This is a genomic window from Deinococcus seoulensis, assembly GCF_014648115.1.
In the GTDB taxonomy this organism is placed as follows: Bacteria; Deinococcota; Deinococci; order Deinococcales; family Deinococcaceae; genus Deinococcus; species Deinococcus seoulensis.
In genome coordinates this window covers 1-50,358 of record NZ_BMQM01000025.1, presented here as the reverse complement: position 1 = coordinate 50,358, position 50,358 = coordinate 1, and the positions used below count along the sequence as shown (strand labels likewise).

Below are 50,358 nucleotides of genomic sequence, written 5' to 3'. Positions count from 1 at the left end.
GAACGTCAACTTGACATGCTTGCACGCTTAGCGGGAATTTTCGTTCCAACTCTAGCGTGACCCCGTGTAGGGGACGCGCAGGGTGGCGGCGGCGACCGTGAGCAGGAAGGCGGGGAGCAGGGCGAGACGCTGAAGCAGGGAGCGGGTCATGAGAGAACCTCCGATACTTAGGGTGATAGTACGTGTAGTAACTGTACACATTTTGATAGCTCAGGGCAGCCTGAGCGGATGCCGACCAGCCGCCGCCCACCCAGCGAAGCCCGTAAGACCTTTGGAGTGCGCGTCCGGGCGCGCCGGCATGCCCTGAACCTGACGCTGGAAGACCTCGCGGAGCGCGCAGACCTGAACTGGTCGTATATCGCGCAGGTGGAGCGTGGTATCCGGAACGTCAGCATCGATAACATGGCGGCCCTCGCAGACGGATTGAACGTGGAGTTGCGGGACCTGCTCTGAGCGTACGGTCCAGTTCAGGCCGTGTCGACCACATCTGACCGGACATCCGGTCAGGTGCCTGACTGGCAATCGACTATCACTTGAAGTACAGTCGGACAGATGGACTTCACATCAACGGGTCTGCCTGTGTCATACGAGGTGCACCCGCCACGTCCGGCGTTGGTCCGGTAGGCCACTTCCAGCCTGGGGCATCCGAAATGGGCTGTACGTCGCGGGTAGGTCATGCATGACATGCAACGCAGAGCCGAGGGCACGCCTCATTATTTGGAGATAGAGAATGAGAGTCACGGAGAGGTACGGATGGAACTCCCCAGCGTCAAAAGATCACTCAAGCTACAAGACTCACGTCACGAGTTCTGTAGAGATATATAGCGATGTGTCCGTAATTTTACAGAGACAGCTGTTCTCGTCATCAAGAAAATTAGGAGGCCTGCTCTTCGGTTATCACGTAGGTGATCGCTTGAGGATAGTTATGGCGAGCACCGTTGGAATTCCTGATTGGTATGAAGGCGAGCACCGCAATGAGCTAAAAATAGATCAAAGATTCATTCTCGGATGGAGCGAGGCGCTCTATCATCTGTATGGCGGTCGCATAGAATGGGTTGGTAATTGGATCGTTAGCGCGGGGAATGAAGACTACAGAGCCCAGAGCGATATGGATATTCTGCTTGAATGGGCTAAAGCTGGCCTTTTCGATGATAGGAATATACTTCTGACCGTAAAACAAGAAAAAGATGATTTTATCGTCAAGACATACGCGGTTAACGATGATAAAACGGGATGCGAAGTCCCGAACATGTTTTCACGATCGAAGATTAGCTAGTAAAAGTGGATTGAGGACCACATGAGCTACGGCGCACGATCACGGCGCTTCCGCCCATCGGCAACTATCAGGCAGCGCAGAATCTCGCCGACAGTGCCACGGCGGCCGCTGAGCAGAGCCGCTGGCAGGAGGTCGGCCAGCGCATGAACATCCTGCTCTCCACGCTCGGCCTGATCGTTGGAATCGTCGCGGACTCCCAGCCTGCGATCGACACGACCACACGTGTACTTCACGCGCTCGGCCTGGGGACTTGACAAAACGTCGTCATAAATCCCCTAACTTTCATCAAGCTGCACAACGTGTACCCAAAGCGCCCGAAGGCCCGCCATGACTGCGGGCCTTTCGTGTTGTGCCGCCCACATCAACCCCGGAGGTACCGACCGTGCACGTCTGAGCCGCGCCCCGCGTCACCGACAACCCAGCCGTCACGCGCCGCCACGCGTGACTGAACTGCCCTGAGCAGCCGACTACACCTGGCCATACACCGCCGCGCGGGTCGAACGCCGGACACGAGGCGAGACGCCCGGGAGAGACTGGGACACGGGGAGACGGCCACGGCGCGCCAGCCGCACAGGCGTGCGCCGCCCAGGTTCAACTCCGGGACTCCCCACCATTCAGCGGAGCCGTAACATGCCTTCGTCCCACAGGTCTGCAGCCTTTTCCAGGAAGTCAGCGGGCGTGTTGTTTATCCCAACGATCTGCTCGGTGACGTCGAATCCGTTGGCATACACCCGGTACTCTTCGAAGTCATCCTCGAACACCTCCAGCAGGCCCTTCGGGTGATCATTCATGGTGGCGATGGCCTTCATTCCGTTGCGGTTATTAGTCATGGCCGTATGGTGACACAAAACGCTGGATAGCGTGCCAGACAGCATTTATCCGCTCGCAGGGATCTCCGCGAGTGGGAAATCTGCCCAGTGGACCCGAGCGAAGTGAGGACGCAGCCGCGGTGGGAATCCCGTACGCTGACGTATGACCCGAATGATGCACACCCCAGAGTTGATCGAGAACGACGATGGCACCTTCTCCCCGAAGAATCCGGCCAGCATCCGCTTCCGCCCCAGCACAGGCAAGGACGGGTACGCGAAGATCGAGTTGCTCCTCAGCGAGGACCTACACGTCATTCACGAAGGGATGTACACGGAAGAAAGCGCCCTGGAACTCCTGAATGCCCAGCTTGAAGCGATGCTCCCCGAATAATCCCCCCACCATCACCATCACACCAGCCCCTGCCTCAGCCCGAGCACAGGGGCTTTTCCATGCCAGCCCAGGAGGTGAGCCGTCCATGCCCAAACGCCCCAAGACCGAACCCCCCACCCCGCCAGCGGACGGCCTCACCTTCCCCCGCGAAGTCACCATCACCGCCAAGGCCCACCCCCACAACGGCCGCACCGGGATGGCCAGCGGCGAAAGCGCCCGCCCCCCAGGCAGCGAAGAAGACATGCTGCGCATCGAATTCCCCGACGGCGGTAGCTGCTACGCCAGCCTGTTCGACACCACCCTCACCCAGGACCTCAAGACCCTGATGAAGCCTAGGCGCACGCCGACCGAAGCCGCCCGCGCCGCGAAGAAGAAGACCAAGGCCCGCGTCACGAACGGCGGCGCGGCCGGCAACTCGCGGAACCCCTTGCAGAATCCGCAGGCGCAGGAACCCCTTGCAGAATCCGCGAAACCCGCGAAGACCCGGAAGCCGAGGGAGCCGGGGCAGATCTGCGGGGCGAAGGGGAAGCGTGGGGGTGGGCCGTGCCGGCACCCGACGGGCTTCCGGACGGATCACCTGGGCGCGGGCCGGTGCTACTTGCATGGGGGGAGCACGCCCGCGCCGACGGGGCGGTACTCGTTGGTGGAACGGCCGCGCCTGCAGGCCCTGATCGAGAAGTTCGAGGCGGACCCGGATCCGCTGAACCTGCTGCCAGAAGTGCAGCTGCTGCGGGCGCTGCTCCTGGACTACATCAGCGCGTTGTAGCCTCAATCGACTTTGTTGACGAATTCGAAAACTGCTGTTCGGCAGGGCGGATCATCGCGACTCGGCAACGAGAAATGCGGAGTATGGAAGCTCTCACCTGAATTCGCCAACAGAGTCCTCAATCGCCCGAAAACCCCCGTTAAGGTCACAAGGGTGATCTGAAGAGTTCGCAGAATGGCCAGACTTTTTTGGCGAAGGCTCATCCTGGATTCCGGGGAGCTGAGGTCAGAAGTAGGTTCAACATTGGCTCCAACAGTGAAAACCCGCGACGACGGATGTTATGCATGGCCTGAAAGAAGGCCAGGTAGAGCGGCAACCAGCGCTGCGAAAGGCCCCGATGAGGACGCAGCCACGAGCGGAGCAAGCTCCACACGCCTTCAATCGTGTTGACGTGAACCTCGTTGATCCCGTCGCCATCGTCATCACGCGCCCATTCCCGGTCTCCGTGATTCACGGTGACATGTGTGTAGCCCCAGGCGGGCACCCGGGCGTAGATCGAGTATTCATCGGTGTTGACGACACTGCCTGCCTGAATGGTGTCCAGGATATGGGGCTGTATGGTCCGCTGCTGAACGTTGTCACAGAGGTAGAGCGCGAGTTGTCCACCCCGCTCGATCATCCCCAAGACCGGCGGTTTGTCGGACGCGGCGGTGCCGCGTCCTCGCTTGCCCTTCAGTCGCCGTCTACGTCCAGGACGATGTTTTTTTTCACCAGATCACTCTGGCCCTTATGACCAGCGATGAGATACACCTCGTCGATCTCGACCGTGCCTGCGAGTGTGGGCGTGGTGGACGCGTCCACCACGCCCTGCCGGAGATTGCGGGTCATGTCCTGGGCATCATCTTCGTTCAGGCCGAGTTCGTGGGCGATCTGGCGGTTACTCAGATTCAGACCCATCAGATACAAGCACGCCACCCACTGCCGCAGGGGCTGGTGGTGACCAGCGAAGACGGTGCCCGTCAGATCATCGAACTTCCGCTGGCAATTCAGACAGCGATATCGCTGTCTGAATCTCTGGGTGTCGTCCCGGCCCTGCTGAACCACATGCGGCGCGTGGCAGTGCGGGCAGTCCACCCCATCGGGCCAACGGAGTTCCCGGACGACCTTGAAGCATTTTTCGTCGTCCAGGAGCTGAATTAAGCTCAGCATGCTGATAGTTTATCAGAGCGCCCTCAGCTCCCTGGAATCCAGGAAGAGCCTTGGCGAATTCGAAATCTGCTGTTCGGCGGGGCGGACCATCGCGACTCGGCAACGAGAAATACGGAGTCTGGGAGCCCTCACCTGAATCCGCCAACAGAGTCGAATGTGGCTACAAGACGAAGTCGTCCTGGCACTACCATCCCAAACCCCGTCAGGACAGCGCCCTGACGCAGTGGATACGTGAACTGACGTGGATACCGCTTCATTCACATCCTGCTGGTGCTGGAAGGGCAACGGATCAACACGCAGCCGGCCGGATGCATCACCCGACTGTCGGCCGAGCAGCTGAGAGCCCCCCTGCATCTTTCCTCCCTAATTTCCATTGGGTAGGATAAGGTAGTAGTATGACTCTAGGCGCCCGAGCATATTTCACACCTGCCCTACCGAACCACTCCATTACTGGAAGTGCCGCGCAAGTAATGATGGCGGAAATAATGATCGATCACGGGCATAAACACGGATTTACGCAACTTCAGCATTCTTCTATCGCAGAATTCTTGACAGATGGCCATGCGATCGCCCAATTCGCGCAAGCCGTCATGAACAAGTATGGTTCCAATCGAGATCTAAATATCGTAATTCTACCAGTGATACATGACGCGTCTATGGCAGAATACGACGGTGTGCATGCTACGCAGAGGGAACAATGGGAAGAGCAGTTTGTGACTTTTGAATGGTCGACCACAAACTTGATGCGTGCTAGAGCAACTATTGCCCATGAGGTAGCACACCATCTCCGCCGTCCAAATGATCCTGCTAATCAAACTGAATTGAAGCTCACGAAGTACCTACTCCATGAAGGCATTGCCGAGTGTATGGTGGAGTGTGAAGTAGGTCATGCATACGTGCAATTTGACAAAACCACGGACCCACAAGTCCGCGCAAAGATCTCTCGTCTCATCGAAGCTGAACAAAGAGGCACACTCACGAGTACAGAAGAAAGTGAACGTGAGGAACTTTTAGATACCCGCGATTACTATCCTGCTGCATATGCTGTCGCTAAACAGTCCGCATTGAGTGTCCAAGACCTCATCTCAATGGACCTTCAAAAATACGCTGCCATAATTTTGGAGCAGCTCCCGCACATTCCGTGACCCTCGACAGATATCAGGGTGACCGTCTTGCTCAAGCGCAGACCTGGGCTGGCCTCCCCGACGACGAACTCCGACGCCGCGCCGTAAAGGCAGCCGCAGACAAGGACCTGTCGGGACTGGTCACCCTAACCTGCGCCTACCTTACCCACGAGGGGACCAGCGGCCTGCTAACCAGTCCACGCACCATCGAGGCCTACACCCTCGGCGTCCGGCACTTCACCGAGTACGCGACCTCAAACGCCATCAACCTCCTGCGCCCTGGACGGCGCGACGCATCCGGGTACGTGGCGCACATGTTGGGTTCCGGGCGCAAGCCCGCAGGCGTTCAACTCAAAGTCGCCGCGGCGAACTGCCTGTACCGGGCCCTCCGGTGGGCCGGCGCCACAGAGGCTGAACCCTTCCGCGACGTCAAGGTGCCCAGGGATCCCACACCCGGACTCGTGAAGAGACCGCCCTACAGCGAGGACGACATCGCGGCCGTGATGGAGCAGACCGACCTACAGGGCCAGGTCCTCTTGCTTCTTCTCTCCCATGCGGGCCTACGGATCAGCGAAGCGCTCTCGCTGACGTGGAAGGACATCGACCTGGAGCTTCGCCGTGTGTCCATTCAGCAAGGCAAAGGAAGGAAGGGCCGGGTCGTGACCATGAGCGGCAGCCTCCGCCGAGTGCTGAGCAAGTTCAAGCAGGCTTCGAGCCAGATTACTGACGGCCGCCGCACCACTCCGGAGGGCGCCGTCTTCTCGTACTCACACGTCACGACCGCCCGGTATCACATGGCGAAGGCCTTCGGAGCAGCAGAGGTGCAATTCCGTGGCTTCCATCCCGGACGTAAACTCGCCGGTACCCGCCTGCTGCGCCAGGTCAACGACATCGCCCGCGTGGCGCACCACCTGGGGCACGCCTCCGTCGAGACCACCCGGCGCGGGTACGCAAACTACGAAGTCGACGACCTCCGCGATACCCTTTCAAGCTGGTAAGCATGTCGTCACTCTCTCATGTTTTCTTTCATACATGAATGAAAGTATGTGGGCACGTATGCGAGAAGGTATGCTCACCTGAATGACAGCCAAACCGCACGTAGTCGCATTCACCTCACTCAAAGGCGGAGTTGGGAAAAGCACTCTCGCCGTCAACATCGCCGGCGCCCTGTCCCTGAAGGGCAAGACGGCCCTGATCGACGCGGACGCAGCGATCCAGACCAGCAGCGGTTGGGCCACGCGGGGAAAGCTACCCATCACCGTCCTGAAAGAAGGCGAGGCTATCCCCACCGGGATCCGTTACTTGGTCGTGGATACCGAAGGGCGCCCGGCCCTGGAAGATATTGCCGCCCTGACCCACTCCGCAGACGTGGTCCTGATCCCCACGGCGCCGAACTCGGTGGAGGTCGAAGCGACCGCCCGTCTGCTGCAGCAACTGCCCGCCACGAACGCGAACCTCGACCGCGTGTACATCGTCATCACCAAAGCCCAGCCCGTCGGTACCATTGGCCAGAGTGCCCGCGACGAACTGCGCAGCGTCGGCCTGCAGGTATGCGAGACCGTCATCCGCCGGTACACCGCCCACGAACGGGCACACGAGCAGGGCGTACTGGTGAAGGACGCCGCTGATCCCCGATCGGAGAACGCCTGGGCAGACGTCCTCGGTCTCACGCTCGAGGTGTGTTGATGACGAAGAAACCGCGATTCGGTAGTTTTGTCACAAGCCCAGGGGAAGGGGAGAACACCACGCCTGAACAGGGTGCACCCACCCCCGCTGCCCTGGTGCCGGAGCCCGGCCCAGCTGCACCTGTCATCCCCCAAGCGCCCGCCCGGGAAGAACGACGCGCCTTCAGCACCCGCGTCCGCCCCAGCCAGAAGGCCGCACTCGATGCCTTCGTGATGGACCTCAAACGCGCCGGCTGGCCCATCTCGCAGGAAGTTGTCCTCGAAGAACTTCTGCGCCTCCTCCAGGAAGACGAGCAGACGCGCAAAACTATCACCAGTCGACTCACACAACGTCTACTCTGAGGCATGACATCCATGGCCACACTCAACAGGGTCCCCGTCACCGGGATGCTGCAGCGGAAATTGGGCGGGTACATGGCCGTATTGCGCTTCAAAACTGACCCCCCCGAAGAGCTTCGTGGCGCCCTCTTTTCGAAAGAGCGTCACGAATTCATCTTCACAGGCTCAATCAGCAGGGGTGGCCCTGCGCAGACCACGGTGATTCTGTACTGCTTGGCCCCAGAAGGCCACGTGACCACTGGTCGAATCCACCGCGCCTATTCCTTCGGCGATGCAGCATTCATGGCCGAATGGGATCGCCGAGTGGCCCTGGTGGACAAGCACATCCAGCAGCGAACTCAGCAATGACTCGGTACGCTGACGCATGAGCCTGAGCTACGCAGTCGAAAAATTCATGGCCGCTCGACACACCCTGGCCATCGGCCCCGGAAAAGTTCAGAGCCGACTACGAGACGCCTGGGTGTACAGCCTGATCAACATCCAAGCAGAACGCGACATTCCAGATCCCAACCTGCTTCAAGAGTTTCAAGAACACCATGAACGCATGACCAGTGGGATCCCGCTAGACAATGAAGGAACTATCGCCGCATCAGCCCGCAACCTCAATGACGACGCCGCCATGCAAGAAGCACGCTGGATACTGGACTTCCTCTACAAACTGGAGGATCTGGAAGAAAAGATGGCTGAACAGCGCCACGCGAACTGACTCTCCCCGTTGGGGTGCCCGGCTACAACCTCATCTCACTGACCGCTCCACGAACGGGTACCCCCGGGCATGCCCTTGGACCCCCAAGGGCGTGCCGTAATCACACTGTGCCATCGCCCTTCACACGCCGAATTCTCCTCACGTAAGACCCTGTCCGAAGTATTAGCTATCTACTCAAAGACATATATTAAGAAAAAATTCCTTATGATATGGCAATCACACAACTGATAATCAAGTGCTACTATATTTTTACATGACGCATTCAAAAAATGATTCTGCTGAGACCTCACCTAGATGCTATTTTGGCTAAACCAGAAGATGTATATCCCGCAAACTAATACACTTAACATGCGTTTAATTTATAAGTATCCTAGCGATCCAAAGAAATCCTTACGATTCATAATAGATATACCAAATCTATCAGGAAAGCCATGTCAAAAAACGGAAAGAGACAGATTCCCATGCCTAGAAGGCCTTCCCAACACGTCACGGGCGATCGCGGTATGATTGCCTTATCAGATTTCTTTACTGGCCTTGGCTGGGCTTTCGAAAGTGTTACACAAGATTACGGCCTCGATGCAAAAATAGAAACATTTACCGACGAATTTGCGGACGCTTTTGTCTTCTTTGTCCAAAGCAAGAGCTCTCATAACGAGCCTGCCGCTCAACCGGTCAAATACTTCGAGGATGCGACAGCAAACTACTATGCGAATCTCAACGTACCAGTTCTCGTTACAAAATACACTGTTACCTCAAATCGCTTGTTATACGCATGGATACTCGGACTCCAGAGCTTCGAACGTACTCAAACACGCCACAAGCTGACCTTTGATGATCATGATCTACTGAACGATAGGACACAAGGTGAATTCAAGCGTTCTGCTCGTGCAATTCAGAACATTGTGCAATCACGAGCGTCAGGAATACTTGCTATTCGCGTAGAGGGGAATGTACGTGCCTGTATTGACGCCCAAGCGGTCGTTGAGCGTCTTGAGCACACCTTCTCCGGCCGTGTTGGGTTGGACGACGATTCTCCCATCATCGTACGCGTAGATGAAGATGCCGTGACACTAGATATCCCGGGCGTACGTCGCCTTTCAGTACCGCTCACGCGGGGCTTCGAGGCCGCTTTCGTCGAAATGCTCGTCGGTCTACACACCCTTACGCAGATCACTGCCGCTTCTTATTCCCTAGCACTGTATGCCCTATTCTTGCAAGATGAGTACGCAGATCAAGCAGATTTCCGCCGTATTGACGCTCTGTTTCGCCCAGAATTCGATTTTGGACCTGTGTTAGCGATATTGGAAGACCAGGCACTTGATTCGCCCGCCGCCTTTAATCTTATGGCTATTGCGCAGTTGCGATGGTTCAACCTGCGTGCTCCAGCACGCGAGACATTAAGTCAGTTGAGACGACGCGCCTTTGAGGATGCTCCTGGTGAATTCACTCGATTTAATTTATTGATGCTGTCACAAGCATCGGGAGATCACGATCAAGTGCGCGAGATCCTCGAATCCTTTCAGCTTAACGATCCGAATCTCACATTTGTCGGTCGTACGTTAACGGAACTTGGCCACGCAGCTTTGCGCGCCGGGCACCCCGACATATGCATTACGGCCTTGACTCGACCTGAAGCACCGCATGATGCAGAAGCTGAATACCTACTTTGCTGGGCCCGAATAAGACAGGGGCAATATCGCCAAGCGAGAATGCATGCCTCCAACCTGCAGACACTTACGCCTAAGCCGCCAGAAGTCATGTTGCTTGAAACGTATCTTTCCTTGCTTGTTGACGTGCTCGGTTTGATGGAGCAAGATCTGTCGACACTTCCTCCACACAGCGAACACCTTGACCTACCCTCATACGAAGCAGCAGCCGCGTACATCTTTAATATAGACGCCACACATCCAGTAGCGTGGTATGCACTGGGATCATATGCGACGCCCGACACCCGACCGTTCAATGAACCTGAGTTCTATTACGCGTTCAGCGCGATTATGGGTCACGGTCGTTTGACGTTCCGAGCAGCGATTTCCGCCATGCTTGAGAAGGGGTTCGGCAGCGAGGCAGACGATCAAGCATCAATTCAGGTGATTACTTATAGTTTACTGGAGCATGCATTTGTTATTCATGGCCCTTCATATACACGGCAAGTTATCAAGGACATCTTAGAAACAGGGTATTCTGAAGAATTCGCACGCCATTTAAATAAAATAGTACGGCAATTAATTAAATCACACAGCGAAAGAGATCGACTCCTACCTGATAGTAAGCCATTTATCACCAATAGTATTTTTTCACCTTCAGTAGTTTTTAGCGCGAAATCCATACTTTTCGAGTAACTTTCCCTAGTTTAGCATTTAGATTTATTGATTAGTCAAAATAATTTGCTACCAAGCGTTGGCATCGAAGCAAAGACCTAAATCTTACCGTAGGCGGCTCCGTTCTTTTCATCTTCACGCGTGGGCGGGGGTGGGCTGCGGGCTGGTGGTGGTGCGGTCTTCTTCTTTGATAGCGATGGCGCGGTCGAGGAGTCCGAGCATGAGCTTGGTGTCCGCGAGTCCCATGTGTAGGGTTGTGGCCGTGTTCTGGTTCAGCACGATCAGGATGGTAACGACGATGGCGAGGGCTTGTGCCCAGAGGGGGCCGCCTTTGACGAGTGGGATGAGTGCGGCGCCGGCGGCGAGGACGCTGGGGAAGAGTCCGAGTCTGCCGGCTGCGCCGAACGTTGCCTCCGATCGTTCTTTGTGCGTGTCGCTCGCCTGGAGGAGACGGGAGCGCGTGAACATCAGCGTCGCCAGAGTGTGGGTCAGAAGTTCCGTCACCTTCTGGTCTTCGATAGCAAGGCGTTCTTTCAGGTTGTTGAGTAGCGCACGCCGCGGCTCTCGCAGCGCGCGCAGCAGATGACCCTGTGACCGATACATTCGCACGTTGGCGAAGATGCTCACGGAGATGGCGAGAAGGAGCAGCACTGCGTACAACGCCTCGTAATACGGTATGGCCTGCACGACTTTGTTGATCGAAAGTGCTTGCCAGAAGGTCAGAAGAAGGTCACTGACGAGTAGAGCCGCAACCCCCCAGTTCAAACGGCGGTATGTCCGGTTTGCCATCTGTTCTGCTGGGTCCTCAGCTTCTAACTGGTCGACGTATCCGTCCAGGATGCCCAGTACCGCGATCACGTCGTCGTTTGTGGGGCGGGTGCCAGGGTACTTCGTCATGCCGCATGCTGGCACCTTATGCGAGTACGCACACGCTCAAGTTGGTCAGTTCGGGAGCGTGGATGACCCGAGGTTTGTGCCGAGGCGGGAGTGCGTTACGCGGAGTTCGAGAAGCAGTTTCAATTCGTGTGCGTTGCGGGGGAGAACACCCGACACGAGGTTCGAGATGAGGCGTTCGACGCCGGGATGAGCAGCGCAGATCGTCGACCCGAACGCAAGTTTGTGAAAGTATTCCCACGCATCTTGGAGCTCTTCGTCTGCGACCTCGATGGGCTGGGGTTTACCGTCGGCAGTCTGGTATCGCACATACCGGAGTCCAGTGGCTAGAGCTTCCTGGGAGTACTGGGTGGGGGCGCCGCCCTGGTCAAGTCGGGTGATCTCCGCATGTATCTGCTCCAGCTCGGAAACCTTCTCAGTCGTGAGATTACTGGTGTCCGTGAGCAGATGATCGATGAGGTCAGTAATTTCGAAATAAGTACTGGAGAGCTTGGTCATGATGGGGTTCCTCCTGAGGTGAGTTGAGCGAGAACGTGTTCTATGTGCTGACGGCCGGCGGGCGTGAGTTCGAGCAGACCGCGGTCCCGAGCCTGGTTGAGGGCCAGTCCCCATACGGTCCGGACACCAAAGGGAAAGGAGAGACCGGAACCGGCCGTGCGTGGCGGTGTGCCTGGGAATCTCCAGCGTGCGGGCATACAGCACTGCCCAGGCGATCCCATCAGGTAGGAGGAGCGACCCGACGGTGCAGACGGAGGCTGATGCGCCAGGGCGGGTGGGCGCGGGGGCAGTCTGGGAGTCATGCCTGCATGGCGAACCGGATGCCGCTACAGGCTGGCACACCTGCAAAAAGACGCGTCCAGGCCCACCTGGAAGCCCGGACGCGTCGTTCTACCTGCTGCGCCGCCCGCTTGAAGGGGGCAAATCGTTCAGTTGTTCGGGATCAATCGACTGAATCAACTCGAACTTTCCAGTAGCGGGGTACCAGCGCACAACCCACTGCCGGGGCGCTTCGCCCTCGCGGTTCTTCGCTAAGTCAAGCACGAGGTACTTCCACAGACCTTTGAGCGCGGCGCGGCTGCTACCTGTCGCCGGTGGATCTTCGAGCCCCAGCGCCTGGATGTGAGTGGAGCCCAGCGGGTACAGCAGAGAGGCTGTATACGCGGTGTACTCCACGCCGCCAGATTCCTTGAACACACCCAGCCGCTCCTCGAGCGGTGCGGTGACCAGTTCGCCGTACTTCCCACGCCCGACGCTGCTGATCAGGAGTACCGGCGTGTTCAGTTCACGGCCGAGGCGCACCTGCAGACCCATCACCACCTCGTCGATCTGATGGCGCTTCTCCTTATCACTCCCGCTTGGCATCCGCTGGAGGTAATCGAGGATCACTAACGGCGCGGCGCCATATGCGGCCTTCATGCGCCGCACCTGGGCAGCAATGCGGTCAGTTCCCCAGGCTCCCCCTTCAAAGCCATCGCCCTCGATGACCGTGAAGTGTGGCGCCACGCTACGCGTGAGTTCCTGGTACCGCTCGTTCGTACGCAGCTGTCCACTGACAGGCCGGTCCGCTGTTCCACCGGTCCGCAACTGCCGGAGAGGCACACCGGTGTTACTACTGATCACGCGGCCCCACAACTCGTAGCGGCTCTGCTCGTACGTTACGTACAGCACGGGCCGTCCCGCCTGGGCGTTGAACTGTGCGACCGCCAGGGCCAGGGCTGTTTTCCCGCCGCCAGTCACGCCACCCAGCACGTGCAGACCGTCGTAAAAACCCCCACCGATTGCCTCGTCGAATGCAGCAAGACCAGTGGGGTAGGTGTGCCCACCACGGTTCAGTCGGGCGTCCGCCAGCGCCAACAGGTCACGCTCCAGGAAGGGCACACTGCCCTGAAGACTGGCCTCCCAGGCGGTAGTCATGGCCTCGGTGAGCGCCTGGTTCAGAGTCTCAGGGTTCTGCCTGATCTGGAGGTCTTGCAGCGGGTACCACTCAACCCCGGCAGCATCGAACGCCCGCTCCTGCGCGCCGCTGGGATTCAGGACGAACAGAGCGCGGCGATCGGCCACGAGCCGTTGAACTTCCTCAGCAGAGAGAGCCCGCCGGGCCACGACGCCGTCGACGTTCCGGACCTGAAGTGCAGCTGCCACCTGCTGGAAGGCATTGTCCCCAGTCAGGATGACTGGGCCTGTGCCGGTTTCACCGATGGGTTCAACCGGAACCGGTCCGGCCACGTCGAACGTGTCAGGCAACGTCACGTCACGCACGTCCCCTCTGTTTGCGGCTGGAGTGGATGTGCTTAGGGTCCGGCGATCCTCCCAGGGTTCCCGTGAGGGTCGACTGTAGGCGCTGGCCAGCGTGGCAGCCGCTTCGCTCTCACTGTACGGATCGTGGCGTCCATGCGCGTCCTGCACAGGAACCTGCGCGGCGTAATCCCGCATGACGGCCTGCGCTTCCCCGCGGCTGTATCCGTTGTCGCGCAGTTGCGTGGCCAGCCACATGCCGGCGTTGTTCCGTCCCTCGCCGCTATTCACCCGGTCGAGGGCGCGACCAACGAGCAGTTCACCAGGAGGCCGCCCCTGACCATCCTGACGGCTGCCCTGGTAGGACGTGACCGTCGCGGCCGGGCGCGGCTCAGGCCGTTTCGGAGGTTCCAGCAGGCCGAGGAACGCGCGGAGATCGTCTGGGAGACGGCTCAGTGGCAGGACATCGCCGGGTGCACTTTCCCATGTGTACGGTCCACTGGGATTGACGCTGGGAGGGATGATGGCATAGCCGCCGTCACCACGGATGTCGAGGCCGGTCCAGCGCTGGCCAAGTTCGTGCTTCGCCTTGCTGTTCAGCGTGGCGACTGGCCAACCTGGATGCTCGAAATAAACGTGGCTCCCACCACTCCCAGTGCGGACGTGTACAGGTAAACCCAGTTGCTGACGCAGTTTTTCACCGTCTGGCCCATCGAAATCCAAGATGATCAGACTTGACACAGCGCCAGTAACGACAGCCAGCCCTTTACCTGCTTTTTTCGCGAACCAGATGGCAAGATCCTTCTCCGTGGGTGGGACGATCTGAAGACCTTTCCAGGCAGGGACGCTTTTACCATCACGTTCTTCTTTGTGGCCAGTCTCAACCAGCACGTACGCAGGTCTCTTGGCCCACTCGCCTTCCACCTGCACGGGCAGCACACTCCAACCACGAGCGATCGCCTCGAGACCTGCCTGGTGAAGTGTGTTCGTACGGCGTGTAACCGGTCCTGTCAAAATGTCCTCGCTTTCTGCCCTATAGGGCAGGGGGTGAGTGTCCGCAGTGAAGCCTGCCAGGGTGAAGCACTGCGGATCTGCTTTTTATTGTTTCAAGCAGCTGCCCGCTACTGCGGGGCAGCTTGCCCGGTTAGATTTAGTTAAATCTAGTTAGGAAAAAAAAGAAGCTGAATTCGTCGTCTGAGACAGTGAAAAAAAAGAGGAGTGATTCACCTGGAGGGGGGGGAGTGATTCACCTGGAGGGGGGGGAGTGATTCACCTGGAGGGGGGTGTTAGGCCTTCTTCTTCGGAGCGGTGATGGTGTCGAGGATTCCGAGAACTTCCTGCGGCGCTGTGATTTCAACCATGGCGTCCAGCCACGTTTCGAAATTTCCAGGCTTACCCAGGCCGTCATTGATACGAGCCAGAGCATCCGGGTCAATACGCCAATCCTGAACCACACCAATCTCTTTCAAGGCGTCCATCGCGCCTTCTGCATACTTCGTGATCCGACTGCGGTTGGGGGAGCGTCTGAGCTCCTCGATTTCGCGCATCAGCCCGGCGCGATCGAGAATGGTGCTCCACTTCAGACGCTTGACTGCAGGTCCACGTGCATCCTGCCGGTAGAGCAGCACCAGCTCCGTCCCAATGCGTTTGGCCCAACGGTGGACCCCACTGCGGTTGGGAAGCTCGACCAGTGCCTTAAACATGGGGGAGTAACTCCGAGGGAAGAAACGTGCCCAGTCGCCAAGAGCCAGCTCCCAGACCATATGGCACTCCTGACCCAGTAAGTTACGGTCAATTTCGCGGGCCATCACGGAGATGACCTTCTCCTCGCGGGCTTTGACCAACTGTTTGGACTTCCGTTTACCTTTCGTCTGACCCGCGTCCTGCTCAAGGGTGCCCTTGACGTCAGGTGTCAGGTAGATCTTCATGCGTTCGAGGTGTTCCAGGGCGTTATGAACTTCGAGCAGGTGCTCTGGCTTCATACCCCCTTTGTGGTGTTTTTTGTAGCCCAGCAACTGCGCAACCTCACGCGTGTCGATGTGGATACGCGTATAGACGTTGGTATTGCCGACACCTTTCTCGGCCGCTTTCCAGAGAATCACACGCCAGACGTCGGCGGTTCGATCATCCAACCGGTTAACCTGTTCCACAGCGGCTTTCGCGGCTACCTGCACATCCTGGCCACGAAAGTTCAGCGTCTCGTAAGTCAGTCGGATACCCGCTGTTCGACCGTCCTCGAAGTAAGGGAATACCTCCTCCAAAGGGTTGTATTTCCAGTTTCGACCGTCACGGCTTGCACGGTCAATCAGGGCGTAGGGCGGGGCCGACAACATTCTCCGTAGGTGTGCTGGGTAGTCGGTAGCCTCATCATGCTGTTCTCTTCCTGATTCTGATGATTCTTTCAATTCCCACCAGTAGGGAATCATAGTACGCAAGCCATCCTGCCAGGCCCAAAGTGGAATGCGTTCAGGAAGCTGCACAGGAAGATGATGATGTGCAGGTAATGCAATCCTGTCGGAAAGGAACATTTCCTTCAAGAGGGTGCTAGCTAAGCTGCTGATTTCGATGGAAGTGCGCTCAGGCAAATTTACGGCAGTCCAAGAAAGTAAGCTGCCATGAAGACCTGCTGATCTACGCTTATTTTTAGGTTCAATCAATAATTTGGGCAACATTCTTTTCTGTGAAACTTTTACGCTTTTCCTATAATTGTTCCATTCGGACCAGAGAACTGGTATGCTATTTTCCATTCCCCACATTTGTGCGCGAGCATTAAGGAAATGTTTTTCCAGTTGCTTTTCCACTGGTAATTGGCGAAATTCTATCGAGTACTCGTCATATATGATATGAGCTTCTCGGCCCTCCTTAAACTCGGGTTTCGATTTTGCAATTTCGACTTCGTGTGACGAGTATTGTTTGTAAACCGCGTCAATGTTACCGGCTCGAAGTTGACGTAGTGGTTCTAAAAACGCATTAAGTTTCTCGCCTCTATATCCACCATGAATCTCAATGGCCAAGAAGAAATCAGCAACCACCTGTGCTTGTACTTGAATACTTGGAAGGGGCGGCGCTGCTTCGGTGAAGAGCGTGATAGGTCCAATTCTGGTTGCGTGTGGTTCTTGCCTCTCAGCCACGCCATACCTTCCCTGGCAACATTGCATCTGCCACATCTTGAAGCTTTTGATCGAACGTCATGAATCGAATCCCTAGTGGTGCAATCTTCACTGCCGCCGCCAGGTGGACCGCGTCATAAGCCCGGAGCTGGTGTCGTTCGGCGAGATCCCCAGCCTGCTTGAGGAGATCCTCGTTCACGGCTATGTTGGCGACCGCTGCCCAGTCTCTTTCAAAGGCCCTGAGCGCCTGCGTGTAGGCGGCTCCGCTCATCAACTTGCGTGCACGCCTGCTGGCCAACGCGGCCCGCATTTCCACGTACGTGATGCTATGGGCGATCACTCCGCCGGCGGCTGCCTGCTCAGTTAGTACGTCATCGCGCTTCGGTTCATCGGTGTAGAGCCTCATCATGGCCGACGTATCCAGGTACAGCAGGTGTCTGGCGTTGGTCACAGGTCAGGTCCACGGTGATCATGCAGGAGCTCCTCAATGGCTGGTCCCTTGACCTTGACGGGTGTATCCAGACCCATCGGCTTCTTTCCCCAGGGGTTCGCGCTGAGCAAGCTCATGGCTTCCGCTTTGGCTTGTGCGGTCTCTGCATCGTCTGCGTTGGGTGATTCGACCACCGCGATCTCCAAGCCCAGGACGTCGAGCGCCTCCAGAAGAGACTGCGGGATTTTGCCGTATGTACCGTTGAGAAGCTGCGTGACAGAGGGTTGTTTGATACCCAGGCGAGAGGCGAGTTGTGCGTGTGTGAGGCCCCGGCGGCGTACGGCCGCCTTCATCGCCTCTCTGACCCGAAGATTGGTATCCATATTGCCACAGTAGGTTAAACACCTATAAACTGCAAGAGCTATTAGCTGCAATAGGCGTATAGCCTATATTACTTTCTGAGGTCCATGCTGTTGAGAACGAATCCTCGGGTCACTTGCCGCGGGCGAGCGTGGTACGCCAGTTGCGTGCCGTACGCCGGGTGCGCGACCACCAGGTCCGCCGCTCGGAAGTGCCCGGGCCAGCCGGGCGCACTGGCGTCCAGACCGAGGCGTACCTGCGCGCCCCGCGCCCGCAGCCGCGACGCGACTCCCTGGTGGTACGCGCCCACGCTCAGGTCCGAACCCTGCGCGTCCAGGCCCAGGCGCAGCGCCACGTCCAGACTCGTCCCGCTCCCGAAGCACGGGTCGATGAGGCTGCGCGCGCCGCTCTGGCGGATCAGCCACTCGTACACCTGCGGCGCGCAGTTCCCGCGGAAGCGGGCGTCACCGCCCACGCCGCGCTCAGGGTGTTCACTCGCGGACCCCCGTGACTTCAGTCATGGGAGGAGCGAGTGTCCCGCCGTCAGGTGGGACTTGTCTTTCAAAGCAGCTTAATGCACGATGATGACTGTGAAGATCGTCCGCTCCGCCAAGCTGAAGCTGCGCTGTTCTCCCGAACAGCACAGCCGACTGCTCGCGGTCACGACCGCCTACCGGGACGCGCAGAACCACGCCTCTCAGTGGGCCTTCACGCACGGCAAAACGTCCAGTGGCATCGCCATTCACAAGGGCTGTTACGCCGACATTCGCGCCCGTTACGGACTGGCTTCCCAGCTGGCCTGTTCCGTGCGTGATTCGGTCTCCGCCGCCTATAAGACACTCTGGACCATGACCAAACAATCGGTGGCCCGACTCAAGGCCGCTCAGGGGCAGGTGGGCCGGAAGGGCCGTCTTCCCCGTCTTTACCGGGGTCTTGACCACGCCCCGGTCTTCAAGGCTCTGACCCTGGACTACCACTATGGGCGGGACTACTCGTTCAAGACCGGGCGTCAGGTCTCCGTGATGACGCTGGAAGGCCGGATGACCCTCGGGTATGCCGGTTGGAGCACCCACCTTGAAGACCTCCAGCGTCCGGATACGGAGATCGGAGCCGCGAAACTCTGGTATGACCGGCCAAAGAAGCAGTGGTATCTGCTGGTCGCCTACACGGTTGAGAAACCGGTGGTGGTCGGTGAACTTAAACAGGTGGTCGGGGTGGATGTCGGTCAGCGCTATCACGCCGTCACGAAAGTGATTGATCCGGTTGGCCACGGGAAGATCACCATGTTTGAAGGGAGCAGTCACCGGAAGAAGGCAGATCATGTTCAGCATCTCAGGACGAAGTTGCAGGCCAAAGGCACCCGGAGCGCGAAGCGGAGACTCGTTTCCATCAGCGCGCGGGAGAGACGGTTCACGGCCCAGCGCAACCACGTCCTTGCCCGTCAGATCGTTGACGCCAATCCCCTCGCCCTGATCGGGATGGAAGAACTCACCCACATTAGGGAACGCACCGAACGCCGGAGTCGCCCGAAGGCGTCCATGAAGCAGAAGAAGGTGAACCGGGTCAGGTCCACGTGGAGCTACGCGGCACTGCGGGCCATGGTGACCTACAAGGCCCCACTGGTCGGATCGCTGGTGACGGCGGTAGATGCCCGGTATACGTCGCAGACCTGCCCGAGGTGTGCGCATGTCAGTCGGGAGAACCGGCCTCAGGGCAGGGAACGATTCGCCTGCGTGAATTGTGGGTGGAGTGGACATGCGGACGTGGTGGGGGCGACGAACGTGGGGATGAAGGCGTGGCAGTGGAAGTTGGAACAGGAGTTCTCGGGGTGCTTGTCAGCCATCCCCAGCCGAGAGGCTGAAGACGTGACCCTCTATGACGCCGAAGGTGGGGCCCACCCCGCAGTTGAGGCTGAGGGGAGTCACAAGCCTGCGACTTCAGTCGCGGGTCGTTGACGAAAGGACAGCATGCAGAACTCCGGAAAGGAATGGATTCATGGGGGTCTCCAAAGGGGGAAAGAGGGCAGGGGAGAGGGCCGGTCAGCCCCCGTCCCTGCCGGGTTGATCTTCAGGGGCGTGCGCGGGCGTTTCAGACGGCCAGGACGGTGTACTCCATCGTCTCCCAGTCCGCGATGCGGTAGCGGTGGTACCCGCTGCTGTCCTCGAAATGCACGCGCCGCCCCACCCGCACGAGGGTGAACGTGTCCATCGCCGGGCCGCGCGTGAACGTCATGCCTCGGGCGAACTGCACGGTCGCGCCGCTGGGGACCCGCGCGGCCCGCTCGCGCTGCCGGACGTGCTCCCAGCAGCGTTCCCGCCAGCGGCGCGTCTGGAAATCCGGGTCGAGCGCGTCCCGCCGCTCCCGCGCGGCGTGCATCGCCTCGTACGACACCCCCGCCCGCCGGGACTCCCCGTTCGCCTGCCGGGCGGCCGCGTCGTCCTCGGGACTCAGGTGCGGCAGTGGCGCGTACTGCTCGGCGGCCGTGAGCACGGCCTTCGTGGCGCGGGCCTCGAGGGGGTTCATGGACTCGTCCAGGTCCCGGTACCAGAAGTTCTCGTGCTCCTGGCCGGTCCAACCTACCTTGTACACCGCGACGAACCACCCGCTGAACGGCACCGGACCCATGCTGCCGTACCGCATGACCACGTAGAATTCCGCGCGGCCGACCAGGGCGCTGGCGGCCACCTCCGTGACGGTCACGCCGCCGCTCCAGGGCTTCTCGTAGCGGTCGATGCCGCCCTCCCGGCTGACCAGCGTGCCGTAGAAGAAACTGGGCATGGACGTGCCCCTGGGGAAGTGCGCGGTCGTGGTGCCCATCAGGCGCCACGCGCGGCCGCAGCCGGAGTGTGGGGCAGGGTGACCTGCACGGGGCGGTCCGCTTCGAACGCCAGGGACTGGCGGCAGGCGGTGCGCAGCACCACGGCCCGCGCGGTCGTCGTGGACCGCGTGACCGTGAACGTGCCGTGCGGGGTGTGCAGGTGCGCTCCGCGGGGCACCTGGGCGGCGGGAAGGGTGACCTTGGACATGGTGGACTCCTGAAAGGGGGGCAGCGGCCGGGAAGGCACGCCGGGAGGGGGGAGGGGGGCCGTCACCTTCCCCTGGCCCAGGGAAGCGTCCCTTGCTTCCCTGGGTGACTGGTCGGGTTCAGAACGCCGGGAAGAGTCCGGCTCCGCGCCCGGCCGTCAGGGTCTCCTGCCGCTGCCGGGTGTTCTTCTGGGCCGCTTCGATGTACTGCGCGTTGGCGCAGACGGTGACCCGCTTCGAGCCGCGCCGGCCGATCAGGGTGACGCTCAGGCCGTCGACGTGGCTGATCTCGCAGGCGACGCTGCGCTTGCCGTCATGCCAGATCAGGGCGCCGAGCCGCTGGCCGGGCTGGGGGTTTACGCGCTCATGCGCGGCCGCGAGGTCCCGCTGCTCCTGCTCGTGGCGCAGCAGTTCCCGCGCATAATAGATTTCCATGCCGATCACGCCGCCATCAACTACCCACGACTAAAGTCGCGGGTTTGTCTCTGGACTCCACCGCAGTCCCGCATACCTCGTGAGGCGTGCAGTTTTGGCTTCAGCGTCCGAGACATCAGGGGTGGTTGATAAGTACCCCGTAACCATCCAGTCTTGCCGGATGACCAGCGTTCTCATCGTTATGTTTCTGGAACCCAAGAGGTCAGAATGCACCTCGTATCCGCAACTCTCGCACCTGAACATCAGTCCCGCGCCCGGTCTATTCCCCTTGCTGGTATGACCGCACTGGGTACACGCCTGCGACGTGAAGTGGGCGTCCACCTTTACGGTCATGCAACCGTTCAGTGGGGCCTTGTAAGCCAGGAATGTTTGCAGCTCAGCAAAACTCCACTGACTCCGGCGACGTTTGTTGGCACGGGACTTCTTGTTCGCCCTGTGGGTTCTACGTCCCTCGGTGCGATCACGGATATTCGTCAAGTCCTCAAGCCCGATGAACGCATTGGGGAAGCGACGAAGAATACGAAGGCTCAACTTGTGGTTCCAGTCAGCGATAAACCGTCTTTCCCGGCCCGAAAGCTCAATGAGCTTCCTTGTTGCGGAGCGGGTGCCTTTACGCTGAAGATTCTTACGCAGGCGGGAGAAATGCTCCTTCCTTTGGCGGGCCTGCTTGCCGCTCTGGAAGAAAGAGTTGTCCTGGGTATCCGAGACAACCGCGTGGTACCGCTGGCCGACATCCACACCCACAACCCGCTTGTGATCCTCGGACTGCGGATCGGGAAGGGTCACGGTCAGCGCCACAAGCAAGTAATATTGCTTCTTCCGCCGGTCATACCAGAGTGTCCCTGAGCCGATTTTGGCACCATCCACGATGAGCTGGAGGTGCTTGGCGTATCCCTCGTAGGGGATCACGATGCGGTTGTTCAGGGTGTCCACGCTGACCTGCTGGTTCTTCTTGAAGGAGTAATCTTTCTTGTAGAACATCGTCAGGCTGCGCGAAACGAACTTAGGCGGCGCATCGAAGCCCTTGAATCGGCGGGGCTTCAGTCCGGCCTCCATGCGGAACGCCTGCTTCTTCTGGTGATCCTTGAGCTTCGTCCAGAACTGTTTGAACGAAGCGCCCACCCGGCGAGGAACCGAACAGGCGGACTGCGCCTTGAGCCCAAAGTGTTCACGCAGATGGGTGTAGACCTCCTTCTGAATCTTCGAGGCGTTCGATGACTTGCCCATGTCGAAGGCCACTTTGGCCGTGTGATTCAGCGCGTCCCGATAGCTCAGGGTGAACGCATCCAGGGCAACTTTCTGCTCCTGGGTGTGCTTCAGCTTGAGCTTAGCGGTGAGCGTAATTTCCACATAAAAATGGTGTCACACGTAGTAGGCTAAATCAAGATGCTTCAGCTTCAGTCGCCCTTCGGGCGAGACGGCAGGGTGCCCACGACTGAAGTCGCGGGCACCCTGCCGTCAACGGTGGACGCGCTGGGTTCCGCGCGCCCGCAGTTCGTCGTTCAGCAGGTCGCCCAGTTCGGCGATCACGCGGGCCTGCACGTCGTCGGTGTACCTCAGCCCAGCACGCAGCGCCTGCGCGACGAGGTGTTTCAGGTACGCCCGGTGCGGGTCTGCCGGACCGCCGCCCCGGATCGCGTCCCAGTGGTTCGCGGTTTCCCAGGTGGCCGTTCCGAGCGGGTACAGTCCGGACGGCCGGGCGGGCGGGATGGTTTCAGGGGCCGGAGTGGTGGGGGTGGTCATGGGGACTCCTTGATGCGGGCGGCGCGTTCCGCTGAGGGAAGACGCGCCGCCGGGAGAGGGGGGAAGGTCTGGGGGAAGCCGCGATTCAGGCCGGTCTGGTGCCGCGCCCGGCGGCCAGGGCCTCCTGACGCGGCTGGGTGCGTTTCTGAGCCGCTTCGATGTACTGTGCGTTGGCGCAGACGTTCAGCTGCTCTGGATTCTGGTCGTCCAGATGCCACTTTTTTAGGAGGATGATGTCGGCCATGAAGGTTTCCCCGCGCATGGTGTTGATCATGGTGGTACTGGCGATGACGCCCGTGTTGTTGATGTCGGTCTATGGAGCCGTGGTAACACACCAACTGTATGTACAGTCGGCTCACTTCATGCCAGTTCCTGCGCGCGTGGTGGAACGTCAGGACTTTAAGTATCTGGATGAAACAGAAAACCGAATGAAGCGCGTCTGCATATTCCGCTACGCTTACAGCATTGAAGACAAGTCGTATAAGAGCCATCGCGTGACAATCGGGGAAGATCAGACCAGCGACGGCGCCAGGAGTGGATTATGCCGTTGGATTTCTGACTTGCCTGATAAAGGAAAGGACGTGATCGCGCTGGCCGACTTAGAATCACCGGAAGTGTCAATCATTATTCGAAACTTTCCGTACCCTGCCATAATAAATGCATTTCTGATGGGTATAGTATGGTTATCCGCTGCGATACTATGCTTTAAGGTGAAATAACTGTGCCGGTTCAGTAACCACGGGTCTGGGAGACGCCCCGTTCAGGACGCCGGGTGCCGCCGGGCCTCGCGGGTGCGGGCCAGGTCCTCCTCGCGCTGCCGGGTGCGTTTCAGGGCGTCCTCGATGTCGCGCGCGTCGGTCTGGAGTTTGAACGGCCGCCGGTCGCGCCGCCCGGCCAGGGTGATTCGCAGGCCGTCGACCGCCCAGACGAAGCACCCGGTGCGCCGTTTGCCGTCAAGCCAGATCAGCGTGCCGAACCGCTGGCCGAAATAGGGACGCAGGCGCTCGTGCGCGGCCGCGACGGCCCGCTCCCGCTGCTCGTCCCAGAGCTGCTGCCACGCGAAACGGATTTCCGTCTCGATCTGGCCGCGCCCCGCGCCGGAGTCGCGTACTTCGGGGCTCAGCAGGTCGCCCAGGTCGCCGGTCACGCGGTCGTACAGGTCCTCGCCGGACCGCTGTTCGCTCAGGGCGTACTCGACGAGGCGTTTCAGGAACGCGCGGTGCGGGTCCAGCGCCGCGCCGCCGCTGATGGCCTGCCAGATGTCCCGCGCTTCGCCGGTGGTCGCCGCGAGCGGGAACGGTCCGGACGGCCAGACCGTGGGGGCGGTGGGGGCGGTGGGGGCCGTTTCAGGGGAGGCTGGGGTCATGGGTGGCTCCCGAGGTGAGTTGCAGCTGCATTAATCCCAGTCGCGGTCGTACTGTTCCAGTCGCCGCAGGCTCTCCCGCTCATCCGTCTGGGGCTGGGCGCTCTGGATCTCGCTCAGGTCGAACACGTTGAGATGGCCGTTGCAGCCGACAAACCGGATGACTGCCCGGCCGGTGCCGACTTCCGTGCCCTCGACGAACCCGGTGGTCTGTCCGCCGGACGGCGGCGTGCGGACCATCTCGCCGACGGTCAGGCCAGCTGGGGCGGTCGTTTCAACCTGCACTGTCGGGCGGGATTCCGGCAGGTTGCGGGATTCTTCGAACGTCGTGTGTTTGCCTTCGACTCGCAGGCGGCGGTCGGCTTCGCTTTCTCCGATCAGGGTGTCGTAGATCATGGTCAGTTCCTTTGTGGGACGGCCCTGCTCGCTTACGCGCCCTGGGCGAGCAGGGTCGCCCGGAGGTTCTGCGCGGCGCGCTGCATTTCCTGCCGGGCGCCGTGATGGGGGCGCGACGATCTAAGTACGTCGAAGCTAACATTGCGAGATTCCGGGAAGGCACCGGAATCTCTCCATTCCCGCTTCAACGTACTTCCTCTGCTACGCGCTCCGCGCGGTTTATCTACAAGATAAACGCAGTGTACTTAGGAGGTCATGACTCCTTCGGCGTGAATACTGACCTGCTGGGCGGCGGCGGTCAGGGCATCTAGGTTCGGCCTCCCGACGTAGCTACCGTGCGTTCCGATGTTGTTGGGCATCCAGTCGACGCGCTTTTTGGGGAGGTCGGGAACGTCCAGGCTGTGGAGGATGGCGTCGCCCCTCTGAAGGCGCACCCGGTACCCGATGTGCGCGCCGTACCGGTCTTTGAGAGGGGCGAAGCGCACCACGGGACCGCTATGGTCCGGTTGGCTCTCTCCGGGGATCACGGGCAGTTCCGTGCCGAGGCTCAGGGCGCGGCTGACGAGGCGGGGGATGAGGCTCCTGTATTGCCCAGTGGGCTGGCGGATTGGGTAATTGGTGGGCATGGGAACTCCTGGGGTGTGAGTAGCTGGGGAGGTGTGGACCCTAACCTGGGCCGGGGGGAGCGCCCCGCGCTCGCCACGGTGTGTCTTCCGGGTCCTGGGGGAGCGTGGCCCCGCGCGGGGAGGACGGCCCGTCACCAGGGCCAGGGGAGGGGACTGCTGGACTGCCCGGCCCGCAGGGCGGCGCGCGCCAGTCCCCACCACGTCACCCAGTCGGTCTCCTGGCGTTCCTGCGCGTCCAGGGTCAGGACCACCCGTTCCAGCAGCCGCAGCGCTTCGAGTTCCCGGTTCTTCAGTGGGCGCCGCCCCACTTCGGCCAGGTCGCTGAGCGTGCCGGACTGCGGCGGGATGCGCACGCCCCGCTCGGCGTACAGCGCGTCGGCCGCGCGCTCCCCTTCGCGCAGGGCGTAGATGGTGACGCCCAGGGCCGTCATGCGGTACGCCTCGGGCGTGTGGCGCGAGCGGGCCAGTTCAACGTCAATTTCGTGCAGGTCCAGCGGGTCGTCCATGTCGCGCACGGCGGGCAGCAGCGTCTGGAGGGGCATGTCCAGCACGCCCGGCCCGCGCAGGCGCTGCAGGTGCGCCCGCGCGGCGGCCTGCGCGGCCGCTGGAACGTGCGGACTGTCCGGCTCGCCCCGCAGTACGCGCCCCAAGGCGTCCAGGTGCGCCCCCATGGTCAGCAGGGGCCGCTGGGCGTCGTGCGCGGAGACGGGCGGCAGGAACGCCAGCAGCGCCTCCACGAGCGGCCAGCGTGCCGCCTGCGGGACGTCCTTCAGGGCGGACAGCGCCGGGCCCAGCTGCGAGAAGATCGCCCCGCGCGCCTGATCCGTGAAGGTCGGCAGTGGCGTCACGCCTGTCGGCGCGGTGAGGTCGTGGGAAGCCGCCATGCCCCGCAGTATGCCCGCCCCCAGGCTGAGGAGAGCAGGGAAGCCCGCTGCCCGTCAGTCCATCAGCAGGCGGCGCATGGTCCGCTTGCCCCTCGCCGCGTTCCCTCCACGGGCGCCACTCTGGGCGGTTCGAGCAGGGCGAGCACGTCCGCCCGCAGCAGGTGGCCGTCCGGCGCGTGCGGCGCGACCTTCGCGGCGGGAAGACCCAGCAGCAGGGCGAGTTCAGCCACGGTGAGCCGGTCCGCTGCGTGTCGGTTCAGCTGCCAGCGGACCGCTTCGCGCAGCCAGGGTGGCAGGTGGGACACCAGTCGCTTCATGCCCGCGCTCCGTCGGGCAGGGTGTCGTAGAAGATCGCGTACGCCGCCTGCATGGCCGCCATCGCCCCGCCCGCCACCGCGAACGCGATCTGGTTCCCCTTCGTGACGTCCCCGCAGGCGTACACGCCCGGCACGGTCGTCATCTGCTGCGCGTTCACGGTGATCCCGCTCGCGGTGACCTCGCAGCCCAGTGCCTCGGCGAGATCCGCGCGGAGTTCCCGGCGCCCGTGCGTGTACAGCACGTCCCGGTCCAGCGTCCGGCCGCTCTGGAAGGTCAGGGTCACGCCGCCCCCCTCGCGGCCGTCCACGCGGACCAGGGGTTCCTCGATCAGCGTCACGCCGCGCTCCAGCAGCAGGCCGCGCTGCTCCGGCGTCAGGTCTGCTGCTCCGTCCGCGCAGACGAGCACGTCCCGCGTGAGCTTCTGGTGGTACAGCACGCTCTGCACGCCGCCCACGCCACTCAGGCCCGGCAGGTGCACCGCCACCTGACCGCCGCGCAGTTCCCAGCCGTAACAGTACGGGCAGTGGTGCACGCCCCGTCCCCACTGCTCGCGCAGGCCTGCTGGGGTGTCGGGCAGCACGTCCCGCACCCCGGTCGCCAGGATGACCTTCCTGGCCCGCACGGTCTCACCCGTCGAGAGCGTCGCCGTGAAGTCCCCGTTCTGGCCGGTCAGGGCAGTCACGTCCGCCTCGATCACCGGGAAGTCGTAGGGGCGCAGGTCGTCCCGCGCGGCCGCCAGGATCTCCCCCGGCGGGCGCCGGTCGCGGCTGAACACCCCGCCCGCGTGCGGACTGGGCGCGTTGCGGCTCGGCCCGCCGGAGATGACCACGCCCGACTTCAACCCGCGCGCGGTGTACAGGGCCGCACTCAGGCCCGCGAAGCCCCCACCGACAATCAGGACATCGCGCAGCGGGAAGCCGTCAGGGTGGCCAGGGCCGGTGTCGAAGCGTTTGTTCATGCCGCGCAGCATGGCACGGGAAGCGCCCGGCGCGGGCCGCAGGTGCGGCTGGGCGACACGTGGGCGCATGGGAGGGGAGAGCGCACGCAGCGGCTTCCGGTGAAGCGCCCTGCGCCGCGTGCTTCAGGGCGTGGCGGGTGCGGCGCGTCCGGGCTTCTCTCCGACCGGACGGCCTTTGGCGATGAACGTCACGTCGGCGTAGTGATCGTCCAGGCGGATGAACTGACCTTCTTTCTGGGCGTATTCCTTGAGGAAGCGGTTGCATGACGCGGCCCAGCTGGCCACTTCGATGTTCCAGCCGTACCTGCGCGCCCGCTGGAGTTGCGTGAGAAAGCCCTGTCCCTGGGTGCTGCCGCTCCCGTCACCTGTCAGCAGCAGCATGGTTCCGGGAGCGTGATCGAGGACCGTGTTCGCCATGGCGAGCTGAAGGACTTCATCCACTGCGACTTCCCCGCCGGTCTGGTTCCCGCGTTCCTGCTTGATGACCCGGACGCCGAGACGGTCGAATGTTTCCCACAGGGCGTCGTTGTCGGGTGGCAGTGAACCTGCGACGACGGCCGACGCCAGAGGCCGCTGCGCCTTGACTGCGCTGAGCAGACGCGCGAAGTGGATGCGGAAATCCAGTTCGTGTCCCGGTTCTACCATGCTGGATACGTCCTTTCCGCTGAGCCAGATGTTCGAATTATCCCAGAAGAGATGCAGCGTCATGCCCCAGCCTAGCAAGGCTGCGTGCGCTGAGCGCGCTGGATTGAACGGGGTGGGTGCTGACCGTCCTGGTGGCTTTCTTCAGGGCGCGGACGCCCGCGCCTGCCACGCCAGGATGACCTGCTCTGGTGCCGGCGCGCTTCGCAGGTCGAGCAGGTCCTGCGTCGTGACGAGGTGGTCGAGGAACAGGTCCGTGGCGACCTGCTCCAGCACGCTGGGGAGCTTTAGGGGCGCCAGGAACAGCCGGGCGGCGGCGGGGGTCCGGGCGGGTTCCAGCAGGGGTTCCGGGCTGGCCTGACGGGCGGGGGGCGGCGGCGGAGCGGCTTCGCTGGTGTACTTTTCGGGGTGCTGGATGATGTCGACCAGAAGGCCCGGGCGGCTGCGGACCTTGTACCCGTTGGCGATCATGCCGTCGAACCTGGCGACGCGCTGTTGCACGCTGGCCGGGCCGTGAGCGGCGACGAGTTGGAGGGCGATCTGGTGGCTCACGCCGCGCGCGGTCAGCAGCGCGGTCGTGGCCGGGTCGGCCGGTGGCGTGGTCGCGGGGTCGGGTGGGATCACCACGGCGGCCGGGAGGGCGTCCGTGTGGGGCCGGAAGGTGTACAGCACGTCCTGTCCCGCGCCGCGCCCGAAGTACTCCACGCCCTGGAGGAAGCCCTGGGTGATGAGTTGCTGGTGGGCGGGTTCGAGCGTGCGGCGGATCCGGTCGGCGCGGTCGTCGAGGATGCCCAGGTGCTGCCCCCAGGTGCGCAGGTTGATGCGGAAGCTCGTGACGCTGGCCGGCGCGTCGTGGGGCCAGTGTTGTTCGCTCAGGATGCGGAACAGCAGCCGCGCGAGGGGCTGTTTGAGTGCCTTGAGGACCGTGAGGTCCAGCGCGCGGATGAAGCCGCTGCGGATGCTGGCGGTCAGGTCGCTGTCGAGCGTGATTTCGAGCAGCGATTCGGCGCGGAGGTTCTTGAAGGCCTCCGGGTTGTGCGCGCGGTCAAGGACGGTGAACTTCAGGATCAGGCTGGTGTTGATGTCGCGGTAGCGGTACTGGTCCTTGTCGTACCAGCTGTCCCGGATGCGGTACACGGTGCCCTGCAGGCGGCTCAGGGTCCGCATCAGTTCGTCGTGGTACGGCTGCGCGTTGGGGAGGCTGGAGAACGTCAGGAGCTGGTAGGCGGTGAGGCGCATCAGGCCGCTTTCGGGCTGCCCGGCGGCGATGTAGGCGTTCACGAGGCCGAGGAGGATGTCGTTGTCGCTGCCGTGCGGCACGACGTCGTGCCGGGGGGCAGTGCAGGTGACGCTGATGCTGGTCCCGAGGTCCCCGCTGGATTTGAATTCCTTCGTCCAGGTCGTGAGCGTGCTGGGAACGCGGTTGTTGGCCAGGATCAGGGAGAGGCGGGCGAGATTGCGCTCGTCGTGCCCGCGGTCAGGCGGCGCAGATCTCACGGGGCGGGTCATGCGGCCATGCTACCCGATCAGCTGGGGGCAGTTGAAGCGATTGTGGATGCCTCTTCTGGAGATGTGTGTAAAAGAATAAAAGAAATGATGATCATCATCAGGGAGGCGCGCCGCCTGCGTCCTGGACGGCGATTTTCGGCGAATCCCCCAAAGGTTCGTGCCTGGTCCTCCAAAGGTTCGTGCTCCGGAGGGGCGAATCCTCCAAAGGTTCGTGCCCAGTCCTCCAAAGGTTCGTGCTGCGGCCGCCTGGACCCTCCAAAGGTTCGTGCCCGGTCCTCCAAAGATTCGTGTCCGGTGCGCCAAAGATTCGTGCTGCGGCGGATTCAATTCGCCAAAGATTCGTGCCCGATCCGCCAAAGATTCGTGTTCCGCAGGGGCAAATCCTCCAAAGGTTCGTGCTCAATCCGCCAAAGATTCATGTTCCGGAGGGGCAAATCCTCCAAAGATTCATGCTGGGGCGGGCCGCTGCGGAGAACTGGAGCGGGGGGCAGCCGCCCGGCGGCCGCAGTGCGCAGGGCGCAATCCTCCAAAGGTTCGTGCTGTTGGGGGAACTGCGCCGTAGGCCCGCGTCCGCCGATGTGGCCGGACCTTCAGGCCACGTCCCGCTGGAGCGTGCGGAGTTCCGCCGGGCGGATGAACGGCGCGAGCGGCTCCGCCCCATCCAGCAGTTCCCCGCTTTCCCGGTCGAAGCGCAGTTCCACGTCGCCGAGTGCCACCCGCACGGCGCGTTTGGTGAGGCGGACCTTGCGGGCCAGCCGGACGCGCAGCAGCGGCCCTTCGAACACGCACACGGGCACGCCCTTCCCGAACAGCGCTGGGATGGCCAGTCGCGCCTGCCGGGCCGCCTGTTCGAACAGGCTGAGGTTCGCTTCGTGCACCGTCACGTAGGCGGCCGTGACGTCCTGCAGGAGTTCCAGCCCTTCGTGCGCCCAGGTGCGCAGCAGCGTGCGTTCCTCGTCGGCCAGCGCCGTCAGCCGCTCACGCACCAGTTCCAGCGGCATGGGGGTGGTCCCGCCGTACAGCGGCCACAGGCGCCGCCGGTCGGTGACGGGCGCCACGTCCGGCGGTGGGGGCAGCGTCGGGGAGGCCGCCCCGGGCGGGGCACTGGGACGGGCGCGTCTGGACCGCGTGCGGCGTTCCGGCGTGGCCGACTCCGGGCTGGGCAGGGCCACTGGGCTGGGCAGGTCTTCCGGGCTGGACTGCTGTTCCGGGCTGGGCTGCTGTTCCACGTCGGCCTGCGGTTCCGGGTCGGGCAGGGTGCCGGGCTGCACGAACTGCCTCGCGGTCCAGGCGTCCTTGCCGTACGCGAACCGGAGGACCTGCTGCGCGCGGGTGACGGCGACGAACTGCACGGCGCGTTCCTCGTCCGGGTCGCCCTGGCTCATGGGCATCAATTCTGGGTACAGGATGGTCACGCGGGGCCATTCCTTGCCTTTGGCGCGGTGCACGGACGCGAGCAGCACGTCGGCGTCCGCGTCGTCCCGGCAGACCTGGGCGAGCAGGTACAGGACATCGGCGGGCGTGGCCTCCCCGGACGGTCTGGACACCACCCACGCGAGGTACCGCAGGCAGCGGCCCAGGTCCTGCAACTCAGTCAGGGGGCGGCGGGCGGCGTCGTCTCCGGCCGCGAGGCGGAGCTTGAGGGGCTCGGTGCGTGGCGCGAGGTGCGCCTTCACGAGTTCGGTGACGTCGTCGTTCCGGAAAGCGGCGGGGAAGGCGGCGCTGACGCTCTCCCGCAGCTGCTGGGCGAGGTCCCGGCCGGTCACGGCGACACTCAACCCGGCTTTCATCAGGGTGAGTGCCTGCCGGATCAGGGGGGCGTTGGTGCGGCACAGCACCACGTCCCCGCGCGCGTAGGTGGCCGTCTCGGCGCTGATGTGTTCAATCGTGCCGGGCGCGGCGCCGGTGGCGGGCCGGATGAAGTCCGAGTGCGCCCGCGCGTAGCGGATGACTTCGCGGGGGCAGCGGAAGGACACGCTCAGGGGGAGTTCCAGGGCGCCGACCTGCTCTTTGAGGCGCGACAGGGCCATGGGATCCGCCCCGGCCCAGGTGTAGATCGACTGGTCGCTGTCCCCGACGAAGATCAGGCGCCCGGTGCGGTCCGGGTTGCTGGGAGGTCGGTCCCTGGGGTCTCTCAGTCCGGACAGGTTGATGCCTGTTCCCAGGCCCAGCAGGTGCAGGACGTACGCCTGCCGCAGGGGCGTGAGGTCCTGCGCTTCGTCCACCAGGGCCAGGGGGAGGGTGCCGTACCCGTACCCGGCGGTGAGCGGCAGCCACAGCAGGTCGGTGAAGTCCGCCCGGCCTTCCGAGAACCACATGTTGTGGCCGCAAATATGGAACTCCGGAATCCATTCGATCAGGTCTTCGGGCACGCCGGGCCACTGTGCGCGGGTCGCGAGCCACTGGGCCTGTTTTTCGGTGAGGAGGCCCAGTCGTTCCTCGCGGGCGATCGTCCAGGCGCGTGCGGCGGGCGCCTCCCATTTCTTCCGGAAATCCAGCTGTCGCGCCACGTCCTGCGCCTTATCACTGTGCACGCGGAAGGTCGCGCCGGCCCGGTCTCGCAGCAGGCGGTGGCCGTGTGCGTGCAGCGTCAGGGCCCGCACGCGGGGGGGCAGGCGCGACTGGAGGTCCGAGACGGCGTGTTTGTTGTACGCGAAGTACACGCCCTGCGTCTCCAGCTGCCACGCGGCCTCGGTCAGGGTGGTGGTCTTGCCCGCCCCGGCGGTCGCGCGCAGAAACACGTGCCGCCAGGAGTCGGTGACGACCTCGAGGAAGTCCCGCTGTTCGGGCGTGAAGTGCGCTGAAATGGACCTGGACATACGCTCGCCTCCTGTGTACAGCGTAGGTGCGCAAGACTTTCGCGCGCCAGTGGGGGGCGGTGGCGTGGCCTTCAGGGAGCGAGCAGCACGAGCCGGTCGCCCAGCAGTGCCCGTAACTGAGCGACGTCCCGGTGGGTGCTGTCGTTGCGCCCAGCATCGACGGGTTTGACGGTGACGCGCACAACGCGGGCCTCGGTGATGCTGAACGGCCGCTCCACAGCGTCCAGGGTGCCCGCGTAGTGTTCGCCCCGCGAAAACCATTCGCGTTCGGGAACATCCAGTTCGATGACCGCCCCGTAGGTGGCGAGGTTCTGCGTGAGGCTCAGATCAACCTCTCCGGTCGCCTGGGCATTCGCGTAGCGGGTGGCCCGCGCGGCCGTGTCGGTCGCGTCGAACTTCAAGCCCTTGAGGTGCGGCTGCCGCGTCTCGATGGCCGTGACGAGGCCGACGGCGTTCCAGACAGCGCACCCATGATAAGCATCCATGCCGTATGTTCCTCCATCCGGTCGGTGCTGAGCGGGGACGCGCCCGGTGACCGGGCGTCACTCCTCGGCGGGCAGGGGGACGTGATCGCGGTCGCGGTCGTGGTCGACGTCGCCGTCGGCGGTCAGGTGGACCAGCACGCCGGGACTCCCGGCCGGGTCGGGACCGTAGGGCTGAGCGCAGGTCTGGCACTCGGGGACGCTCTGCGCGTCGTTCACCTGCCCGGCCTGCTGCTCGGCGTCCGCCAGGAGGAAGCGCAACTGGTCCTGAAGGGCGCCCACGCCGGACGTGGGGAAATCCAGGCCCATTCCGGCGTACTCGTCGGCCTGGCGCTGAAGGGAACGGATCGATTGAATGATGTGTTGCATACCTGCCTGCCGGCCCAGGGAAGCGTCCCTTGCTTCCCTGGGTGTCTGGTCGGGTGGGGGGAGCGCGGCCGCCCGCCGTGTTGGGCCCAGTGCCCTACCGGGACGGGGACGGCCGCGCCTGCGACTGACGGGCCGCGCTGGCCCTGGTTTCAGGGGGCGGGGTGGCTCAGACCGGCTGGCCGTGCTTGTCGAAGTCGCTGAAGTCGCCGTCGGTGTGCAGGACGCCGGAGTACGACCAGTCGCCCCAGATGCTGAGGTTGCCGCCCAGATTGATGGCGCCGCGCCGGTCAGGCCATCGGGTCATCTGGCCGCGCTGACCGTCCTCGCAGGTGATGGCCCAGGTCTTGCAGCCGATCATCAGCACTTCGGCCTGATCGGGGGGGAGGTGCTGCCGGGCCGCTTCGATGTTCTCGGCGGTGATCACGTTGATGTGCCCGGGGGTGGGGTTGAAGTCGCTCATGGGGCTCCTGTGGGCGCTCAGCCCAGGTTTTCTTTCACGTCGTGGGTTCGGTCCGCTTAATCGAGTCGGACGGGCGCTTCGGGGCCTTCGCCGTCCATGTTGACCGCCACGAAGTCCAGGAAACGTAGTTCGTAGCGGGTGCGGCCGGGGCCGGTCCAGTAGCCGTGCAGGTGCGGTTCGCGCAGGTGCGGTGGCATGCGGCGGCCCGTGCTGACCGGGGCGGCCGGGCTGCCCGGGTCGGCGTCTCCCTGGGCCTTCCGGGCGTGGTACGCGCGCAGGACGTTGCCGGTGTCGACGCCCGCTTCCCAGACGGTGGCGGCGCCGGATTCGCTGAGTTCTTCCTTGCCGCCCTTGCCGCGCCGGGGCGTGACGGGGCGGGGCGTGCCGGGGCCGAGCAGCTGCGTCTTCTCGCTCCCGAGGTACGTGACGCACAGCAGGGCGAAGCCCAGGTCGCGGGCCACGCGGGCGGCGTCTTCTTCCGCGAAGTTGGTCGCGCCGGTCTGGGCCATCAGGCGGATCTGTTCGGCCACGTCGCCGCCCAGGGGGAGACTGACGGGCGCGAGGACGTGATCGCCGTACGCGCGGTTCTCGATCAGGAGTGTGAGCCACGGCCTTCCCTGGGTGGTGTCGATCGCGGCGAAGAAGCCCGTCTGGGAGGGGTGCGTCAGGCCGCCGGGAACGGGGATGTACGTGGCGTGGCCGCGCAGGCCGGGCAGTTCGGCCGGGAGGCGGGTGAGGGGGCGGGCGCGGCGCAGGCGGGCCAGGACGTCCTCGTCGATGCGCACGACGTGCTTGGCGTACCGCCACGCGGTCAGGACGCCGACTTCGTATGCGCTGATGATGGCGCTCCGTTCGTCCAGGCCGTCGCGGTCCTGGAGCAGGGCGGCGGTCAGGAGGCCGGGGACGAAGGTGCGGGCGTCCCAGGCGGCGCGTTTCTTCAGGAACAGGTGCGGGAGGGCGGCGCTCGTGGCGGGCGCGGCGGCCTTGACGCGCTTCAGGTGGCGTTCGAGGCGGGCGAGCAGCGTGGGGTTGGCCTCGTGCTGCCGGGGCGGGTCGGTGAGCGGCGGGAGGTGCGTGAGGGCGTTCAGGATGGCGCGCCGGGCGGCTTCGGCGGGGTCGCTGCCGGTCAACTCGGGCAGGACGGCCAGGAGGGAGCCCTTGACGACGAGTGGCAGGGGCCACTCCTGGCTGGCGCCCATCAGGATGGGAATGATCACGTGCACGTCGCCGACGGGAACGCGGAAGACGAGCGCGCCTTCGAACAGGGTGCCGGCGACCGTGCGGGGCTCGTCGAATTCCAGCCAGACGCTCGCGCCGTTCCAGTCCTGCGTGCCGGGGGCGTGCAGGTCGCTGACGGTGATCCGCGCGGCCTGCGCGGCGTGCGCGGCGTGCAGCAGGTGAGGATACGTGCAATGGAGGTCGACTCAGAGGCTCCGAATTCAGGGAACTCCGTTTCACATTCCTGAACGCCTTCAAGTTCAAGCCAACATATGTAGCAATGTGTCCTTCCAGTGCCGCCGTACTGGCCGGAGCCCTAGAACATCCAGTTCTCGACCATGCCGTTTCGTCGCTGATTGCCCACCAAGCACGTGACGTCCATGGCGTTCGCCACGCGAGCTTCGCTCATCAATGGCGTCACCGTGCAGCCCAGGAGCTTGAACAGCCCGACTGGGTAATACACCTGCCCATTCAGGAGAAAGGGCGCTCCCTGGAGGGTTACGGACCTTCCGTTCAGCCGAGCAGCTTTCTGCCCAAGCGTCAGGGCGAGGGTCTGCTGTCCGAGGGACACTTTCACGATTTTTCCAGTCTGCTGAACGACGGCAAATTTCTGGACGTATCTGGCATCGGTATATCCTGCCCCGCGCGTTGCCCCCGCAGCCCGCGCCTCATTGCCTGGCGTCAAACTACCGCTCCGTCGGGTCACAGTGACGGGAAGCGTCGCTCCAGCCGACGCTACGGCCACCTGCGTAACGTAACCCGGTTTTGAACTCACGGAGAGGTACACCGGGTGCTTGGCGACACTGGAGTTCCAGATGTTGAAGTACGTCGACGGTGCGATCTCGATCCACTGCCGGTATTCCATGGGGAAGTCTGGATTGGGCGTGGTACTCATGGCCGGGTCACCGTTGCTCTCCCCGCAGACGGCGCCTTTCAGATCGCCAGCACCAGGTACCGGCTGACAGGGGACGGTTCTGGCCGTATAGGTGATTTTGTTGGCGATGGCGATCTGAATAGCAGTCTGTGCACTTGAGGAGCCCATGATCAGCAGGGCCAGTAGGGCGTATGGGTATCTCATGAAGCCTCCGGGAAATTATGTGGTTGAGCAGCATTATGGCCCTGCCGACCGCAGTTGGTCGGGGCACTCGACCGCTGCGGCAATTCGTGATGACGGAGTGAGATTGACCGGCGTACTTTGAAGCATGCGCCGATCATCCTTCCTTGCCCTCGCCACTTCGCTGTCCGTTGGCGTGGCCTCTGCACAAACGGGCATGAACGTGTTCTCGTTCAACAACGCGTCATCGAGCCTCCTGCTGACCTGGACGGAAGCAGGAGGCCAGTTGACCGGCTCGCTTCAGGTCGTGACTGGCGCCGCCCGTGCGGAAGGTCCGCAATTTGACGTGACCACGAACGTGGTTCGTGGTACCCGGAATGGTGCCAGCTACAGCTTCGTACTGGAGAATAAACTGGCGTTCTTCGGGGCGAGTGCTCTCAGCGGCACCCTTACCAAAGACACCCTGACCCTGACTGTTCCCAGGGCTGAAGGGGGCTTTGCGGCGTTCCCGCTCGCTCGGACGACCCTGCCTAAATTCAACACAGCGGTAGCCACGCTCCGGGCGAGCGTCACGCAGCGCTCACAGACTTTGGCTACAGAGGCAAGGCAGCGGGCCGAGCAGGCAGCAGTCCAGCGGGCGGCGGAGGCGGCGAGGCTTCAGGCTGCCCAACGCCTGAATGACGCACTCAATGACTATGACGAAGCGCTATTGGAGGCCAACGATGTCCTGACGAATGCGCAGGACACATTGAACGCCCTCGCCCGGACATTCGGCGATATCCAGTCAGTTCAGGTCGGAAAGGGGGAGGTGATTCGGGATCTGAAACGTCTTGCGACGGAGAAGGACTGCTTCCAGTTCAATGAACGCAAGGCCGACCTGTACGGCTATGGGCTCGTCAGTCTGACCAGGGAAGGTCAGAGCCATGTGAACATGCTGAAGCTTATTCCGGCACGTCTGGACGAACAGGTGCAGGCAGTGAATGAAGCTCGCGCGGCCTTTGCGGGCCTCAAAGGTAAAGTGGCAGATCTGGCGCCGGATCAAGACCTGACGGGTCGGTCAGCCCGCATGAAAGCTGCCATATCACAACGGGTTGCGGGTACAGAAGCGCAGCTGGCGAGCGCACTCAGCGCTGATCAGACGATGGTCGCTGAAGCGGAGGCAATGGTATGTAGTCCTCTCTGAATCCCCAGGCGGCCAGGGTCTAACGACCCCGGGCCAGCCCAGGGATTTTTCCGATCTCAACACCCTCCGGCACGCTTCCTCATCCGTCCTCACTCTGCGCTGAGTTTCCCTGGAGAACATACTCATGACCGAACCAAAGAATTCCGACGACCGTACCAAAGCACTTCTTTCCGACCAGGACACAGAATCACAGAACGGCACACCCGCGCCAGGAACAGGCTGGACCCACCGGCCACAGAGGGAAGGAGAGGAGGCCGGAAGGGCCATTGGTGTGACGGGCAGTGCGAAGAACTATGCGCAGAACGTCAAGAACGGTGGGGATCGTGGTCATGGATTCGCTGCCGAACAAAGAAACAATCAACTTGACCGACTCAGTGGGAAGGATGCCAGGGTAGTAGGTGACGACAACGCGAAGAACGGGCCGGACCGCATCGTGAACGGCACCTGGATTCAATCGAAATACTGTAGTTCCGGCTCGAAATGCATTCAGCAGTGCTTCGATGATCAGGGCCGGTTCCGTTACCTGACTCCCGATGGCCGCCCAATGGAAATCGAGGTTCCTGCGGATATGTACGACAGCGCTGTTCAAGCGATGAAGGACCGTATCCAGAACGGTAAAATTCCGGGTGTCACGGATCCTGCTGAAGCTTCTAAAATTGTCCGCAAGGGAACCATCACTTACGCGCAAGCGCGTCGGATTGCCAAGTTCGGAAGTATTGAAGGACTCAAATACGATTCTGTCAGGGGTGTGAAGCTGGCCGCCGGAGCGGCCGGTATGAGTGCTCTGGTCACCACGTTCCTCAGTGTCTGCGACGGTGATTCACCAGGGATGGCCGTACGGCAAGGAGCCAGTGCTGGACTCCGTGTGGGGGGCGTAGCTTGGCTGAGCAGCGTCGGTGCTGCTCAGTTAGGCCGGACGTCTCTGGAAAAGGGATTGCGGCCCACGACAGACGCAGTGGTGAAGAAACTAGGTCCGAAAGCAGTGCGGTTCATTGTCAAGGGAACCGGGAAGAACCTTTCAGGGGCCGCAGCGAACAGTCACCTCAGCAAGCTGATGCGGGGGAACGTGGTGACTGGCGCTGTCACAGTGGCTGTGCTTTCCACCGGGGACGTGGTAAATGCCTTCCGGGGGCGGGTATCTGTCGCTCAGCTCTTTAAAAACTTGACGGTGACGACCGCGAGTGTCGCTGGAGGAACTGGAGGGGCAATGGCTGGCGCAGCCGCAGGTGCGGCTCTCGGAACCATCCTGTTTCCGGGTGGCGGCACGGTTCTCGGGTTCGGAATTGGCGCAATCTTTGCCGGGGCGAGCGCCCTCCTGGGTGGGGCTGCAGCTGGCACCGTCTCTCAGAAGGCGTCAAAGGCCATGATGGACGTTCTGATTGAGGACGATGCCAAAAAGATGATCGCCATCCTTGAAAAGGTGTTGGCCGAGGAAGTTCAGATTGCGCTCCTCAACCAGAAGGAATGCAATCAGGTCGTCGACACCTTGCAGAAGAAGGATCTTTCCTCAGCTCTCCGCAAAATGCATGCGGATCCTAACCGTTCCGGATTTGCCCGTGAGCTGATCACGCCCTTCATCGACGCGGTACTGGCCAAGCGCCCGAAGTTCACGCCACCAAGTGATGAGGAGTTCCTCTCCGCTGCAGTGAAGTTACTGGAAGAGGCCGCCGATGAAGAGACCCAACGTCCTCCGGCTACAGGCAGCACGTCGACTCAGCCCTCTGGTTGAGGTACAGCTTCAGCTTGCCAGAGACTCCGTACTGATTGAACTAGCCGGCCAGTCAGGGGAGGCGCCGTCGGTGACACCCCTCCGGTCCTGCGCGTCTCCTGCGCGTCTCCTGCGCGTACCCACGTGTGGACCGTCCCGTGAACCACGGCGTATCCTCCGCGTCCGGCGCAACTGTGGTGGTTGAGCTGTTGGAGGTCGCCTAGCATGGCGGTGTGACACGTGAGCCGCCCCTGACCTTCTTCAGTTACGCCTGGACCACCGAGGCGCACAAGGCCCGTGTCCGGGCGCTGGCCGACCGCCTGCGCGGGGACGGCGTTGACGTCATCCTCGACCAGACCCACCTTCAGGCCGGGGATGACACATTCCAGTTCATGGAGCAGATCGCCAGCCGCCCGGACCTGAAGAAAGTCGTGGTCATCTGCGACCAGCGGTACAAGCAGAAGGTGGACGGCCGGCAGGGTGGGAGCGGAACCGAGGGCACGATCATGAGCCCCGGTGTCTACCAGCAGATCGGCGAGGGGCCAAACAAATTCGTGGCGGTCGCCTTCGAGACTGACGAGCGCGGCACCGGGTTCGTGCCGACCATGTTTGCGACGCGGCTCTATATCGACATGAGCACCGACGAACTGCAGGACGCGAACTACGAACGGCTGCTGCGGTTCCTATGGGACCGGCCCGAACCGCCTGCGCCGCTGGGGCGACCTCCGGAGTATCTGTTCGATGGGGACCCGACGGACGCGCTGGTGCACAGCAAGGCCAAGAATGTGCGGATGGCGGTGGAACGGGGGCGCGGCCCGCTGACGCCATGGCAGGAGCTCGTTGATGCTGTGTTGGGAGTGTTCGCGCGGTTCAGCGCGCCACTGAGTGCCACGCGGCAATACGACGGACAGGAAGCGATGCGGCAGGTGGAGTGGACGATCCCCGCGCGTGACGCCCTGACCGAGACTGTCCGCTTTCTGGTGCGCGAGGATCGGCTGACGGCTGTCATGCTGATCGACCTGTTCACCCGACTTGGTCACGTTGCTAGGCGGCATGAGCAGGAATGGAGCGTACAAGCCGAAGTTACGGCACACACCCGCGCGGCGGTGCTTGAACTGGTGCTATACGTGGTGGCCGTCCTGATTCAGGAAGATCAGCCGGCCCTGCTGGGCGAAGTGTTGAACACCACCTACGTGCAGGACGGTGGGTACGGCAACATTGAGGCGACGGTCTTCGCGTTCGTGTGGGGAGACGCTGGGTGGTTCGCTGAAGAGATGGAAGCTCGGCCGGGGCGGCGGACACAGGCTGGCGTGGCGGACTGGATGAAGGCCCGCGCCACGCTGGCGGGTGTGCCGTTCTGGCAGTTGGTGCAGGCGGATGTGTTGCTCAGTGCGAATACTGTTCAGGGCATCCGTGGGACGCCGTTGGGTCCCATGTATCAGATGTGGTACCCGGTGCTGGGGTCCTACTGGGCGAGTCAACCGCTGCCGCTATTCAAGCGGTTGATGAGTGAGGCTGTCCTGAAGCGTTGGCTTCCGGTCTTCCGGCAGGACTCGCTACAGTCGATGATCGAGGCCGGTCCTACCGTCTTTCAGTACCCTGATGAACGACCGCTGGTGAGCCGCGTGTCACTTGAGCAACTGTTCGGGATCAGTCAACTGGGGCGCCGGATGTAACCCAGTTCCGCACTCGGACTAGGGAGGTGTGACACTGGGGAGGCAGATATTCCTCCGATGGTTCCTGTTCAGTGACGTCATGACCGGCGCCGGGCGGCGCGCACTTCGGCTTTGATAGCAGCGGCCGTCTCGCGCACGGTTTCGTCATGGGCGGCGCTGATTCTGGCGTCCTGTATTTGCGTCTGGAGGATGGCCTGGGCCTGTTGCCGGAGGGCAGTGATGCGGGGATGGGCTTCGCAGGCGAGCTGTCGAAATTTCGTGTCTTCCGGGAGGAGGGTGCGCAGGAGAAGGAGTTCGCGGTCGCGTTGCTCCTGCCGCTGCTGGCGCACCGCGTGTTCCTGTGTGGCTTCGTGGGTGCGGTGCTGCTCGGTGGCGCCCTCGTGGGCGGCGGTGAAGGAGTCCCACCAGAAGGCTTGAAGGTCGAGGGTAATCAGCATGCCGGCGTGGGGGACGCTGAGGGTAATGAGGAAGTCATCGCCCAGGTGGTGGTGGAAGGGTCGCAGTTGGGTCGCGTCGAGGAGGCTGACAGTGTGGGTGGGGTCGCGCGACCAATTGGGGTCCTCGAAGAGATCGAAGTGATCTTCAGTGAGTGTGTAACGTTCGACGAACACGACGGGGGCAGCGATTCGGGTCGCAAAGGCTGTGAAGTCGTCGGGACCTCCGGTGAGAGCGATGGCGTTGATGCTTTCGGAGCGGGTGCTGTCGAGGAAGAGGCTGTCTGGGAGGTAGCGCGTGATCTGCTCGAACTGCCCCTCTAGGCTGGGTTGGGTCACAGAAGCTCCGGTTGGGGTGCGGTGAGGGCCACCATTGACTGAATGGAGGCGGAGTGGGTGCTGACGCGTCGGGGAGATTGACCCTGGCGGCACCCCGTCCTGCCAGGGTCAGACTTCATGGCCCTGCCTCTTTACAGGCTGGCGTGCAGGAGGTGCGGCGCTAGGCCACGGGGGTCGTTGAGTACCGCTTGCGTACGCGGTAGTTCGAGCAGGTCGTCCACCAGCCCCACCAGTGACAGGAGTTTGGATAGGGCGGCGCCCAGCCGCACTTGGAGAGTGAAGTGCTGGTCGGGCAGCGTTTGTATGGGATGGTCGAGCGGGAACATACCCTTGAGGTGGGGCACGGCGCGATTTATGCCTTGAGACTGCATCAGAGCGGCGAAGGCGAACTCAGCATCTGGGATTCGGGCGCTCAGTAGGGTGCGCAGGGCTCGGGCACGCGTGCTGTTCGCATGCTGCGGTTTTGCTGCGCTGAACGATAGGGCGCCTAGGGCCAGCCCCTGTGTCAGGGCAGGCAAGTCGGTGTTGAACACCCGGTCGCGCTGTACAGGAGACCACGCGTCTACCTCCGTCAAATCGGAGGTCAGCAACAACTGCATGAGGTCTGCGTGTAGCTGGGCGCTGGTCTGGTCGGCAGCCAGTAGGGCCAGCCAGTACATCTGTACGCTGGTGAACTCGCGGTCCACGGCTCGCCAGTACGGGTAGTCATGCAGCGGCCAGTACGGTGTGTGTCCGAAATAGCCGCCTGCCGCGCCGTCGCGCGTGTTGAGTCCGGTAAGTACGTCGATCAACTGCGCAGCGACGGGTGTGTCGCGGCTCGAGAACATTGACGGGAGGGTGGTCATGGCGGCGGCGAAGTCGAACGCATCAACGTACCAGCGGGCCGGGTCGTACTGACCGCTCAGGGCTGCCTGGTATCGCCAGTCGATGGAAGGGCGCGCTATGGCTGCCCAGAGGTGATGGTGGCGGTCCGGATCGCCCAGAAGCGGGCGAGTGGTGTGTACCGCGCGGGTGAGGGCCAGCACTCCCTGGGCACGCTTGAGGGTCGCTTCTTCTTTGAGATACCCAGCGTGAAGCGCGTGCAGGTCTGCGGCGTAGGCTTCGCCGAAGGTCGCTTGGGCAGTCGCAGTGAGTACGCTCGGTTCCAGCGTGGCTCGGCCGAGTAGCTGCATGAATTTCCGGAGCATGGTTGCACTGTACCGGGTGGTGCGCGTCTGCCCTGTCTCGTTCTTGCTCAGCTGGAGGCAGCTATGTCCTGGGCGTGTTTCTGGTGGACGGCCAGTCATCCGACTTGTCCGACAGCCTCATCCCCGCCGAAAGCACGGCCGAGCTATTGCCTCTGGGAATTTACTTTCTGCGTGAAAAGCCTGTCGGGTGGACTTTAGTAATTCCGAAGAAGTCAATCGCGCTGGCGATATTCGTGAATACATTCCAAAGTATTGAAAAACCGTTGCCTTCCATACTGAACAATACTGGAATAACAAGGTTTCCTAAAAGCCAACCGCCAAACCATGCGATTCCCCTGGTCTTTTTACCTTTAGGGGCGAACAAGAAGCCAAGACCCGCCATAAAGATGTTCAGTACGACACCAAGTACCCTTAGAGATGGCTGCATGGTTCAGAATACCACATACCTAGTGGATACTATTTCATGGTTTGATTGGCTGAATCGTGCTGTTTCTGAGCTGTGAATGCTTATGGTATAAGCCTTCCGTCTTGGGGGTAGATCTAGACCTTACCCACCGAGCAGCGCCATGAGGCCGTTCAGGAGGCTCAGGCCGAAAAGCACAATCAGTGCCCAGGTCCACCACGCGAGGCCGCGCCGGGGGGCTGGGTTGGGGTGCCGCCTGTCCCTGCGGGCGTCTGGACTGGCCACTGCTCAGGGTGCGCTGGTAGCTCAATCCGCCGATGCTGATGGTCTTCCGGAACCGGATCTTTCCCATGCTCGCCTCCGTTGAATTGGTCTTCGGCTCAGCGTATGCCTGCCGGCTCGAACGCGATGCCGCATGTGCGGGACGGCTTTGCCTGGATATCGACAGTGATTGGGTGAGCCAACCGGGTGTCCGGATGATAGGTGGCAGGCGAGATGTTCAGGTGTCGGATGATCCGATGCCGCAGTTGTCATGGACACCGGCGACTCAGCGGAAGAGGGTAGGGTTTCGGCGGATGCGTCTTCTTAAGCTTCTGAAAGCCTTGGCGGAGTGACCACCTGGAACTCGGCGAACACCTCTCAGGCGAGGCGTAGCGATCCCCCTGCATGGAGACGGGATGTAATGGCAGGTTCCTGATAGCGCAAAGTCACTATGATGTCGCTCATGTCGTCTTACGTGGAGCGCATCAACAGCCTGATGCACCCACAGCCCCCACATGATCCACTGGTGTTGGACTTGTTCGCTGGTGCTGGTGGTCTGGGTCTCGGTTTCGAAGCAGCAGGATTTCAGACGTTGGGATACGAGAAGGACAAGGCCGCGGCGGCCACCTATAACGCCAATCTGCACGGTGAGTGCATCACCGCCACGCTGGATGCCGATACGCACTTCCCTGCGGCTCAGGTCGTGATTGGCGGGCCACCTTGCCAACCGTTCAGCGTAGGTGGGAAGCAGCTGGGTTTCGGTGATCCTCGTGACGGCTTCCCGGCTTTCCTGGCCGCAGTGAAGCAGGTTCAACCGCAGGTGCTGATGTTCGAGAACGTCCGTGGGCTGATGTACCGGAATCACTGGTACCTGGACATGATCGTTCAGCAGCTGCGCGACCTTGGCTACACCGTTGAGTGGAAGCTGCTGAACGCTGTGAACTATGGGGTCCCCCAGAACCGCGAGCGGCTATTCGTGATCGGGCACCGTGGCAAGTTTCAATGGCCGGAGCCTGAGCTTCATAAGGTCACTGCTGGCGCGGCCATCGAGGACATGGCGTTCCTGACTCCGCCTGAGTCCAAGTTCCTCACGGCCAGCATGGACGGCTACGTTGCCCGCTACGAGGCGGCATCCAAGTGCGTCACTCCGCGTGACCTGCACCTGGACCGCCCTTCTCGCACTTTGACGTGCCGGAATCTGGCAGGGGCGACCGGGGACATGATGCGAGTCCGACTGCCGGACGGTCGTCGTCGTCGCCTCCTGCATCAGGAAGCTGCCCGACTCCAGAGCTTCCCGGACGACTTCCAGTTCATCGGCAACGAGACCGAGCGGTACAACCAGATTGGTAACGCCGTTCCGCCCTTGCTGGCCTTCCACCTGGCGCAGAGCATCCGGCGACACCTTGACGATCCACAGGGACTACAAGCCAAGCCTGAAGCCCAGCCGCTGCTTTTCGCCCCACAGCCGGTGCTGATTTGAGTAAAACAGGGGCATGACCTCTGAAACGCCGCAACTTCTGAACCGCTCCAAGGTCCACAAGGAGTTCAAGGCGAAGACGCCGGAAGCTCAGCAGACCATCAACGCCATGCTCCAAGTGCTGGATGCAGCCGGGATTCCGCTCGGATACCTGACCGGACGGAGGCTGGAGCGGGTCGCCTTGGCTGTGCTGGCCTGCGGTGACATCAAGACCGTTGGTGATTTCAAGAAGGCCAAGACTAAGGCGCACCGCTACGAGTTACGAACCCGAGACATCATCGAGTACATCAACGAGCACTATGGCGAGAACATCTCGCGTGGGTCCTACGACGACATCCGCCGGAAAGATCTGGAGCTTCCCGTCCTGGGCGGGGTGGTCATGAAGTCAAAGGATGCGGCCGACCCCAACAATCCGACCCGTGGCTACACGCTTGATGCGGAATTCGCCGCGCTCCTGGCGGCTTACGGTACGACAGGGTGGTCAGATGCCGTCGAAACCTACGCCCGCACCCACACCCTGCTGCGGGATCGCCTGGAGCCGCTGGGTCAGAAGAAGGTCACGGTCATCGAGAATGCAGAACAGCTGGTCGAGCAGATCCATACGGTGCTTGGTACCGGGCCGCACAACGAGCTGATCGTCCAGATCATCACGGAGTTCCTGCCCAGGTACGGCTACGGCGCCAAGGTGCTGTACGTCGGCAGCGCAACGGAACGCTTCCTCTACCGCGACGACACCACCTTCGCTGAGCTCGGTTTCCCGGTCATCTCGCGTGACACGGAACTGCCTGACGTGGTGGCCTACTCCAGCGAGAAGAACTGGCTGTACTTCATCGAGGCCGTCCATTCTTTCGGCCCTATCTCGCCCGCCCGTCTACTAAAGTTGGAGCAGCTGGCCAAGCAGAGCAACGTGGCTGGCGTGGTGTACGTGACCGCGTTCCTCGACATAGACACGTTCGGGATCTGGCTCCGTAAGAAGGAGATCGCCTGGGAATCGGAAGTGTGGATTGCTGAGAACCCCAGTCATATGGTGCATATGGACGGCGTCAAATTCCTGGGGCCGTTCAAGACTCTCGATGTGGACTGACGAATATCGCACGAGAGAGACGGGCACCCTCGCGGCCAAACGAATGACTGGTCGTCCGTACGCTGCTCATGCCAGTGATACGGATTCCGTTTATTTCGTTGGCAGATCGGAACACCACCGATCTGCCAACTCCACGTCCGGAATCCGTTTCTCTCCTACTCGCATCCGCTCGGATTGAATGGCTTATAAAGCCGTTCAATCCGAGTCCGTATTAGTCCTTCGGTGGACGCTGGGGAATACCGCGTTATAACCTCGATCGCCCGAAAACCCCCGTTAAGAGCTTTGATGCCGTTCCAGTCGGTATGGACGCGGATAGTCAAGAATGTTCAGAGGGCGAGGGAGAAGTTCGTACTTTCGATCTGACCCCGAACTTTTCCCCATTGAGCGCCAGTAGAACTCGCTGCAAACCAGCAAAACCGCAGAAAAGTTCGCAGTATGGCCATTCTGCGAACTCTTCAGATCACCCGTGTGACCTTAACGGGGGTTTTCGGGCGATTGAGGCTACAACGCGACCACCCGCGAGGGCCCCTCCAGGACAGCAGGACCGGGGAACGCCCTCAGTCCCGGGCGCGCTCGAGTTGGTACGTGTGCTGGCCCCCTTCGGTCCGTTCCGCCCGCTCAGCTTCCTCCTTCACCGAGTAGGCCATCTCCCAGGAGAGCGGCGCCGAACACGGCCGCTCATCGTTCGTGTTCAGATTGCGTTCAAGGACCAGCCAGAGTTCCGATCGGGGGGCGTCAGTCATGCCGGGATCTTAGGCGAACACCCCCCTCGAGCGCTGTGACAGTCCGCCGCGAACCCCACGGCAAGGCACTCCGGTCCTGCTGTGCCTCCGTGCCGGACGCCGACCGCGGCGACCCGCCCGTGGATGACGCGCAGGCCTACAGCGTATGGTGCGGGCCATGGACGTGCGAGACCTCACCCCCGTGGAAATCGCGGATCTGCTGGACACGGCGTGGCGGGCTGACCAGGGCGAGGACGCGGATGGGCCGGACGTGCAGACCCGCGCGGAGATCGCCGACCGCCTGGGCTGCGACGAGGACCTCCGCGCCGAAGTCTGGGCCGCGTGGCGGGACGAACTGATTGCGGACGGGCGGAGCGTCGACGACGCGGAGTACTGGCTGGACGTGGTGTTCGTGCAGCTCTGCCCCGAGGACATCCCGGACCCTGGGGCTCGTGCAGTGCGCCGCGCCGCCCCCTGACCGGAGTGGGGAGGAGCCTCGTGTGCTGCGCCGCACAGCGCGAGACGCCCCACTTCACGCCCGAGCCAGTTTGTCCCACCCACCCGCATCCCCCCAGCAATGAAAGGCGGCTTTCCATGCGCGGCAGCCCGGTATGTCACACTCTGTCGAAGGAGACTGAGTATGTCCAGACTGAAACGATCCTCCAAGAAGTCGCGTGTCGTTGGGCTGCGCATCCAGACGAAGGGCAAGCCCAAGGTGACCGCGCTGGGAACCATCGACGAAACGTTCCTGCAGCGTGAAGCGGTGCGGATCACGGGAAGTCCGAAGCTCGCCACGGCCTGGATGGAGCGGTCCAATCCCCTGCTGGGCAACATCACGCCGCGCGAAGCGGTGAAGCGGAACAAGGGGCGAGACGCCCTGAGCATCCTGATGAACATCGCCGGGGTCTGATGCTGCCCGCCGACCAACTCGCTGAGGCCCTTCAAGCGTGCCCACCGGAGACCTTCCGGGGCACGCTCTACCGTGCCGTCAACTTGCAATACCTCTCGTCCCTGACCAGTGGTGTGAGCGCCCTGAGGGCCGCCAACCGCTACGGCCCGCCCGGCCTGACCGAGGCGCTGTACATGGCGGTCACCCCGGACCTGGCGATGGTCGAAGCGAACCAGCAGTACCGGCATGAGTTCCACATGGACGTCATTCCGGCCACCGCGATCCTGCCGGTCGACGTGGACGTCCGGCGGGTCCTTGACCTGACCCGCCGGGAGAACCAACAGGCCCTGGGGACGACCGTGGCGGAACTGACCGGTCAGTGGCGTGTCGAGTACGGCGCGCAGCTGGAAGAGCTGGCCAAGTCCAAGGCGGACCCGCACCGACAGGTCAAGGTCGTGCGCGTGCCCACGCATGACATCGGAAAGGCGGCCTATGAGGCGGGATTCGACGCCATCCGGTATGAGAGTTGCTACGCGGGACACCGGCAGACCAACCGTGAGAACTACGTGGTGTTCCTGCGTTCTGGTCAACCTGCGCCCAAATTCCAGCTGCATGAGGACGTCCTCCGCGCGGCCGAGTGGCTGGCCAAGGACCAAGCCAAGCGCGAACGGGCAGAGCGGCACGCCACGCGCGCGGCCCAGCGCCGCTCGAAAACCTGAACGTCAACCGGTGGGGACGGGCGCGCGTGTGACCCTGCCCGTCCTCGTGCGCGTCCACTCGGCGCAACCGCCATCTGTTGATCGACGGAAGCGGGGCCCTTTACTTCCAGCGGAGGGTCTGCTTCTGTGGATTCCAGATGGCCGAGCTCCCGGTGTAGCCCAGGGGGATGTGCAGCTCGCCGCCGATGACCTTGAGTTGATCAGGGGAATCTCCAGGGGTGGCCAGGATGACCGCGCACGTTTTTGTTGCGGCATGAAAGGCCATCACCCCGAACTTGAAGACGCTGCGGTACTCCACTCCGTTCAACGTGGCTTTCCCGAGCACACTGCCTGAATCGAGCGTGCACAGTTTGGACCCGTACTTCGCGGTGATGGGGGTGATCTTCACGGGGTCGAAGGTGTCGTGATTCAGGAAAGTCCCGTACGTCTCGTACCACGCGTCGCTGGCTTTCGCGAAGGTATTCCGGGTGTCTTTCAGTGCCTCGCTGCGCGCCACCCTGGCTTCCAGGTACGTCCGGAAGGACGCGGCGTTCGCGGTTCCAAGGGACTTCCCTATGGAAATCTGACCCGGTGTGCCGTTCGTGGCGAACCAGACCTCGACGGTGTACGAGGCTTTCGTAGCCAGGTCCACCAGGGTGTACGTCTCCACGCCACTGGCATTGCCGGCGTTGACGTCGGCGAGGTACACCTCCGGGACGCCGTCACGGTTGAGGTCGGTGAGGTCGGTGCCGAGGATGCTGTCCCCGTACCCGCCGCCGTAGTCCCTGGGTGAGGTCCACAGGGTCGTGTACTTCCCGGCGAACGGTTTCAGCACCGTCACCTTCTGCCGTCCACCGGCGTAGGGGCGGTGGGTGACGAGGAGGTACGTCGTGCCGGAGATCTTGACGCTGCGGGCGCCGTCGATCACGCCGTTGAGCGTGACTTTGGCGTCACTGGCTGGCGTCGCTGAGGCCGAAGCCGCCCAGCAGAGGGCCGCTGTGGCCATGATGCGAATCTGACGGAGCATACGGGCAGCATATCGGCCACGCCCGTCGTGGGCAGTGAGGATTGCGCTGCCGGGCGAACTGCACGCTCCGTACGCCGTGGCGTCCACCGAGACGATGCCAAACTGTGGGGGCAGGCCGGGGGCGGGACCGCGCGGCGTCACTTCCGCTTGCTGATGTCCCAGGTCAGGTGTTTATTGTGCATGGAGAGCCGCTCGGCGTCCGCCAGAATCTTGGCCATCACCGATTCGAGGGCGTCGTATTGAACGACGATGAAGACATCGGGATGGAGGCGGGACGCGCCGAGCGTGTAGTTCTTCAGGTCCGTCACCGCGGACGAGGCCCGCACCCGCGCGAGCAACTCCGGCCCGTGCACTGCCGTCAGGGCCTGGTCACTGAGCACGTCATGGATCCGGCGAACGGCCTGACGCTCGAAGATGCCGTCCGGGCGGGAGTGCAGGAAGACGTAGGGCTGCGGCACGGTGACATCGTCGGCCGATTCGGCCTTCTGGAACGCTTCGAGCGACAGCATGGGCTTGAGGACACGGATCTCGGCCGTCGTGACGATCAGGCAGACACTGGCGTACGGGAGGCGCGGGGCGTCCGGGCCAGCCAGCTCCGCGTCCCGGATCCGCTGGGCGGACCACTCGATGTCCTGTTCGAGCGCCGCGTACCGCAGCTGCGCGACGGCTTCACTGACCGTGCCGGGGGCCACGTTCCCCCATCTGGCGATCTGCACGCCGCGGTGCACCATCAACTCCTGCGGGTACAGGTCATAGGTCTTCAGGGTGAACAGGCTCTCCGTGGCAAACAGATCAATGCCATAAAAATACGAGGGCCGGTGCTGATTGAACGGCGCTTCGTCTTCGTTGGGCACCATGATCCATTGCGTCCCGGGCGAGCAGTATTTGCATTCGACCAACGCGGACAGCAGAAGGTCGCGGTGGTCGCGGTGGACGGCGCGCAGGTCGACGGAGAAGGTCACGTCCTCATTCCGCTCGTTCCGGCGGACATAGTTGTACTCGACCTGCACCATGAGACCGAGGCGTTTGAGGACCCCGGCGACCGAATGCTCCAGTGGCAGGCCGCTTTTGAGAAAGATGTCCTTCCAGGCTTTGTCTTTCTTGTTGGATCTGTCGTCGTCAGCGGGAACTGGGGGAGTCACACGACCACTGTACAGGTCCATTCCAGCGGCGCAGAGCGGGCCTGCCCACGCTGACCGTCACGGGCAAGGGCCGTGTGGACGGGAGTCGGGTGCTCAGCCGCCGCCGCAGGGTCCGACGCCATGAGGGACAGTCTGGCAGCCGTGATGCCTCCAGGGAAGTTCAGGGACAGGGGTCGCGCTAGAGTTGGAACCGTTTTTCCCGCTAAGGAGTTCCCCTTTTCGCTTTCTCGCGT

58 protein-coding genes are annotated in these 50,358 nt (G+C 62.3%); 22 read left to right on the top strand and 36 right to left on the bottom strand.

Going from position 1 to position 50,358, the window contains the following annotated elements; translation table 11 throughout:
* The first annotated feature begins 228 nt into the window (after positions 1 to 228).
* Positions 229 to 453 (top strand): helix-turn-helix domain-containing protein, encoded by a 225-nt coding sequence (locus IEY70_RS15815; RefSeq protein ID WP_055364181.1) that lies wholly within the window; start codon positions 229 to 231, stop codon positions 451 to 453.
* Between the two features lie 472 nt (positions 454 to 925).
* Complete coding sequence (locus IEY70_RS15810; protein WP_189065992.1) at positions 926 to 1,276, top strand: hypothetical protein; 351 nt, start codon at positions 926 to 928, stop codon at positions 1,274 to 1,276.
* A 614-nt stretch (positions 1,277 to 1,890) separates the two neighbouring features.
* Here IEY70_RS15810 and IEY70_RS15805 read toward each other — a convergent pair.
* Positions 1,891 to 2,106 (bottom strand): hypothetical protein, encoded by a 216-nt coding sequence (locus tag IEY70_RS15805; RefSeq protein ID WP_189065991.1) that lies wholly within the window; start codon positions 2,104 to 2,106, stop codon positions 1,891 to 1,893.
* 142 nt (positions 2,107 to 2,248) lie between these two features.
* Here IEY70_RS15805 and IEY70_RS15800 point away from each other — a divergent pair, with 142 nt between their 5' ends.
* Entirely contained in the window at positions 2,249 to 2,476 is a 228-nt protein-coding gene (locus IEY70_RS15800; RefSeq protein ID WP_189065990.1) for a hypothetical protein, read from the top strand.
* Between the two features lie 85 nt (positions 2,477 to 2,561).
* The gene (locus IEY70_RS15795; RefSeq protein WP_189065989.1) at positions 2,562 to 3,242 is read left to right on the top strand and encodes a hypothetical protein; all 681 of its coding nucleotides are present in this window, start codon (positions 2,562 to 2,564) and stop codon (positions 3,240 to 3,242) included.
* Between the two features lie 199 nt (positions 3,243 to 3,441).
* Here the strand turns inward: IEY70_RS15795 and IEY70_RS21070 are convergent, their stop codons facing one another.
* The gene (locus IEY70_RS21070; protein ID WP_373290803.1) at positions 3,442 to 3,918 is read right to left on the bottom strand and encodes an IS1595 family transposase; all 477 of its coding nucleotides are present in this window, start codon (positions 3,916 to 3,918) and stop codon (positions 3,442 to 3,444) included.
* On the bottom strand, positions 3,915 to 4,391 hold the full coding sequence (locus tag IEY70_RS21065) for a transposase (RefSeq protein ID WP_229777979.1): 477 nt from the start codon (positions 4,389 to 4,391) through the stop codon (positions 3,915 to 3,917). Before IEY70_RS21065 ends, IEY70_RS21070 begins: the two co-directional genes overlap by 4 nt.
* Positions 4,392 to 4,786: 395 nt before the next feature.
* Here IEY70_RS21065 and IEY70_RS15785 point away from each other — a divergent pair, with 395 nt between their 5' ends.
* The 7 genes from IEY70_RS15785 (at position 4,787) to IEY70_RS15755 (ending at position 10,587) form a co-directional block, all read left to right on the top strand.
* Positions 4,787 to 5,536, top strand: coding sequence for a DUF2268 domain-containing putative Zn-dependent protease (locus IEY70_RS15785; RefSeq protein ID WP_189065988.1), 750 nt, complete (start codon positions 4,787 to 4,789; stop codon positions 5,534 to 5,536).
* Positions 5,533 to 6,513, top strand: a complete 981-nt coding sequence (locus IEY70_RS15780) for a tyrosine-type recombinase/integrase (RefSeq protein WP_189065987.1) — start codon at positions 5,533 to 5,535, stop codon at positions 6,511 to 6,513. The genes IEY70_RS15785 and IEY70_RS15780 overlap by 4 nt, the downstream gene beginning before the upstream one ends.
* Before the next feature lie 82 nt (positions 6,514 to 6,595).
* The gene (locus tag IEY70_RS15775; RefSeq protein ID WP_189065986.1) at positions 6,596 to 7,201 is read left to right on the top strand and encodes a ParA family protein; all 606 of its coding nucleotides are present in this window, start codon (positions 6,596 to 6,598) and stop codon (positions 7,199 to 7,201) included.
* The gene (locus IEY70_RS15770; RefSeq protein WP_189065985.1) at positions 7,201 to 7,542 is read left to right on the top strand and encodes a hypothetical protein; all 342 of its coding nucleotides are present in this window, start codon (positions 7,201 to 7,203) and stop codon (positions 7,540 to 7,542) included. Before IEY70_RS15775 ends, IEY70_RS15770 begins: the two co-directional genes overlap by 1 nt.
* A 3-nt stretch (positions 7,543 to 7,545) precedes the next feature.
* Positions 7,546 to 7,887, top strand: coding sequence for a hypothetical protein (locus IEY70_RS15765; protein ID WP_189065984.1), 342 nt, complete (start codon positions 7,546 to 7,548; stop codon positions 7,885 to 7,887).
* 16 nt (positions 7,888 to 7,903) lie between these two features.
* The gene (locus tag IEY70_RS15760) at positions 7,904 to 8,245 is read left to right on the top strand and encodes a hypothetical protein (RefSeq protein ID WP_189065983.1); all 342 of its coding nucleotides are present in this window, start codon (positions 7,904 to 7,906) and stop codon (positions 8,243 to 8,245) included.
* A gap of 431 nt (positions 8,246 to 8,676) precedes the next feature.
* Positions 8,677 to 10,587, top strand: coding sequence for a DUF4365 domain-containing protein (locus tag IEY70_RS15755; RefSeq protein WP_189065982.1), 1,911 nt, complete (start codon positions 8,677 to 8,679; stop codon positions 10,585 to 10,587).
* 114 nt (positions 10,588 to 10,701) lie between these two features.
* Here the strand turns inward: IEY70_RS15755 and IEY70_RS15750 are convergent, their stop codons facing one another.
* The 7 genes from IEY70_RS15750 to IEY70_RS15720 form a co-directional block, all read right to left on the bottom strand.
* Positions 10,702 to 11,463: a hypothetical protein gene (locus IEY70_RS15750; protein WP_189065981.1), complete on the bottom strand. Its 762-nt coding sequence runs from the start codon at positions 11,461 to 11,463 to the stop codon at positions 10,702 to 10,704.
* A 45-nt stretch (positions 11,464 to 11,508) separates the two neighbouring features.
* Positions 11,509 to 11,958, bottom strand: coding sequence for a hypothetical protein (locus IEY70_RS15745; protein WP_189065980.1), 450 nt, complete (start codon positions 11,956 to 11,958; stop codon positions 11,509 to 11,511).
* A 390-nt stretch (positions 11,959 to 12,348) separates the two neighbouring features.
* A complete protein-coding gene (locus IEY70_RS15740) occupies positions 12,349 to 14,709 on the bottom strand; it encodes a bifunctional DNA primase/polymerase (RefSeq protein ID WP_268243922.1) in 2,361 nt (786 codons plus the stop codon).
* Between the two features lie 272 nt (positions 14,710 to 14,981).
* The gene (locus IEY70_RS15735) at positions 14,982 to 16,826 is read right to left on the bottom strand and encodes a hypothetical protein (protein ID WP_189065978.1); all 1,845 of its coding nucleotides are present in this window, start codon (positions 16,824 to 16,826) and stop codon (positions 14,982 to 14,984) included.
* Positions 16,819 to 17,256, bottom strand: a complete 438-nt coding sequence (locus IEY70_RS15730; RefSeq protein WP_229777978.1) for a type II toxin-antitoxin system VapC family toxin — start codon at positions 17,254 to 17,256, stop codon at positions 16,819 to 16,821. Before IEY70_RS15730 ends, IEY70_RS15735 begins: the two co-directional genes overlap by 8 nt.
* Complete coding sequence (locus IEY70_RS15725; protein WP_189065977.1) at positions 17,253 to 17,618, bottom strand: XRE family transcriptional regulator; 366 nt, start codon at positions 17,616 to 17,618, stop codon at positions 17,253 to 17,255. Before IEY70_RS15725 ends, IEY70_RS15730 begins: the two co-directional genes overlap by 4 nt.
* A gap of 68 nt (positions 17,619 to 17,686) precedes the next feature.
* Entirely contained in the window at positions 17,687 to 18,070 is a 384-nt protein-coding gene (locus IEY70_RS15720; protein ID WP_189065976.1) for a TRM11 family methyltransferase, read from the bottom strand.
* A gap of 115 nt (positions 18,071 to 18,185) precedes the next feature.
* Between IEY70_RS15720 and IEY70_RS15715 the strand changes: the two genes are divergently transcribed.
* Positions 18,186 to 19,550 (top strand): RNA-guided endonuclease InsQ/TnpB family protein, encoded by a 1,365-nt coding sequence (locus IEY70_RS15715; RefSeq protein WP_189065975.1) that lies wholly within the window; start codon positions 18,186 to 18,188, stop codon positions 19,548 to 19,550.
* Positions 19,551 to 19,683: 133 nt separating this feature from the next.
* Here the strand turns inward: IEY70_RS15715 and IEY70_RS15710 are convergent, their stop codons facing one another.
* From IEY70_RS15710 to IEY70_RS15685, 6 genes are all read right to left on the bottom strand, one after another.
* The gene (locus IEY70_RS15710; RefSeq protein ID WP_189065974.1) at positions 19,684 to 20,412 is read right to left on the bottom strand and encodes a DUF6927 domain-containing protein; all 729 of its coding nucleotides are present in this window, start codon (positions 20,410 to 20,412) and stop codon (positions 19,684 to 19,686) included.
* The gene (locus IEY70_RS15705) at positions 20,412 to 20,621 is read right to left on the bottom strand and encodes a hypothetical protein (protein WP_189065973.1); all 210 of its coding nucleotides are present in this window, start codon (positions 20,619 to 20,621) and stop codon (positions 20,412 to 20,414) included. The genes IEY70_RS15710 and IEY70_RS15705 overlap by 1 nt, the downstream gene beginning before the upstream one ends.
* Positions 20,622 to 20,739: 118 nt before the next feature.
* Complete coding sequence (locus IEY70_RS15700) at positions 20,740 to 21,054, bottom strand: hypothetical protein (protein ID WP_189065972.1); 315 nt, start codon at positions 21,052 to 21,054, stop codon at positions 20,740 to 20,742.
* Positions 21,055 to 21,084: 30 nt separating this feature from the next.
* Positions 21,085 to 22,404, bottom strand: a complete 1,320-nt coding sequence (locus tag IEY70_RS15695; RefSeq protein ID WP_189065971.1) for an RNA-guided endonuclease InsQ/TnpB family protein — start codon at positions 22,402 to 22,404, stop codon at positions 21,085 to 21,087.
* Positions 22,405 to 22,512: 108 nt separating this feature from the next.
* Positions 22,513 to 22,797: a hypothetical protein gene (locus IEY70_RS15690; protein ID WP_189065970.1), complete on the bottom strand. Its 285-nt coding sequence runs from the start codon at positions 22,795 to 22,797 to the stop codon at positions 22,513 to 22,515.
* 85 nt (positions 22,798 to 22,882) lie between these two features.
* Positions 22,883 to 23,059 carry a hypothetical protein gene (locus IEY70_RS15685; protein ID WP_189065969.1) on the bottom strand — a complete coding sequence of 59 codons (177 nt, stop codon included), beginning with the start codon at positions 23,057 to 23,059 and terminating at the stop codon, positions 22,883 to 22,885.
* On the opposite strand from IEY70_RS15685, the gene IEY70_RS15680 reads away from it, so the two are divergent.
* Positions 23,040 to 23,516 carry a hypothetical protein gene (locus tag IEY70_RS15680; protein ID WP_189065968.1) on the top strand — a complete coding sequence of 159 codons (477 nt, stop codon included), beginning with the start codon at positions 23,040 to 23,042 and terminating at the stop codon, positions 23,514 to 23,516. The genes IEY70_RS15685 and IEY70_RS15680 overlap by 20 nt on opposite strands.
* Positions 23,517 to 23,557: 41 nt before the next feature.
* Here the strand turns inward: IEY70_RS15680 and IEY70_RS15675 are convergent, their stop codons facing one another.
* The 14 genes from IEY70_RS15675 to IEY70_RS15610 all read right to left on the bottom strand — a co-directional run bounded on the left by IEY70_RS15675 (position 23,558) and on the right by IEY70_RS15610 (position 35,919).
* Positions 23,558 to 24,163, bottom strand: coding sequence for a hypothetical protein (locus tag IEY70_RS15675; protein ID WP_189065967.1), 606 nt, complete (start codon positions 24,161 to 24,163; stop codon positions 23,558 to 23,560).
* A gap of 30 nt (positions 24,164 to 24,193) precedes the next feature.
* A complete protein-coding gene (locus tag IEY70_RS15670) occupies positions 24,194 to 24,556 on the bottom strand; it encodes a hypothetical protein (protein WP_189065966.1) in 363 nt (120 codons plus the stop codon).
* Positions 24,557 to 24,801: 245 nt separating this feature from the next.
* Positions 24,802 to 25,182: a hypothetical protein gene (locus IEY70_RS15665; RefSeq protein ID WP_189065965.1), complete on the bottom strand. Its 381-nt coding sequence runs from the start codon at positions 25,180 to 25,182 to the stop codon at positions 24,802 to 24,804.
* A gap of 131 nt (positions 25,183 to 25,313) precedes the next feature.
* A complete protein-coding gene (locus IEY70_RS15660; protein WP_189065964.1) occupies positions 25,314 to 26,066 on the bottom strand; it encodes a hypothetical protein in 753 nt (250 codons plus the stop codon).
* 62 nt (positions 26,067 to 26,128) lie between these two features.
* A complete protein-coding gene (locus IEY70_RS15655; RefSeq protein ID WP_189065963.1) occupies positions 26,129 to 26,383 on the bottom strand; it encodes a hypothetical protein in 255 nt (84 codons plus the stop codon).
* On the bottom strand, positions 26,380 to 27,411 hold the full coding sequence (locus IEY70_RS15650; protein WP_229777976.1) for an NAD(P)/FAD-dependent oxidoreductase: 1,032 nt from the start codon (positions 27,409 to 27,411) through the stop codon (positions 26,380 to 26,382). Before IEY70_RS15650 ends, IEY70_RS15655 begins: the two co-directional genes overlap by 4 nt.
* A 54-nt stretch (positions 27,412 to 27,465) precedes the next feature.
* Positions 27,466 to 28,050: an NYN domain-containing protein gene (locus IEY70_RS15645; protein ID WP_189065962.1), complete on the bottom strand. Its 585-nt coding sequence runs from the start codon at positions 28,048 to 28,050 to the stop codon at positions 27,466 to 27,468.
* A gap of 78 nt (positions 28,051 to 28,128) precedes the next feature.
* Positions 28,129 to 29,493, bottom strand: a complete 1,365-nt coding sequence (locus IEY70_RS15640) for a replication initiator protein A (RefSeq protein WP_189065961.1) — start codon at positions 29,491 to 29,493, stop codon at positions 28,129 to 28,131.
* Between the two features lie 590 nt (positions 29,494 to 30,083).
* Positions 30,084 to 32,312, bottom strand: coding sequence for a UvrD-helicase domain-containing protein (locus IEY70_RS15635; RefSeq protein WP_189065960.1), 2,229 nt, complete (start codon positions 32,310 to 32,312; stop codon positions 30,084 to 30,086).
* A gap of 71 nt (positions 32,313 to 32,383) precedes the next feature.
* Positions 32,384 to 32,797, bottom strand: a complete 414-nt coding sequence (locus tag IEY70_RS15630; protein ID WP_189065959.1) for a hypothetical protein — start codon at positions 32,795 to 32,797, stop codon at positions 32,384 to 32,386.
* A gap of 57 nt (positions 32,798 to 32,854) precedes the next feature.
* Positions 32,855 to 33,163: a hypothetical protein gene (locus tag IEY70_RS15625; protein WP_189065958.1), complete on the bottom strand. Its 309-nt coding sequence runs from the start codon at positions 33,161 to 33,163 to the stop codon at positions 32,855 to 32,857.
* Between the two features lie 166 nt (positions 33,164 to 33,329).
* Entirely contained in the window at positions 33,330 to 33,623 is a 294-nt protein-coding gene (locus IEY70_RS15620) for a hypothetical protein (RefSeq protein ID WP_189065957.1), read from the bottom strand.
* Between the two features lie 56 nt (positions 33,624 to 33,679).
* Positions 33,680 to 34,840 carry an AcrVA2 family anti-CRISPR protein gene (locus IEY70_RS15615; protein WP_189065956.1) on the bottom strand — a complete coding sequence of 387 codons (1,161 nt, stop codon included), beginning with the start codon at positions 34,838 to 34,840 and terminating at the stop codon, positions 33,680 to 33,682.
* A 317-nt stretch (positions 34,841 to 35,157) separates the two neighbouring features.
* Positions 35,158 to 35,919 (bottom strand): stalk domain-containing protein, encoded by a 762-nt coding sequence (locus IEY70_RS15610; RefSeq protein ID WP_189065955.1) that lies wholly within the window; start codon positions 35,917 to 35,919, stop codon positions 35,158 to 35,160.
* A gap of 124 nt (positions 35,920 to 36,043) precedes the next feature.
* Here IEY70_RS15610 and IEY70_RS15605 point away from each other — a divergent pair, with 124 nt between their 5' ends.
* The 3 genes from IEY70_RS15605 to IEY70_RS15595 all read left to right on the top strand — a co-directional run bounded on the left by IEY70_RS15605 (position 36,044) and on the right by IEY70_RS15595 (position 40,462).
* The gene (locus IEY70_RS15605; RefSeq protein ID WP_189065954.1) at positions 36,044 to 37,078 is read left to right on the top strand and encodes a hypothetical protein; all 1,035 of its coding nucleotides are present in this window, start codon (positions 36,044 to 36,046) and stop codon (positions 37,076 to 37,078) included.
* 124 nt (positions 37,079 to 37,202) lie between these two features.
* Complete coding sequence (locus IEY70_RS15600) at positions 37,203 to 38,807, top strand: YeeR family protein (RefSeq protein ID WP_189065953.1); 1,605 nt, start codon at positions 37,203 to 37,205, stop codon at positions 38,805 to 38,807.
* A gap of 212 nt (positions 38,808 to 39,019) precedes the next feature.
* Positions 39,020 to 40,462, top strand: a complete 1,443-nt coding sequence (locus IEY70_RS15595; RefSeq protein WP_189065952.1) for a toll/interleukin-1 receptor domain-containing protein — start codon at positions 39,020 to 39,022, stop codon at positions 40,460 to 40,462.
* 77 nt (positions 40,463 to 40,539) lie between these two features.
* On the opposite strand, the gene IEY70_RS15590 is transcribed toward IEY70_RS15595, so the two are convergent.
* Positions 40,540 to 41,235, bottom strand: a complete 696-nt coding sequence (locus tag IEY70_RS15590) for a hypothetical protein (RefSeq protein ID WP_189065951.1) — start codon at positions 41,233 to 41,235, stop codon at positions 40,540 to 40,542.
* A gap of 131 nt (positions 41,236 to 41,366) precedes the next feature.
* Entirely contained in the window at positions 41,367 to 42,422 is a 1,056-nt protein-coding gene (locus IEY70_RS15585; RefSeq protein WP_189065950.1) for a hypothetical protein, read from the bottom strand.
* A 74-nt stretch (positions 42,423 to 42,496) separates the two neighbouring features.
* On the opposite strand from IEY70_RS15585, the gene IEY70_RS15580 reads away from it, so the two are divergent.
* The 3 genes from IEY70_RS15580 to IEY70_RS15570 all read left to right on the top strand — a co-directional run bounded on the left by IEY70_RS15580 (position 42,497) and on the right by IEY70_RS15570 (position 45,647).
* Entirely contained in the window at positions 42,497 to 42,925 is a 429-nt protein-coding gene (locus IEY70_RS15580; protein WP_189065949.1) for a hypothetical protein, read from the top strand.
* A gap of 624 nt (positions 42,926 to 43,549) precedes the next feature.
* On the top strand, positions 43,550 to 44,566 hold the full coding sequence (locus IEY70_RS15575) for a DNA cytosine methyltransferase (RefSeq protein WP_229777974.1): 1,017 nt from the start codon (positions 43,550 to 43,552) through the stop codon (positions 44,564 to 44,566).
* A 13-nt stretch (positions 44,567 to 44,579) separates the two neighbouring features.
* Entirely contained in the window at positions 44,580 to 45,647 is a 1,068-nt protein-coding gene (locus IEY70_RS15570) for a BsuBI/PstI family type II restriction endonuclease (protein WP_189065947.1), read from the top strand.
* Positions 45,648 to 46,204: 557 nt separating this feature from the next.
* Here IEY70_RS15570 and IEY70_RS15565 read toward each other — a convergent pair.
* Positions 46,205 to 46,390 (bottom strand): hypothetical protein, encoded by a 186-nt coding sequence (locus IEY70_RS15565; protein ID WP_189065946.1) that lies wholly within the window; start codon positions 46,388 to 46,390, stop codon positions 46,205 to 46,207.
* Between the two features lie 157 nt (positions 46,391 to 46,547).
* Here IEY70_RS15565 and IEY70_RS15560 point away from each other — a divergent pair, with 157 nt between their 5' ends.
* From IEY70_RS15560 to IEY70_RS15550, 3 genes are all read left to right on the top strand, one after another.
* The gene (locus IEY70_RS15560) at positions 46,548 to 46,847 is read left to right on the top strand and encodes a hypothetical protein (RefSeq protein WP_189065945.1); all 300 of its coding nucleotides are present in this window, start codon (positions 46,548 to 46,550) and stop codon (positions 46,845 to 46,847) included.
* A 162-nt stretch (positions 46,848 to 47,009) separates the two neighbouring features.
* Positions 47,010 to 47,279 carry an antitoxin Xre/MbcA/ParS toxin-binding domain-containing protein gene (locus tag IEY70_RS15555; RefSeq protein ID WP_189065944.1) on the top strand — a complete coding sequence of 90 codons (270 nt, stop codon included), beginning with the start codon at positions 47,010 to 47,012 and terminating at the stop codon, positions 47,277 to 47,279.
* Complete coding sequence (locus IEY70_RS15550; protein WP_268243921.1) at positions 47,279 to 47,977, top strand: RES family NAD+ phosphorylase; 699 nt, start codon at positions 47,279 to 47,281, stop codon at positions 47,975 to 47,977. The genes IEY70_RS15555 and IEY70_RS15550 overlap by 1 nt, the downstream gene beginning before the upstream one ends.
* Positions 47,978 to 48,077: 100 nt before the next feature.
* Here the strand turns inward: IEY70_RS15550 and IEY70_RS15545 are convergent, their stop codons facing one another.
* From IEY70_RS15545 to IEY70_RS21325, 3 genes are all read right to left on the bottom strand, one after another.
* Positions 48,078 to 48,983 carry a hypothetical protein gene (locus IEY70_RS15545; protein ID WP_189065942.1) on the bottom strand — a complete coding sequence of 302 codons (906 nt, stop codon included), beginning with the start codon at positions 48,981 to 48,983 and terminating at the stop codon, positions 48,078 to 48,080.
* A 137-nt stretch (positions 48,984 to 49,120) separates the two neighbouring features.
* Positions 49,121 to 50,125: a hypothetical protein gene (locus tag IEY70_RS15540; RefSeq protein WP_189065941.1), complete on the bottom strand. Its 1,005-nt coding sequence runs from the start codon at positions 50,123 to 50,125 to the stop codon at positions 49,121 to 49,123.
* Positions 50,122 to 50,247, bottom strand: coding sequence for a hypothetical protein (locus IEY70_RS21325; protein WP_268243920.1), 126 nt, complete (start codon positions 50,245 to 50,247; stop codon positions 50,122 to 50,124). The genes IEY70_RS15540 and IEY70_RS21325 overlap by 4 nt, the downstream gene beginning before the upstream one ends.
* Positions 50,248 to 50,358 lie beyond the last annotated feature (111 nt).

Bases quoted from the DNA above. Each gene is read 5' to 3' on its own strand.
- IEY70_RS15550 (WP_268243921.1), top strand. From the start codon at position 47,279: ATGCTGCCCGCCGACCAACTCGCTGAGGCCCTTCAAGCGTGCCCACCG.
- IEY70_RS15690 (WP_189065970.1), bottom strand. From the start codon at position 22,797: ATGACCACCCCCACCACTCCGGCCCCTGAAACCATCCCGCCCGCCCGG.
- IEY70_RS15585 (WP_189065950.1), bottom strand. From the start codon at position 42,422: ATGCTCCGGAAATTCATGCAGCTACTCGGCCGAGCCACGCTGGAACCG.
- IEY70_RS15665 (WP_189065965.1), bottom strand. From the start codon at position 25,182: ATGCCCACCAATTACCCAATCCGCCAGCCCACTGGGCAATACAGGAGC.
- IEY70_RS15810 (WP_189065992.1), top strand. From the start codon at position 926: ATGGCGAGCACCGTTGGAATTCCTGATTGGTATGAAGGCGAGCACCGC.
- IEY70_RS15675 (WP_189065967.1), bottom strand. From the start codon at position 24,163: ATGACCCCAGCCTCCCCTGAAACGGCCCCCACCGCCCCCACCGCCCCC.
- IEY70_RS15700 (WP_189065972.1), bottom strand. From the start codon at position 21,054: ATGGAAATCTATTATGCGCGGGAACTGCTGCGCCACGAGCAGGAGCAG.
- IEY70_RS15635 (WP_189065960.1), bottom strand. From the start codon at position 32,312: ATGTCCAGGTCCATTTCAGCGCACTTCACGCCCGAACAGCGGGACTTC.
- IEY70_RS15785 (WP_189065988.1), top strand. From the start codon at position 4,787: ATGACTCTAGGCGCCCGAGCATATTTCACACCTGCCCTACCGAACCAC.
- IEY70_RS15705 (WP_189065973.1), bottom strand. From the start codon at position 20,621: ATGTCCAAGGTCACCCTTCCCGCCGCCCAGGTGCCCCGCGGAGCGCAC.
- IEY70_RS15670 (WP_189065966.1), bottom strand. From the start codon at position 24,556: ATGATCTACGACACCCTGATCGGAGAAAGCGAAGCCGACCGCCGCCTG.
- IEY70_RS15560 (WP_189065945.1), top strand. From the start codon at position 46,548: ATGGACGTGCGAGACCTCACCCCCGTGGAAATCGCGGATCTGCTGGAC.
- IEY70_RS15710 (WP_189065974.1), bottom strand. From the start codon at position 20,412: ATGGGCACCACGACCGCGCACTTCCCCAGGGGCACGTCCATGCCCAGT.
- IEY70_RS15605 (WP_189065954.1), top strand. From the start codon at position 36,044: ATGCGCCGATCATCCTTCCTTGCCCTCGCCACTTCGCTGTCCGTTGGC.
- IEY70_RS15750 (WP_189065981.1), bottom strand. From the start codon at position 11,463: ATGACGAAGTACCCTGGCACCCGCCCCACAAACGACGACGTGATCGCG.
- IEY70_RS15575 (WP_229777974.1), top strand. From the start codon at position 43,550: ATGTCGTCTTACGTGGAGCGCATCAACAGCCTGATGCACCCACAGCCC.
- IEY70_RS15555 (WP_189065944.1), top strand. From the start codon at position 47,010: ATGTCCAGACTGAAACGATCCTCCAAGAAGTCGCGTGTCGTTGGGCTG.
- IEY70_RS15610 (WP_189065955.1), bottom strand. From the start codon at position 35,919: ATGAGATACCCATACGCCCTACTGGCCCTGCTGATCATGGGCTCCTCA.
- IEY70_RS15660 (WP_189065964.1), bottom strand. From the start codon at position 26,066: ATGGCGGCTTCCCACGACCTCACCGCGCCGACAGGCGTGACGCCACTG.
- IEY70_RS15745 (WP_189065980.1), bottom strand. From the start codon at position 11,958: ATGACCAAGCTCTCCAGTACTTATTTCGAAATTACTGACCTCATCGAT.
- IEY70_RS21325 (WP_268243920.1), bottom strand. From the start codon at position 50,247: ATGGCGTCGGACCCTGCGGCGGCGGCTGAGCACCCGACTCCCGTCCAC.
- IEY70_RS15805 (WP_189065991.1), bottom strand. From the start codon at position 2,106: ATGACTAATAACCGCAACGGAATGAAGGCCATCGCCACCATGAATGAT.
- IEY70_RS15545 (WP_189065942.1), bottom strand. From the start codon at position 48,983: ATGCTCCGTCAGATTCGCATCATGGCCACAGCGGCCCTCTGCTGGGCG.
- IEY70_RS15795 (WP_189065989.1), top strand. From the start codon at position 2,562: ATGCCCAAACGCCCCAAGACCGAACCCCCCACCCCGCCAGCGGACGGC.
- IEY70_RS21065 (WP_229777979.1), bottom strand. From the start codon at position 4,391: ATGCTGAGCTTAATTCAGCTCCTGGACGACGAAAAATGCTTCAAGGTC.
- IEY70_RS15655 (WP_189065963.1), bottom strand. From the start codon at position 26,383: ATGAAGCGACTGGTGTCCCACCTGCCACCCTGGCTGCGCGAAGCGGTC.
- IEY70_RS15800 (WP_189065990.1), top strand. From the start codon at position 2,249: ATGACCCGAATGATGCACACCCCAGAGTTGATCGAGAACGACGATGGC.
- IEY70_RS15755 (WP_189065982.1), top strand. From the start codon at position 8,677: ATGTCAAAAAACGGAAAGAGACAGATTCCCATGCCTAGAAGGCCTTCC.
- IEY70_RS15685 (WP_189065969.1), bottom strand. From the start codon at position 23,059: ATGCGCGGGGAAACCTTCATGGCCGACATCATCCTCCTAAAAAAGTGG.
- IEY70_RS15565 (WP_189065946.1), bottom strand. From the start codon at position 46,390: ATGACTGACGCCCCCCGATCGGAACTCTGGCTGGTCCTTGAACGCAAT.
- IEY70_RS15630 (WP_189065959.1), bottom strand. From the start codon at position 32,797: ATGGATGCTTATCATGGGTGCGCTGTCTGGAACGCCGTCGGCCTCGTC.
- IEY70_RS15570 (WP_189065947.1), top strand. From the start codon at position 44,580: ATGACCTCTGAAACGCCGCAACTTCTGAACCGCTCCAAGGTCCACAAG.
- IEY70_RS15680 (WP_189065968.1), top strand. From the start codon at position 23,040: ATGAAGGTTTCCCCGCGCATGGTGTTGATCATGGTGGTACTGGCGATG.
- IEY70_RS15640 (WP_189065961.1), bottom strand. From the start codon at position 29,493: ATGACCCGCCCCGTGAGATCTGCGCCGCCTGACCGCGGGCACGACGAG.
- IEY70_RS15625 (WP_189065958.1), bottom strand. From the start codon at position 33,163: ATGCAACACATCATTCAATCGATCCGTTCCCTTCAGCGCCAGGCCGAC.
- IEY70_RS15725 (WP_189065977.1), bottom strand. From the start codon at position 17,618: ATGGATACCAATCTTCGGGTCAGAGAGGCGATGAAGGCGGCCGTACGC.
- IEY70_RS15770 (WP_189065985.1), top strand. From the start codon at position 7,201: ATGACGAAGAAACCGCGATTCGGTAGTTTTGTCACAAGCCCAGGGGAA.
- IEY70_RS15765 (WP_189065984.1), top strand. From the start codon at position 7,546: ATGACATCCATGGCCACACTCAACAGGGTCCCCGTCACCGGGATGCTG.
- IEY70_RS15760 (WP_189065983.1), top strand. From the start codon at position 7,904: ATGAGCCTGAGCTACGCAGTCGAAAAATTCATGGCCGCTCGACACACC.
- IEY70_RS15600 (WP_189065953.1), top strand. From the start codon at position 37,203: ATGACCGAACCAAAGAATTCCGACGACCGTACCAAAGCACTTCTTTCC.
- IEY70_RS15650 (WP_229777976.1), bottom strand. From the start codon at position 27,411: ATGCGCCCACGTGTCGCCCAGCCGCACCTGCGGCCCGCGCCGGGCGCT.
- IEY70_RS15620 (WP_189065957.1), bottom strand. From the start codon at position 33,623: ATGAGCGACTTCAACCCCACCCCCGGGCACATCAACGTGATCACCGCC.
- IEY70_RS15775 (WP_189065986.1), top strand. From the start codon at position 6,596: ATGACAGCCAAACCGCACGTAGTCGCATTCACCTCACTCAAAGGCGGA.
- IEY70_RS15815 (WP_055364181.1), top strand. From the start codon at position 229: ATGCCGACCAGCCGCCGCCCACCCAGCGAAGCCCGTAAGACCTTTGGA.
- IEY70_RS15645 (WP_189065962.1), bottom strand. From the start codon at position 28,050: ATGACGCTGCATCTCTTCTGGGATAATTCGAACATCTGGCTCAGCGGA.